Below are 56,357 nucleotides of genomic sequence, written 5' to 3'. Positions count from 1 at the left end.
AAGAACCGAACGATCCGGGTGGCTGCCTCGTGCAAGACATGATCAATGGTCGCGCCCTTAGCGATCACTTCCATCGCCTCTTCGGCCTGCCGGTTGCATTCAAGCCGCGCGACTTCGGAAAAAAGCAGCCGTTTATCCGGGAAATAGCTATAGAGGGTGGCCTTGGACACCTGCGCCTCACGCGCAATTTCGTCGACGCTGGCGCCTTCGAATCCATCGCGCATAAAGACGCGACGCGCCCCTTCGAGCACCTGGTCGAACTTGCGGCCCTTCTTGATTTCAACGGCGGGTGCCGACATCCAATCCCTCCCCACAGGTCGGAACAGTGTAGTCGGCGCATGCCCGTAACCGCAAGCCCGTCTGCGCGCGGTCACGGGAGGCTGTTTCTGACGCAGATTATCGGTCGATTCCTGCATTGCCTTGTGTCACGGGGGCAGGCGCGGGCGCAGGGTAGGTCAGTGTCGGTGTCAGGCTGTTGGTGTCAAAGCTGAAAGCCAAGACAGGGGCCGCGATGAGGCTGAGCGAGAGGGTAAGAACGATCAAGGCGCTTTTCATATCGAACTCCATAACTGAACTGTTGCGTTCAGATATATAACTAAACAGATCGGTTTAGAAATCAAGATAAAAATGAACCGAGTAGTTCACTTTTACCCATACATCCCCCTTTGCCTTCGTAGAATGTAGCGCTAAACTGATTTAGAATAATTCTAACTGAGGTGTCCGATGATTCCCGGTATGACGTCCCGCCGCCGTTTTCGCGATCTCAGCGAACAAGAAATTCTCGCATTGGCGATCTCCTCGGAAGAGGATGACGCGCGCATCTATCGTTCTTATGCAGAGATGTTGCGGCAAGATTTTCCGGATACCGCTGCCATCTTTGATGGGATGGCGACCGAAGAAGATGGTCACCGTCACCGCCTGATCGAACTGCACCGCAGCCGGTTTGGCGAGGTGATCCCCCTGATCCGGCGCGAGCATGTTGCCGGGTTCTATGCGCGACGTCCTGTCTGGCTGATTGAAAACCTCGGGATCGAGCGTATCCGCGACGAAGCCGAGGCGATGGAGCGCGATGCTGGTGCGTTTTATCTCAAGGCAGCACAGCGCACCACCGATGCCGACACCCGCAAATTGCTTGGTGATCTCGCCGCCGCCGAGGCTGGTCATCAAACCCGCGCCGAAGAGCTTGAGGCTGAGCATCTCGATGCTGATGCGCGCGACGCCGAGGATCGCACCGCCAAACGCCAGTTTGTATTGACATGGGTGCAGCCGGGGCTTGCCGGATTGATGGATGGCTCCGTGTCCACGCTCGCCCCGATCTTTGCCACGGCCTTTGCCACGCAGGACACCTGGACCACGTTTCTTGTTGGTCTTGCGGCCAGTGTGGGCGCAGGCATTTCCATGGGCTTTACCGAGGCCGCCAGCGACGATGGCGAACTCTCTGGGCGCGGCAGCCCGATCAAGCGCGGTTTTGCCTCTGGGATCATGACCACCGTTGGCGGCTTGGGCCATGCGTTGCCTTATCTTATTCCGGATTTCTGGACTGCCACAATCATCGCCTTTGTGGTGGTGTTTATCGAGCTTTGGGCGATTGCCTGGATTCAGAACAAATATATGGAAACGCCGTTCTTTCGCGCGGCGTTTCAGGTTGTTCTGGGCGGAGCGCTGGTCTTTGCCGCTGGCGTGCTGATCGGCAGTGGCTGACGGGCCATAGCAAGTGTTGCGACGAAAGGATGAATGGCGGCGATTGACCCTGCCCCTCAACCTGCTACCACACATCGCATGCTAAGTATCTTTCTCCAGACCCTACCTTTCTTCATGATCATCGGGCTAGGGTATGGCGCCGGGCGCACCGGGTTCTTTCCCGAGGAGGCGACGGCGTGGTTGACGAAGTTCGTCTTTTACTTTGCTCTTTCGGCGATGCTGTTCCGCTTTTCGGCCAATCTCACGCTGGCGGATGTGTTGGATTGGAATTTCATTCTTGCCTACCTCTGGGCCACGGCCTTTGTCTATGGCATCGCCACGGCGGTAGCGCTGGTGCGCCGCGTGAATATCCAAGAGGTCGCTATCGAGGCCCAATGCGCGGTCATCGGCAACGTTGGTTTTCTGGGTGTGCCGATGCTGGCCATGCTGATGGGGGAAGCGGCGATTGGCTGGGTGATGATCGTCTTGGCGGTGGACCTTATCGTATTTGGCTCGCTTGTGGTGATCCTGATTACCGGCACGCGGGATGGTCGGCTCAGCTTTGGTATCTTGCGCACCGTCGGAATGGGTCTCTTGAAGAACCCGATGATCGTCTCGATCGTGCTGGGCCTCACATGGTCCGGCCTGCGCCTGCCTATTCCAGATCCGATCAACGATTTCGTGCGCATTCTGGGCGGGGCGGCCACCCCCGGTGCGCTCTTTGCCATCGGCGCATCGCTCGCGTCGAAATCGGCTGAGCGACCTCATATCGCGGGGTGGCTTTCTTTTTGCAAACTTGTGCTGCACCCGGTTTTCGTGGCCTTTGCCGTGCTCGTCTTGTTCGAGGTTGATCCCTACGCCGGGGCGGTGATGATTGCGGCGGCAAGTCTGCCCGTGGCGGGAAATGTCTTTATGCTCGCCCAGCATTATGGCGTGGCACCCAAGCGTGTGTCGTCCTCGATCCTGATTTCAACTGGCGCTGCCATTGTCACGGTGTCGCTTGTGATCGGTTGGGTGAACCAACTTTACTGAACAGTCCTACGGACGTGAGAGGAGAACATGATGAAAACGGTTTCGGAAAATACCTGTTTTGGTGGCACGCAGGGCGTCTATACCCACGCCTCCGAGGTGTGCGGCGTTGACATGACCTTTGGCCTCTTCCTGCCGGCTGAGGCGCAGGATGGGCCGGTGCCGGTGCTGTGGTATCTCTCGGGCCTGACCTGCACCCATGAGAATGCCATGGTTAAGGCCGGCGCACAGGGTTGGGCGGCAGAGCAGGGCATCGCACTCGTGTTTCCGGATACAAGCCCGCGCGGCGAGGGTGTGGCCAATGATGACGCCTATGATCTGGGGCAGGGGGCCGGGTTCTATGTGAATGCCACGCAATCCCCTTGGGCGCCGCATTTCCGGATGTGGGATTATATCGCCACGGAATTGCCTGCGCTCATTGGTGAGAATTTTGCCGTGGACATGGACCGTCAGGCCATTACCGGGCATTCGATGGGTGGGCATGGCGCGTTGACGCTGGCGATGTCACTGCCGGGGCGGTTCCGGTCCGTGTCGGCCTTTTCCCCCATTTGCAACCCCACCAACAGCGATTGGGGCCGCAAGCAATTCACGGCCTATCTGGGCGCAGACGAAGCCGCCTGGGCAGCGCATGATGCCAGCCTGCTGATGGCAGAGCGTGGATTTGATGGGCCGGTTCTGGTGGATACCGGCACCAAGGACCAATTCCTTGACCTGCTGCGCCCCGAAACGCTGGCCCATGCCATGACCGCCCGCCGCCAAGAGGGCACGTTCCGGATGCAAAAGGGCTATGATCACAGCTATTTCTTCATCTCGACCTTCATGGAGGATCACGTGACCTTCCATGCCGAGGCGCTCTATGCGGATTAAGACATGAGCCATTATGATCTGATCATCGTTGGCTCGGGTCCTGCGGGGCGCGCCGCCGCCATTCAGGCGGGCAAGCTCAAGCGTCGCGTGTTGGTGATTGACCGCAAGGACCGGTTGGGCGGCGTGTCGGTGCATACCGGCACGATCCCGTCCAAGACGCTGCGCGAGACGGTGCTCAACCTGTCGGGTTGGCGTGAGCGCAGCTTTTATGGCCGCGCTTACCGAGTCAAGGACAACATCGGTGCCGAGGATCTCAAGGCGCGGCTGCACATGACCTTGGATCACGAGGTTGATGTTCTGGAACATCAGTTCAACCGCAACCACGTGGATACGCTGCATGGCATGGCGCGCTTTGTTGATGCCTATACCATCGAGGTTGCAACCGAGGCGGGCGATGTCACGCGCCTGACTGCTGACCGCTTTCTGATCTCGACCGGGACCAAGACCCATCGCCCAGACACTGTGCCCTTTAACGGGCGCACGGTGGTGGACAGCGATGAGTTTCTTGAGCTTGCCCGGATTCCGCGCAGTCTGATCGTGGTGGGCGCGGGCGTGATCGGGGTGGAATATGCCACGATGTTTTCCGCGCTCGACGTGCGTGTGACCTTGATCGAGCCACGCGATACATTTCTCGATTTCATCGACCGGATGCTCATTCAGGATTTCACCCATCAGATCCGCGAGAATGGCGTTGATCTGCGGCTGGGGTCCGCGATCGAGCGGATCGAGGACGCGGGCGAGCATATCGAGGTGAGCCTTGCCAATGGTCGCCACGTGCGTGCCGAAATGCTGCTCTTTGCTGCGGGGCGGATGGGGGCAACTTCGGCGCTCAATCTGGCGGCGGCGGGTCTGACGACGGATCATCGCAACCGTATTGAGGTTAATCGCAAGACCTATCAAACGGCTGTGCCGCATATCTATGCTGCGGGTGATGTGATCGGGCATCCAAGCCTTGCCTCGACCTCTGTGCAACAAGGGCGCGTTGCGGCCTGTCATGCGCTCGACATCCCGACCCTGCCTGAAAGCCCGTGGTTTCCATATGGCATCTATTCCGTGCCAGAAATTTCCACCTGCGGCATGTCGGAAGAGGAAATGCAGACGCGCGGTATCCCCTATGAGGTGGGTGTTGCACGGTTCCGCGAAACCAGCCGCGGGCATATCATGGGGCTGGAACATGGCATGCTGAAAATGCTGTTCTCGCTCAAGACGCGTCGGGTTCTGGGCGTGCAGATTGTAGGCGAGGGGGCAACTGAACTCATCCACATCGCGCAGGCGGTTTTGAACCTCAAAGGCACGGTGGATTATTTCGTGCAGAACACCTTCAACTATCCCACCTTGGCTGAGGCGTATAAAATCGCGGGGCTTGATGCCTTCAACCGGATGCCCATTCCCGAGGAATATAAGGTAAAGCGTGAGGCAGCCAACCCAGAGGCTTCCTGACGGTTTGTACGATTAAAAACGCCCCCCTGATCACTCAGAGGGGCGTTTTCACGGTCAATGAACCACGGCGTCTTGTGGGGGCTCTTGTGTCGTGCTGCCAACCCGGTTTCCGATGATCAACCCTTCGGGGCCTGCTGTAACCGGCACCACCGCCCCATCGAGGATTTCCCCGGACAAGAGCGCCTCTGCCAGAGGGTCTTGCAACGCGCGCTGGATCACCCGCTTGAGCGGACGCGCGCCGTAGACCGGATCATAGCCTTCATCCGCCAGCCATTTATGGGCCGCGTCATCCAGCGCCAGCGTGATCTTGCGGGCGGCCAGACGTTTCAGCAGCCGCGACATCTGGATATCGACGATGCCATCCATCTGTGGCCGCGTGAGGCGGTCAAACACCACGATCTCATCCAGCCGGTTCAGGAACTCGGGCCGGAAATGCGACCGCACCGCGTCCATCACATCGCGCTTGGCGGTGGCGGCATCGGCCCCTTCTGGCAATTGGCTCAGAGCTTGGCTCCCAAGGTTCGACGTAAGGATGATCAGCGTTTGCTTGAAATCCACGGTGCGGCCCTGACCATCGGTCAGCACACCATCATCAAGCACCTGCAAAAGCACGTTGAACACCTCGGGATGCGCCTTTTCGACTTCGTCGAACAGGACCACCTGATAAGGTCTGCGGCGCACGGCCTCGGTCAAAACACCGCCCTCGTCATAGCCGACATAGCCCGGAGGCGCACCGATCAGACGCGAGACCGAGTGTTTCTCCATGAACTCGCTCATGTCGATCCGGACCATGGCACTATCGTCGTCAAATAGGAATTCTGCCACGGCCTTGGTCAATTCGGTCTTGCCCACGCCGGTTGGCCCGAGAAAGAGGAAACTGCCCAAGGGGCGCCCCTCATCGTTGAGCCCCGCCCGCGCACGCCGCACGGCATTGGCCACGGCCTTGACGGCGGTATTCTGACCGATCACGCGGCGATGCAGGTTGGCTTCCATCCCGAGCAGCTTGTCGCGCTCGCCCTCCAGCATCTTGGCTGTGGGAATGCCGGTCCAGCGTTCCACCACCTGCGCGATTTGCTCGGGGCGCACGGCCTCTTCGACCATGACGCCATCATCGCCTTGGGTTTCGGCCTCGGCCAGCTTTTTCTCCAGCCCCGGAATGACACCATAGCTCAGCTCACCGGCACGCGCGAGATTGCCCTCGCGCTTGGCGATGTCCAGCTCGGCGCGCGCGCGGTCAAGCTGTTCTTTGAGGTCGCGCGCACCGGCCAGCTTGTCGCGCTCAGCCTGCCATTTGGCGGTCATCTCGGATGAGCGCTGTTGCAGATCGCCCAGCTCCCTTTCCAGCTTTTCCAGCCGATCCTTGCTGGCGGCGTCGTCCTCTTTCTTGAGTGCTTCGGCCTCGATCTGCTTTTGCAGGATTTCGCGGTCAAGCGCGTCCAACTCTTCGGGCTTGCTGTCCACTTCCATACGCAGCCGACTTGCGGCCTCGTCCATCAGGTCGATGGCCTTGTCGGGCAAGAACCGGTCGGTAATGTAGCGATGCGAGAGCGTGGCGGCGGCGACAAGCGCCGAGTCAGAGATGCGCACACCGTGATGCAGCTCATACTTTTCCTTGATGCCGCGCAGGATCGAAATCGTATCCTCGACCGTTGGCTCCTCGACCACCAGCGGTTGGAACCGGCGGGCAAGGGCCGCATCCTTTTCTACATGCTTGCGATATTCATCGAGCGTCGTTGCCCCGATACAGTGCAATTCACCACGCGCGAGGGCGGGCTTGATCAGGTTTGCGGCATCCATCGCGCCATCGGCCTTACCGGCACCGACCAGCGTGTGCATCTCGTCGATGAATAGGATGATTTCGCCTGCGGCCTGCGTCACCTCGTTCAGCACGCCCTTGAGCCGCTCTTCGAACTCGCCGCGATATTTCGCCCCGGCAATCAGCGCGCCCATATCAAGCGACAAGAGCCGCTTGTTGCGCAGAGATTCCGGCACGTCGCCATTGACGATGCGCAGGGCAAGGCCCTCGGCGATGGCGGTTTTACCCACCCCCGGCTCCCCGATCAAAACCGGGTTGTTCTTGGTGCGACGGCTGAGCACCTGCATCGCGCGGCGGATTTCATCGTCGCGACCGATGATGGGATCGATCTTGCCTTCCCGCGCTGCTTTGGTCAGGTCACGGGCGTATTTCTCGAGCGCCTCGTAGGTGTCCTCTGCCGATGCGGAATCTGCCGTGCGCCCCTTGCGGATATCGTTGATCGCTTCGTTGAGCTTTTGCGCCGAGACAGCCCCTGCCTCTAGCGCATCCTTGGCTGGGGATTTCACCAGGGCCAGCGCGGTCAGAATGCGTTCCACGGGAACAAAGCTGTCGCCCGCCTTTTGTGCCAGTTTCTCGGCCTCGGCCAAAACCTTGCCGGTCTGCTGATCCATATAGGTTTGCCCTGCATCGCCAGACACCCGTGGGATTTTGGCCAGAGCGATGTCATTCGCTTGCGTCACGCGTTCGGGCGCGCCACCGGCGCGTTTGATCAGGTTGCTGGCCAGCCCCTCGGGGTCGTCAAGCAAGGCTTTCAGTATATGTTCTGGGGATAGTTTCTGATGGCTTTCGCGCATCGCGATGGTCTGGGCGGCCTGAATGAAACCACGCGACCGTTCCGTGAACTTGTTGAAGTCCATGGGCTTTCTCCTTTTGACAAGCGTTCCCCCGGTGGCGCACCCAGCATTAGGCATGCGGCGGTCGGGGACCTCTCACCATAAATGGGTAACAGTGCCGTGAGGTTCAAGACGGATCGCGCCGGAATCGCGTGAGCGGCACTTTTTCGTGAGAGGGACTTGGCAGGACCTGCTGCAATACCGATCTGTCGCAGAGTTATCCACAGGGCTATGTCGCCCTATAAAGAGGATAGAAGCCATGACAGAGCAGGCAGTGAGACTGGAAGCGATCGGATACAATCCCGAATGGTCCGCCTTTTTCGCGCGGGCCGAAGTGGTCGACGGGCAGGAACGGTTGGTTTATCCCGTGCTTTTCCGGGCACCTCTGACCGCAGAATTCGCAAGGGTGACCCACGGTTTGATGGAGCATGCGCGGTATCTGCATCGCTCTGGCCGGTCCGACCTTCGGCTGCGCCGGGCGACTGTCCGCCCTGTGCCACCAATTGCCGCCTGACTCCGCATCCCGAAAAAAGATGCAAAATCGTCGTGATTTCACCGTGAAATCGCGTAAGGCTATCTTTAGTATTAAGCCTGTAAACAACCGGCGTCATGCGCCGTTTGCCCTGTAAAGAGTAATAAGGTTCGTAAGATGCATATCATCAAGGTCCGCGCGCGCGAGATGCGCCGTGATAGTCACGCTGCCTGCGTCAGTGGCGTGTTGTTGCTGGAAACGGAAACCGGCCAAATCAGCCTGAATGTCACGGTGCCAGCAAAAGAGGCGAGCCATAACGCATTGTGGCTGGATGCCTTGCGCCAATTGCAGCGCTTGCCTGAGTTTCGGCGCAACGGGCGTCAGATCACCTTGGCTGATACCGCTTTTGACGGGATGTGCGCAGAGGCTTGACGCCGCGCATCGCCGCCGCGACAAGGGCGCTATCCGACAGCAGAGGACCGCGCCCCATGACTGATGACCGCCTGATCGTAGCCCTTGATGTGCCCAATGCGCTGGAGGGTCTCCAATTGGCAGAGCAATTGGGTGCCTCGGTCGGCTTTTACAAGATTGGCCTTGGAATGCTGACGGGGGGCGGATTGGCCCTCGCTAACGAGTTGAAAACCGAGCAAGGCAAGCGAATTTTCCTCGACATGAAGCTCTTTGACATCGGCGCCACGATCGAGGCGGCGGTGCGGGGACTGGCCCAGTTCGATCTGGATTTCCTGACCGTACATGGTGATCCGCATGTGGTGCGCGCCGCCAAAGAGGGGGCCTCGGGCAAGCCGATGAAAATCCTTGCGGTCACGATCCTCACCTCGCTTGATCGCGCCGATCTTGATGCTGGGATGATCAAATCGGGCGATCTGCCTGATCTGGTGGCCGAGCGCGCGGGCCGTGCCTTTGACGCCGGGGCCGATGGGGTCATTGCCAGCCCGCAAGAGGCGGCGATGATCCGTGCCCTGCCCGAAGCCAAGGGTCGCCTGATCGTCACACCGGGTGTGCGCCCTGAAGGCAGCGCTTTGGGTGACCAAAAGCGGGTGGCAACCCCGGCACAGGCCATCGCTGACGGGGCCGACCACATTGTCGTCGGCCGGCCCATTTGGGCGGCACAAGATCCACGCGCGGCGGCAGAGGCGATCCTGTCACAATTGCGCGGCTGATACTGGCACGGAGTTTTGGAGCGGGTAACGGGAATCGAACCCGTAACTGAAGCTTGGGAAGCTTTCGTGATACCTTTTCACCATACCCGCCGCGGCGCTCTGGATAGCACCGTCACTTGGCCAGCTTCAAGCGAAAACTTGTGGGTCAGGCCTGTGCAAACGGAATGTCGGGTTTGGTTCACGCGCCAAAGCGGATTACGGTTTGCCCCTTGGGGGTGGTGCTGCGATAGACCACCGTATCGGGCAGGTGCAGCGTCAGCGGCACCTCAGCCTGTTCGGCACGCCACGGCTGTTTAAGGTCAAGGCAACTGGCCTCGGCGCCGGTGTAGTCACCGCGCGCTGAAACGCGGCGCAGATTGCCCAGATCCCGCGCAATTTCTTGGCCTGATTGCATTACGTGACTGCGGCGCAAAATCTCACGCCCCAGCCCCTCGGTTTGAGCGTCCTGACCCGGCAGGTCGGACCAGACCCCGCAAAGATGCGCACGCCCATTGATCGGCCGCAGTTCGGCGGCAAGGCGCAGGCCCCCACCGCTGCTATAGCGCCCCTCGATAACCTGCGATGCACTCGAAAGCGGCAGGGTGCGGCTGTTACGGACCAAAAGCGGGATAACCTCCAGCGCCGCACTCATCGCGCCGGTGCCGGTCTGGGCAAAGTCGATCTGCGGACCACTGCCGCCGCCACTGCTGCGGCTGATCTGCTTGCGCGGCATGAATACTTCGGGCATGCGGCCCGGCTGCCATGACAGAGTGGTCAGGATACATCCCGCTGGCGCACCCGCGTAATCAAGCCGTGGGGCGATCTGGGGCAGATCCCCCAGATTCTGCGCAATGCGCTGGCCATCTACATACACCGTCGCCAAGCGCACGATCTCGCGGGCGGCACCTTTGGTATAGCTCGATTGGCTCTCGCTCTCGGACCATACTCCGCACAGGGCGGTGCGCCCATCGGTCGTGGGGCGCAACTCGGTCGCAATGGTCAAGCCGCCACCGTTGCTGAAGGTGCCATGCGCGAGGCTCACTCGCTCACTGAGCGCGGTTTGCGCCTCTGCCCCCCCGACCAGTCCGACGATCAGGGCAAAAGTGATGGCGATCTGCGGCATGAGGTTCTCCGGTGCGGTTTATGCCAACCTAACAGCGCGCGCACACCGGCTCAATTGCAGTCATCCTTGGACAGGATGATGTCGGCGTCAGACCGCCACTTGCAGCAATTGTTCCTCAACCATCCGATCCGCGAGGGTTGCAGGGCTCAGGTCTTCGCCCGTCGCGCGCGTCAGGATATGCGCCATGCGCGCCTGCATCGCGCCCAGCCGCTCCTCGACCCAAGGCGCGCGTGGGCTGATCCGCAGGATTTCGGCGGCGACATTGATGATCCCGCCACCATTGGCGACGTAATCGGGCAAATAGAGAATGACGCGCGCGCGCAGGCGCTCTGCATCCTCGGGCGTAGCCAGTTGGTTATTGGCGGCACCACAGATCATCTTTGCCCCAATCTCGGGGATGCTCCGGCTATTGAGCACGCCACCAATGGCACAGGGCGCAAAGATATCCGCGTCAACAGCATGGATGGTGCGCGGATCGACCATGGTTGCGCCGAATTCGCGTACCGTGCTGTCTGCATGGGCCGGGTTCATATCCGCCACGCTCAGCTTTGCGCCCGCCTCGTGGAGCAAGTGGCAGAGATGCCAGCCGACATGGCCCAGCCCCTGCACCGCCACATGGCGACCGCTGAGGGTGTCTGTGCCCCAAAGCTGCGCCGCGCCGGCGCGCATCGCGCCCAAGACACCGCGCGCCGTCACTGGCGAGGGATCGCCACTGGCATGCGCCCCGCAATCCAGCCCCGCGACAAACCGCGTTTCGCGGGCAAGCTCAGCCATATCCTCGGGCGACATGCCCATATCCTCGGCGGTCCAGTAGCGCCCTTGCAGCATGTTGATCGCACGGCCCATGGCGCGCAGCAACGCGGGCGTCTTGTCGCGCGCGGGGTCCCCAAGAATAACCGCCTTGCCCCCGCCCAATGGCAGACCGGCGGCGGCGTTCTTGTAACTCATGCCGCGTGACAGGTTGAGCACATCCTCAAGGGCGGCGTCGTCACCCTCGTATACGCGCATGCGCAATCCACCCGCAGCCGGGCCAAGCCGTGTGGAATGCAGCGCGATAAATCCGCGCAATCCGCTGGCGTGATCCTCGACGCGGTAAACTTCCTCATGGGTGGGGCTGGCAAGACGTGTGAGCATGTTGGACTCCTCCTTGCCCGCAAGGTAAGAGCGGTCAGGCGCGATAAAACAGCAAACTCATGTCAATCGCGTGTGACTTTTGGGTGATATCTCTAACAACAGGGGGCAAAACAGGAAAAATGGATCGCATTGACCGCCAGATCATCGCCGCCCTGCAACGCGATGGACGTCAGCGATTGGCCGATTTGTCGACGGCAGTGGGCCTGTCGCCCACGCCTCTGGCGCGGCGCATCGCCCGGCTTGAATCCGATGGGGTCATCACGGGTTATGCCGCGCGCGTGGATCAGGAAAAACTTGGCCTGCCACTGAATGCCTTCATCTTTGTCGAGTTGGAGCACCACACCCGTGATGCGATCACAGCGTTTGAGAACCGACTTCGGCGGTTTGATGAGGTGATGGAATGCTACCTAATGACCGGCACACGCGATGTCCTTTTGCGGGTGGTGGCCGCAGACTTGAAAGATTTTGACCGGTTTCTTGAGGAAGGGTTGATGCAGACACCTGGTATCCGCTCCATGCGGTCAAGTTTCGCGTTGCGCACCATGATCCGGCGCGATGCGCTGCCAGAGGTCTGAGCGGTGCAGCGGTTCGATGTGATCGTCATAGGGGCCGGGCCTGCCGGTGCCTCGGCTGCTTATGTGGCGGCGCGTGCCGGGCTGCGCGTGGCCCTGATCGACCGCAAGACCTTTCCACGCGAAAAACTTTGTGGTGGCCTTATCACCGGACGCGCGCGGCGGCATTACGCCGAGATTTTCGGGCATGAAATGCCATTTGATCCACAGGACCGCAAGACTACGGTGGATTTCCGCTATCGTGGTCAGCCGGTGGGGCTGATCGAGGACGCGCCAGTCCTTTGCGCCACAATGCGCTGGGATATGGATGCGATGCTCTGCGGGCATGCGATGGCGGCTGGGGCGCAGGATTTTACCGGGCAGGCAGTGGCCGAGATCGACTGTGACGCGCGGAGAGTGACGCTCAAAGACGGCGCTATACTGCAGTATGAGGTTCTGATTGGCGCGGATGGTGTCAATTCCCAAGTGGCGCGTGCGCTCTTTGGTCAGCCATTTGACCGGCAGCGCATTGGGTTTGGGCTTGAGATTGAGGCGCGCGGCGCGCATCTAAATCGTGCGGGGCCAATCCGGATTGATCTGGCGGCGGCGCAATGGGGCTATGGCTGGGTTTTTCCCAAACGGTGCTCGACCACGGTTGGGGTGGGCGGTCTCTTGTCGGAGAACGCGGATATGAAACAGGCCATGTCAGCCTATTGCGAGATGTTGGGCATTGACGCCGCAGACCTGCACGTCAAAGGCCAATTCCTGCCTTTTGGTGATTTCCGCAAAATGCCGGGGCAGGGCGCCGTTCTGCTTGCAGGCGATGCGGCGGGGCTGGTTGATCCGATCACTGGCGAAGGTATCGGCTATGCCATGCAGAGCGGGCAATTGGCGGCAAAGGCGGCCCTTACGGCGCTGAACGCGGGGCGGCCCCAGACTGCACTCAGTCACTATCGCCGCGCGCTGCGCCCCGTGCATCGCGCCCTGCGAATGGCGCGGCTGATCCGTCCAGTGATCTTTCTGCCCGCGCTCGAGCCTGGGTTTGCCCGTGCCTTTCGACGTTCCTCCACCTTGCGCCATGAGTATTTGCGCCTGATGGCGGGCGAGGTCGAGTATGGTCAAATACTGACCCGTCTCGTGCTCCGCCTGCCCCGCCTTGGGCTACTGGCACTGCGCGCCCGTTTCTGACAGGGATGGAAGGATGGGGGACGCTGTCCCCCAAACCTTCAGAGTGCCGCTTTGAACAGCGCCGTCAGATTGGCCTCGGTCAGCGTCACCGGGTTGCCGCCACAGCTTGGGTCGGTCAGCGCATCGCGCACGAGGTCGGGAATCGCCGCTTCGGTCACACCGAGATCACGCAGGCTGCGCGGAATCCCGAGGCTGTCGTTTAAGTCCTGCACAAAGGCGCGGAAGCCGTCGTAGCCGCCGGTGATGCCGAGATATCCCGCCGCCCGGTCGAACCGGTCGCGGATCACGTCGGCGTTCAGATCCAGCACTGCTGGCATACAGACCGCATTGGTGGTGCCGTGATGGGTGTTGAAATGCGCGCCAATCGGATGGCTCATGGCGTGGATCGCGCCCAGACCCTTTTGAAACGCGGTGGCCCCCATCGCGGCCGCACTCATCATCTGCGCGCGCGCTTCGATATCCGTGCCATCGGCATAGGCGCGCGGCAGGTAGTCGATCACAAGGCGAATGCCCTCTAGCGCGATGCCCTGCGACATCGGGTGGTAATGCGGGCTAGAGAACGCCTCGACGCAATGCGCAAAGGCGTCAAGCCCGGTGCCAGCGGTGATGAATTTTGGCATGCCGACGGTCAGTTCGGGATCGCAGATCACGACCGTGGGCAGGAATTTGGGGTGAAAGATGATCTTTTTCGCATGGGTTACGGAATTGGTGATCACGCTGGCGCGCCCCACTTCCGAGCCGGTTCCGGCGGTGGTGGGCACGGCGATGATCGGCGCGATGGCATCCGCATCGGCGCGTGTCCACCAATCGCCCACATCCTCGAATTCCCACACGGGCCGTGTCTGCCCCGCCATGAAGGCCACGCATTTACCCAGATCAAGACCCGAGCCACCGCCAAAGGCGATCACCCCGTCATGCCCGCCTGCCTGATAGGCGGCAACACCGGCGGCAAGGTTGATCTCATTGGGGTTGGGATCAACTTCGGAAAACATCGCCCGGCCAAGGCCGGCGGCCTCGAGGATATCGAGCGCCCCCGCCGTGACAGGCAGGCCCGCCAGCCCCTTGTCCGTGACAAGAAGCGGGCGCTTGATCCCGGCCTGTGCGCAGGCGGCGGGCAGTTCAGCAATCCGGCCAGCGCCGAATTTGATCGCGGTCGGATAGGACCAGTTGGCAGTCAGGGTCATTTCGTCACCTTCTTGAGATGGTAGGATTTGGGGCGCGTGAGGTTGTGATAGCCGATCACCGACAGACCACCGCCGCGCCCGGTGTTCTTGCAGCCGGTCCAGCAGAGGCCAGGATCAAGGTAATCGGCACGGTTGAGGAAAACCGTGCCGGTCTCGATGCGGTCGCCCACCGCCTGCGCGCGGTCGACATCGGCGGTCCAGAGGCTGGCGGTCAGGCCGAATTCGCTGTCATTCATCAGCGCAATCGCCTCTTCGTCCGAGGACACCGGCATGATGCCCACCACGGGGCCAAAACTTTCGTCGCGCATGACGCGCATCTTGTGGCTGACATTGGTCAGGATTTGGGGCGTCAGATACGCGGCACCGTCGTCCTCGGGCATCGTGGCGATATGCGCCTTTGCCCCCATTTCCAGCGCTTCGGCCACCTGTGCACGCACCTCTGCGGCAAAGCGCACATTGGCCATTGGCCCGATAGTGGTTTCAGCGTTCATCGGGTTGCCCAGTTTGTAGGAATTCACCAGCGCCACGGATTTCTCGACAAAGGCATCGAACAGGCTCTGATGCACATAAATCCGCTCGATCCCGCAACAGCATTGACCCGAATTGAACATCGCCCCGTCGATCAGCGTCTCGACGGCGGCGTCAAGATCGGCGTCTTCCATCACATAACCGGGGTCTTTGCCGCCCAGTTCCAGCCCAAGCCCCGTAAAGGTGCCCGCCGCCGCGCGCTCCATCGCGCGCCCGCCACCCACCGAGCCGGTGAAGTTGATGAAATTGAACGCTCCGCCCGCAATCAGCGCCGATGTGGTGTCATGATCCAGAAACACGTTCTGGAACACATCCTCCGGCACGCCCGCAGCATGAAACGCACGTGCCATGCGTTCGCCCACCAACAGCGTTTGCGTGGCATGTTTCAGCACCACGGTATTGCCCGCGATGAGCGCGGGCACCACGGTGTTGATCGCGGTCATATAGGGGTAATTCCATGGGGCCACGACGAAAACCACCCCATGCGGCACGCGCTTGATATAGCGCAGGAAGGTGGCATCTTCGCCCACGGCGATATCCGCCAGCGCGCTCTCGGCAATCGTTGCCATATGGCTTGCACGCTCGTTGAAGCCGCGGAATTCGCCGCCATAGCGCACCGGGCGGCCCATCATATGCGCCAGTTCCGGCACGATCTCGTCGTTCATCGCGCCCACGGCGGCGACACCGGCCATCACCAGATCAATACGCTCTTGCAGGGGGCGCGCGGCCCATGCCGCCTGTGCTGCCCGCGCGCGGGCCGCCACCGCTTGCGCCGCCTCCAGCGTCAGGACGGGGCGCTCAGCATAGAGCGTTCCGTCAATGGGAGAGATACATTTCAACATTTGCATGATCGCATCCTTGATCGCGGGCATGGTGCCCGTCCTTTTGTCGTTCCAAAAATACTCAAATCCGCGCGTGCGGCACTCAGGCCCGCTCGAATCCGCGCGCCACCTCGTAATCCGTGACCACGCGGTCGAAATCCTCGATCTCGACCTCAGCGGCACGGGCATAGTGATCTACGACCTCGTCGCCAAAGGTTTCGCGCAGAAATTGAGACTGCTTGAGGGTGTGATAGGCATCCCGCAGCGTTTCCGGGATGCGCCCCGTCTGGCCACTATAGGCATCGCCCGTCGCGGGCGGGGCCAATTCCAGCTTGTCCTCGATGCCCTTGATCCCTGCTGCGAGCATCGCCGCCATGGCGAGATAGGGGTTGAGATCTGATCCGCCCACGCGGCATTCGACGCGCACCGCCTTGGACCCCTCGCCACAGAGGCGAAAGCCCGCCGTGCGATTGTCCACCGACCACAAGATGCGGGTAGGGGCAAAGGTGCCCTTTTGGAACCGCTTGTAGCTGTTGATATAGGGGGCGAGAAAATAGGTGTAGTCGGGCGCGTATTTCAGCAGGCCCGCCATGTAATGCTTCATCAGTTGCGACATCCCAAGGCTGTCTTGGGGATCAAAGAACGCGGGCTTTCCATCCTGCCACAGCGATTGATGCACATGGCTGGACGAGCCCACGCGCCGGTGATCCCATTTCGGCAAGAAGCTGGCGGCATGCCCCTGCTGCCATGCAATTTCCTTGATCGCATGTTTGGCGATGGTGTGGTAATCGGCCGTATCAATAGCGGGGGCATATTTGATGTTGAGTTCCTCCTGCCCTGCCTCCGCCTCGCCTTTGGTGTTTTCGATGGGCAGACCGGCGGCATAGAGATGATTGCGGATGGGCCGCATCACATGCTCTTCCTTGGTGGTCTGGAAGATATTGTAATCCTCGTTATAGCCCGAGAGCGGCGTCAACTCGCGATAGCCGGATTTGCGGATGTCGTCATAGCTTTTCTCAAAGAGGAAGAATTCCAGTTCCGTCGCCATCATCGCGTCAAAGCCCATGGCCTCGAGCCGCGCCATTTGCCCCTTGAGCATGGCGCGGGGGCTGTGCGGCACCGGTGCATGGGTGTGGTGATCCAAGACATCGCAGAGCACCATCACCGTGCCTTCGAGCCATGGCATCGGGCGCAGCGTGCTCAGGTCGGGTTTCATCACATAGTCGCCATAGCCACGTTCCCAGCTTGTGGCGGCAAAGCCTTCGGGTGTGGTCATTTCCAGATCGGTGGCCAGCAGGTAGTTGCAGCAATGGGTCTCTTCCCATGCGCTGTTGACGAAATGGCCAGCGTGAAAGCGTTTGCCCATAAGGCGGCCCTGCATGTCCACAAGGCACACAAGCACGGTATCCACCTTGCCCGCCGCGACCTCTGCCTTGAGGGTTTCGAATGTCAGCCCCATGATGTGCTCCGTCTTTCCGTATCTGAACGTCTTTAATGGTTTCGGGTTGCGGGTAAAAGCGCCCCCCGGTGTGATGCCGGGGGGCGGTGTTATCAGGTATAGCGATAGGGCCGACCGGCCTTTTGCATGTCGGCGTTATATTTCTTGAAGATTTCGACAACCTTGGCCTTGGTCGGGCTTTCGGCGGCGATCTCATCCCAGAACACAAGGGCTGCATCCTCGACTTGCTGCCATTCGGCATCGGGAATCGTGGTCAGCTTCATCTTGTCCCCATTGACGCGCAGGCTGGCCTCGCCGCCCCAATACCACCACTGGCGATAGTAATGCGACTGGTCACAGCAGACCCGGAACAGGGTTTGCAGATCCTCGGGCAGTTCGTTCCAGCGGTCCATATTGGCAAAGAACGACCCGGCCCAAGCGCCCGAGATGTTGTTGGTCAGGAAATAGTCGGTCACATCGGCCCAGCCCACCGTGTAATCTTCGGTGATCCCCGACCATGCGATTCCGTCCAACTCGCCGGTCTGCACCGCAACCTCGATGTCTTCCCACGGCAAGGTTACGGGGACGACGCCGAACTGCGTCAGGAACCGCCCCGCCGTCGGGAAGGTAAAGACGCGCTTGCCTTCCAGATCCTTGAGGCTGTTGATCGGCTCTTTGGTGGCGAAATGGCAGGGGTCCCATGCGCCCGCGCTGATATGCTTGACGCCGACCTTGGAATATTCCTCATCCCAGATTTCATTCAGCCCGTATTGGTTGAAAAGTACGGGCACATCCAGGCTGTAGCGGCTTGCAAAGGGGAAGTAGCCGCCAAAGACCGTCACTTCGGTTGGGCTTGCCATGCTGTCATCGTCGGACTGTACCGCATCAATCGTGCCGCGTTGCATGGCGCGGAACAACTCGCCTGTCGGCACCAGCTGATCGGCAAAGAAAAGCTCGATCTGCATCCGGTCGCCTGCGATCTTGTTGAACATGTCGATGGCGGGTTTCACCACATGCTCGGCCAGCGCGGCCCCGGCATAGGTCTGCATCCGCCAAGTGATCTTGGATTGCGCCAACGCGGGTGTGGCGAGCGGAGCGGCCAGCGCGCCCGCTCCAGCAGCGGTCAGAAACTTGCGTCTTGTGGTCATCGTCTTCTCTCCTTGTTGTGAAATCCGGCCCCTGTCCAGGGCTCTTCTCGGGGTTATTTTCCGTAAACATACTCTGGCAGCCAGAGGGCGATTTGCGGGAACACCATCACCAGAACCAGCGCCAGCACCATCACGCCGACAAATGGCACAATCGAGCGATAGATGTCGCGCAGGCTGATTTCCGGTGGTGCCATGGCCCGCATGAGAAAGAGGTTATAGCCAAAGGGCGGTGTCATGTAGGCAATTTGCGTGGTGATTGTATAAAGCACGCCATACCAGATCAAATCAAAGCCAAGCGCGCCCACCAGTGGCACGTAAAGCGGTGCGACAATCACCAGCATCGCGGTGTCATCCAAAAACGTGCCCATCAAGATGAACGAGAGTTGCATCAGGATCAGGATCATCCACGGGCTGAGATTCAATTGCTCGGTAAAGAGATATTCAATCGCCTTGACCGCGCCCAATCCGTCGAACACCGCACCAAAGCCCAAGGCGGCCAGAATGATCCACATGAACATGCACGAAATCGCCAGCGTGTTGCGCACCGAGGTCTCGAACACCTCTCGCGTCATCCGTCGCTTGAGCACCGCCGCCACAAAGGCTGCCATCGCGCCAATTGCCGAGCTTTCCACAAGGCTTGTCCAACCTTTCACAAAGGGGATCATCATCGTGGCAAAGATCACCAGTGGCAGCAGGCCCGCGCGCAACAACCGCAGCTTTTCCGCCAAGGGCACATTGCGCTCTTCCTCTGGCAGCACCGGACCAAGCTCGGGCTGAATCCGGCAGCGCACATAGATGTAGATGATGAACATTGTGGCCATCATCAGCCCCGGCAGAACCCCCGCCAGCCACAATTGCCCCACCGGTTGCCGTGCGATCATTGCATAAAGCACCAGCACCACCGACGGTGGCACAAGGATGCCAAGGGACGAGCCCGCCTGAATGACCCCGGTCACCATGATCTTGTCATAGCCGCGCCGCAACAGCTCTGGCAGGGCTATGGTGGCCCCAATCGCCATGCCCGCCACGGATAGGCCGTTCATCGCGGAAATCAGCACCATCAAGCCAATCGTACCAATCGCCAAACCGCCCCGTACCGGCCCCATCCAGACATGGAACATCTTGTAGAGATCATCTGCGATCTTGGATTCCGACAGAACGTAGCCCATGAAAATGAACATCGGCAGCGTCAGCAGCGGATACCACTTCATCAGCTTCATCGCGCTGGCAAAGGGCACATCCACCCCGCCCACACCCCAGAGCAGCATTGCCGCCGCCGCGCCCACAAATCCGATGGCACCAAATACCCGCTGCCCGGTCATGAGCATCAGCATCATCGAAGAAAACATCAAGAGGGCGATCATTTCATAGGGCATCAGACCGCCTCGCCTTTTAGCCTAAGGATGTCGCGGCAAAGCTCTGCAAGTGCCTGCAACAGCATCAGGAATACGCCAAGGCACAGAACGGCCTTGATCGGCCAGATCAGAGGCCGCCACGCGGTCGAAGACCGTTCCATGAAGCCGAACATCTCGCCCGCCGCCGTTGGCCCTTGGGTCACGAGCGTCTTGAACACCTGCCAGAACCACGAAAACGGCTCTGTCCCGAAATACCCCAGCGAATAGGCGGTAGAGCCTACAGCGCCATAGAGCAGCACCCCCAGATAAAACAGCAGGAAGAAGACCGTAAAGGCATCCACCCACGCCTTTGTGCGGACGGACCAAGCCCCGTAAAACAGGTCCATGCGCACATTGCTGCCCAGTTGGATCGAATAGGGCGCGCCCAGAACGTAATAGGCCACCATCACGAATTGCGCGGTTTCCAGCGTCCAGAGCGAGGGGTTGAAGAATGTCTTGGACACTGACGACCACAGTAGCACGCCGATCAGCACGAAAATCAGATACATCGCGACCCGCCCGATAAAGCGGTTCATGGCGTCAATGGCGCGAATATAGGCCCAAACGATCCTAGGCATGGGCGCCCCCTTTGACGGTCTCACCAAGAACGTTCAACGCCGGACGCAGCAGGGTCAAAACCTCATTCGCGAGGTGGGCTTGGCTTTCCGCACCTTGCAACAGGTCATTTCGGATTTCGATCATCACATTGGGCAGATCATGTGCCAGCCCGTGCAGTTGTAGCGAATGGGTGACGCCATCCTCTGGCCCATAGGGATCATTGCGGCGGATCACGCGGTGGGGCAGGCGGTGCGCTTCAGCCAGCATGGCATCGGCCAGGCGCGTGTCGCTGTCATGCAAAATGCCGATCTCGCAGTCACGCTGCGCTCCGAACCATACCGGCGAAAAGCTGTGGATGGTAACCAGCGCTGTCGCCAGCCCAGCCGTTTTGCGTGCGCAGATTACTTGGCGAACCGCGCTGCAAAACGGCGTATAGACCTGCGCCACCCGTTGGGCGCGTTCCGCGGCGCTCAGCCCACGATTGCCCGGCACCTCGATCACCTCAGAGCGGTCGGGCATCGCACTTGTCGCCTCGGGCGGGCGGTTGCAATCATAGACGAGGCGCGACACGGTGGCGGCCACCATTGGTGAGCAAAGCGCCTCCGCCAGCTGTACCGCTACCGCGCGTGCGCCGGGATCCCAGGCCGCATGGCTGCTGCGCGCCTCTGCACTCAGCCCAAGCCCGCCATACTGCGCGGGGATGACATTCGAGGCATGCTCGCACAGGATCAGAACCGGCCCATTGGCCTGCGCACCGATCACCTCGACCACGTCAGAATCATCCCAGTTCAGATTGCGTGTCATGCGCCCCCCTGCGGCATTTGTAAAAATGTTTCCACATGGGGAAATTTGTGTCAATATATTTCCAGAAGGCATTGTCGGATTGCCATCCGGCCTGCCTGTTTCGACAGCACCCGTTCAGGAGCCGCGATGTGACCAAGCCCCCGCCAACCGTGCGCGACCTGATCCGCGCGCATTACAGCGCTCTCACTCAATCCGAACGCAAGTTCGCGCAGGCGCTGTTGGACAGCTATCCGGCGGCGGGTCTGGCCTCGATCACGATCGTCGCGGCGAATGCGGGCGTGTCAACACCCACCATTGCCCGCATGGTGCAGAAGCTGGGGTTCAAAGGCTATCCGCAATTCCATCAGGCGCTGCTTCGAGAGTTGGAGGCCAAGGTATCCGGCCCAACCCAACGCCGCGCCAATTGGGCGTCAGAGGCGCCCGCCACCCATTCGCTGAACCGATTTGCGCAGGCGGTCACGCAGAACATCGAACAAACCTTTGCCAATATCGACAGCGCCCGGTTCGATGCGGCGGCGCGCCTTTTGGCCGATACCGACGGGCGGCTCTATCTGGTTGGCGGTCGTATCACGCGGGCGCTGGCCGATTACGCCTTTACCCATTTTCAGGCCGTGCGCGGACGGGTCACGCACATGACCTCGTCCTCCGCCACATGGCCGCATTACGTGCTGGATATGGCCAAGGGCGATACCCTTTTGATGTTCGACATCCGCCGCTATGAAACCAGCCTGATGCGGCTGGCCGAGATTGCCACGGCGCGCGGTGTCCGCGTGGTGTTGATCACCGATCAATGGATGAGCCCGATTTCAGATCTGGCCACCCATACCTTTAACTGCTGGGTCGAAATCCCCTCGGCTTGGGATTCCAATATCTCGACCATGATGCTCCTTGAGGCGTTGATTGCCGCCGTGCAAGAAGAACGCTGGCCCGCCACCCGCGAGCGGTATGAAGAGCTGGATGCCCTGTTTAACGCGACCCGGTTGTTTCAGAAATAAGCACGCCCTTGCCAGCGATAAGATGGGTGATCTGCACCGCCGCCTGCGCCACTGCCGCACCAAACTCTGAAATCTGGGCATCACGAAAACGGCTGCTGGGGCCAGAGATCGACACGCCGGCACATGGCTCTCCACGATCGTTGAAAATCGCGGCGCCGATGCAGGACATGCCGTCATACCTCTCGTTGCGATCAAACGACCAGCCGCGCGTGCGGGTCTCTGCCAGATCATCAAAAAGGGCACGCGGCGTGATCAATGTCTCTTCGGTGAATCCCTTGAGGCCCGCGCCCTTGAGAAGCGCCATCAGCCGATCCTCGGGCAGGGCTGCCAAAATTGCCTTGCCGGTTCCCGAGGCATGCATTGGCGTGCGCGATCCGGGGGGAAAGAAGGCGCGGATCGGATTTTGCGTCTCGACCTGACCGATGAAAACCACCTCTGCCCCATCCGGTACTGCCAGATTGGCGGTCTCGCCGGTCTGTTCCATCAAGCGCCGCATCACCGGGCGGCCCGCATCCGCCAGATTGGTCCGCTTGAGATAGGCAACCCCTGTGCGATAGGCTTCGATCCCGATGGTCCAATCCTGTCGCTCTTCGTCGAACCGCACAAAATCGCGCTTTTGCAGGGTCGTCAGAATGCGATGCGTCGTGGCGGTGGGAATGCCGAGGCTGAGCGAAAGATCCGTCAAGTTCACCCCTTCTTGCCGCGCCACGGCGGTCAGCACGGACAGCGCCCGGTCTAACGCCTGCATGGTGCCGGCGCTGCTATCGGCGAATTGCGATTTCGGGCGGCCGCGCGCGCGTTTGGTCTGGGTCATGGTGGCGATTCCCTTGCTAGAGGTCTTGGTGGGCAATTGTATGCAGAATAAAAAATATTTTCATGTTATTCTTTGAATTAGATATGGAAAAATGAAAATCAAATAAAATCATGCATTTAGATATTTAATTAATAAAATGAAAATACTTTTCAAGAAAATTGCAAAGCGACGCGCCTCACGTCATATTACCGCTATCTCAGAGGAGGATGGTGCAATGTCAGATCAAAACCCGGTTTTCATCCCCGGCCCCACGAATATCCCCGACCGGCTGCGTCGTGCCATGCAGGTGCAGACACAGGATCACCGCTCGCCCGCGTTCGTTAATACGCTCGCCCCGGTTCTTAAGGGCTGCAAGACCGTCTTTGGCACTGCCAAGGGCGAGATCATCACATTCCCCGCCTCCGGCACCGGCGGTTGGGAAGCGGCAATCACCAACACCCTCAGCCCCGGCGACAAGGTTCTGGTGGCGCGGTATGGCATGTTCAGCCACCGTTGGATCGACATGTGCCAACGTCATGGGTTGGATGTTCAGATCATCGAATGCCCATGGGGCAGCGGCGCGCCTGCCGACCGTTTCCAAGAGGCGCTGAGCGCCGACAAGGATCACAGCATCAAGGCCGTTCTCGTCACCCATAACGAGACCGCTACCGGCGTCCGCTCTGATATCGCTGCCGTTCGTGGCGCGATGAAGGCGTCCAATCATCCTGCGCTTTTGATGGTCGATTGCGTCAGCTCGCTGGGCTCGATGCCCTTCGAGATGGATACATGGGGCGTTGATATCGCGGTCTCCGGTTCGCAAAAGGGCTTCATGCTCAACACCGGGATGGCGATCCTTGCGGTCAGCCCCAAGGCGCTGGCAATGATGGAAACCGCGAAATTGCCGCGCACGTTTTTTGATTTCCGTGATATGATGGGCGCAAATGCCAAGGGCGGCTTTCCGTATACCCCGCCGCTCCAGCTGATCTACGGCATGGCCGAGAGCCTGAACATGCTGTTCGAGGAAGGGCTGGACAATGTCTATGCCCGTCACACCCGGATTGCCGAAGGTGTGCGCCGTGCGGTTGCTGCTTGGGGCTTGAAACTGGTGGCACAGACGCCAGATCTGTACTCTGACACTGTCAGCGCGGTTTTCGTGCCCGAGGGCTTTGACAGCAACCGTCTGACAGAGCGTGTGTTTGGCACTTATGGCATGAGCTTTGGTGTGGGTTTGGGCGAGATGAATGGCCGCGCTTTCCGCATCGGCCATCTCGGGAGCCTGACCGAGTCGATGATGCTTTCTGGTCTGGCGACGCTTGAAATGGCCATGGCGGATCTGAATTACCCCGTTAAAATGGGGTCTGGCGTGATCGCTGCGCAGGAATACTATCGCGCAACCGCCAAGCCTGTTTTGGCCGAAAAGGCCGCGTGAAAGGAAGACTAAATGCTGGATCAACATAGTCCGAGCGACCTCACGATCGACCACGTGCGCGCCGCGCATGAGCGGATCAAACCCTATATCCACCGCACCCCGGTGCTGACCTCGTCTTATCTCAACGATCTGACCGGGGCAGAGCTGTTCTTCAAATGCGAGAACTTCCAAAAGGCGGGGGCTTTCAAGGTGCGCGGTGCCTCAAACGCGGTCTTTGGCCTCAGCGATGAAATGGCCAAGATGGGCGTGGCAACCCATAGCTCCGGCAATCACGCGCTGTCGCTCAGCTATGCCGCCGGGCGCCGGGGCATCCCGTGTCATGTGGTCATGCCCCGCACCGCCCCGCAGGCGAAAAAAGACGCGGTGCGCGGTTATGGCGGAATCATCACCGAATGCGAACCCTCGACCAGCAGCCGCGAAGAAGTGTTCGCCAAGGTGCAGGCAGAGACAGGTGCAGAATTCGTGCATCCCTATAATGACCTGCGCGTCATCACCGGGCAGGCCACCTGTTCGCTGGAACTGCTCGATCAGGTTGACGCGCTTGATGCCGTGATCGCGCCTATCGGTGGCGGCGGCATGGTGTCGGGCACATGCCTTACGCTGTCGAACCTCGCGCCGCATGTCGAAATCTACGCAGCCGAGCCAGAGCAGGCGGATGACGCCTATCGCAGCTTCAAGGCGGGTCACATCATCGCCGATGACGCTCCAAACACCGTCGCGGATGGCCTCAAAGTGCCGCTCAAGGAGAATACGTGGCATTTCGTAAGCCATAATGTCACCGACATCCTGACCGCCAGCGAAGAGGAAATCGTCGAGGCGATGAAGCTCACGTGGAAGCGGATGAAGATCGTGATCGAGGCAAGCTGTGCTGTTCCCCTTGCCACCATCCTCAAAAACCGTGAGGTTTTTGCGGGCAAGCGCGTGGGGGTGATCATCACGGGTGGCAACGTCGATCTTGATACGCTGCCTTGGATCAAGTGACCAATTCCCTTCGGCGCGCGATCCTCGCGCGCCGCAACTGAACAACCCGAATTCTGGGAGGATATCCGATGAAAGACACGATCAATCTCGACGCCTACGAAGTGGGCTATGACATCCCCGCCCTGCCGGGCATGGACGAGGCCGACATCCAGACCCCTTGCCTTGTTCTTGATCTTGATGCGCTAGAGCGCAACATCAAGAAGATGGGCGATTGGGCACGTGATCATGGCATGCGTCACCGCGTTCATGGCAAGATGCACAAATCCGTTGATGTGGCACTCCTTCAAGAAAGCCTTGGTGGTGCCTGCGGCGTGTGCTGTCAAAAGGTCAGCGAAGCCGAAGTGTTTGCCCGTGGCGGCATCAAAGACGTGCTGGTGTCCAACCAAGTGCGTGACCCCGCCAAGATCGACCGTCTGGCCCGCATGCCGAAACTGGGCGCGCGGACCATTTGCTGCGTCGATGATCTGACAAATGTGGCGGACCTGTCGGCCGCTGCGCAAAAGCACGGCACCCAGATCGAATGTCTGGTGGAAATCGACTGTGGCGCAGGCCGCTGTGGTGTGACCACCACCCCTGCCGTGGTGGAAATCGCCAAGGCAATTGATGCGGCGCCGGGCCTCAAGTTCGCGGGCATTCAAGCCTATCAAGGCGCGATGCAGCACATGGACAAATACGAAGACCGCAAGGCCAAGATCGACCTTGCTGTGGCGCAGGTCAAAGATGCTGTCGACACCCTCAAGGCCGAAGGGCTGGAGTGCGACATCGTCGGCGGCGGCGGCACTGGCAGCTATTATTTCGAAGGCAACTCGGGCGTGTATAACGAGCTTCAGTGCGGTTCTTACGCCTTCATGGATGCTGACTATGGCCGTATCCTTGACAAGGACGGCAAGCGTATCGACCAAGGCGAATGGGAAAACGCACTGTTTATCCTGACCTCTGTCATGAGCCACGCCAAGGCCGACAAAGCCATCGTTGACGCGGGCCTCAAGGCGCAGTCGGTCGACTCTGGCTTGCCGGTGATCTTTGGGCGCACGGATGTGCAATATGTCAAATGCTCGGACGAGCACGGCGTGGTTGCCGACCCCGATGGCGTGCTCAAAGTGAATGAGAAACTGCGCCTTGTGCCGGGTCACTGCGATCCGACCTGCAACGTGCATGATTGGTATGTCGGCGTGCGGAACGGTAAGGTCGAAACCGTGTGGCCAGTATCGGCACGCGGCCGGGCCTACTAAGGGCTGGCAGGATGAATACCCACAAAGAAGTGGCCGCCGACGGCTTCGTGATCGTCGGCGAGGAAATCTGCCAGAAGATTATCAGCCGGGCTGATGCCTTTGGTGCGGTCGAAGCGGTCTTTGCCGCCATGGCGCGCGGCGATGCCTATAACTTCCCCGTGGTACGTGAAGCCATCGGCCATGCCGATGCTCTTTACGGATTCAAAGGGGGGTTTGACCGCTCTGGCCTGTCGCTGGGCCTTAAGGCGGGGGGCTATTGGCCGGGCAATATGGACAAGGGACTGACCAACCATCAATCCACCGTGTTCCTGTTCGATCCAGACACCGGGCGGCTTTCGGCACTGGTGGGCGGCAACTACCTGACTGCCATTCGTACCGCCGCCTCGTCTTCGGTCTCGATCGCGCATCTCGCGCGCAAGGATGCGAAGGTGCTGGGCATGGTCGGCGCTGGCCACCAATCCGCCTTTCAATTGCGCGCCGCCGTCGAGCAGCGTGCCTTTGAAAAGGTCGTGGCGTGGAACCCGCATCCCGACATGTTGCCGCGTCTTGGCGCAGTCGCCAAGGAGCTGGGGCTGGAGTTTGAGGCGGTCACCCAAGAAGAGCTGGGCGCGCAGGCCGATGTGATCATAACGATCACCTCTGCGTTCGAGCCTCTGATGATGGCAGATTGGGTCAAACCCGGCACGCATATCGCCTGCATGGGGACAGACACCAAAGGCAAGCAAGAGGTGGATCCGGCGCTCTTTACCCGTGCCACGGTCTTTGCCGATGAAATCGCACAGTCGATCACCATCGGTGAAGCGCAGCATGCCGTGGGCAAAGGGCTGATTGCCGAGGGTGACATCACCCCCATCGGGGCAGTCATCAACGGCACCCACGGGGGGCGCAGCAATGCCGAGGAAATCACCCTCTTTGATGGCACCGGCGTCGGCCTTCAGGATCTCGCCGTGGCGTCGGTCGCGGCCAAGCTGGCGCGCGAGCAAGGGCTTGTAACGCCCATAACCTTGGGCTGATCCGCTTTATAACAGTTTGACGAAATTTGCACAGGCAGCCGTCACCACGGTTGCCTGTTCTCTTTTTACGTGTAGCTTGATCGCGCATGACGCGGCCGGGTGGTACGATCCAGGCCTGCGTTCCACAGGGAGGATCAGATGTCTAAATTCGCTTTTGGCGCCATGCTTGCCGCCACCACGGCGCTTGCGCCGCTTGCCGCTGCCGCACAGACCGAAATCCAGTTCTGGCACGCGTTCACCGGTCGGCTGGCCGAATTGCTGGATGAACAAGTGGCAGGCTTCAACGCCGATCAAAGCGACTACAAGGTCACGGCCACCCCCAAGGGCAATTATTCCGAGGCGCTCAACGCTGGCATCGCGGCATTCCGTGCGGGCGAACAGCCGCATATCCTTCAGGTCTTTGAGGTTGGCACCGCCAGCATGATGGCCGCCAAGGGCGCGATCAAACCGGTCTATGAGGTGCTGGAGCAATCGGGCCTGCCGTTTGATCCCAACGCCTATCTCGCCGCCGTCACGGGCTATTACACCACTCCCGAAGGGCAGATGCTGTCTTTTCCCTATAACTCTTCCACGCAGGTTCTCTATGTGAACCGCGATGCGCTGTCTGGTGCGGGCATCGACCCTGACACCGATCTCAGCACTTGGCAGAACGTTGATACGGTGCTGGGCCAACTCAAAGAGGCGGGCCATGCCTGCCCCTATACCACCTCTTGGCAGAGCTGGGTGCATCTCGAGAGCTTCTCGGCCTATCACAATGTGCCCTTTGCCACGCAGGCCAATGGGTTTGGTGGGCTTGATACAGAACTCGTGTTCAACGGCCCGCTTCAGGTGCAGCATATCGCCAAGCTGGGGGAATGGGCCAAGGACGGCAAATTCATCTACGCCGGTCGCCGCAACGAGGCGGGTGCCAATTTCCGTGGTGGCGACTGCGCGCTCTTTACCGAAAGCTCGGCTGGCTATGCAGGCGTCAAAGCCGAGGCGCAGTTTGACTTTCAGATCCGCCCGCTTCCCTATTGGGATGGGGTCGAGGGCGCGCCGCAAAACACCATCATCGGCGGGGCCTCTCTCTGGGTGATGCAGGGGCATGAGGCCGAAGAATACACGGCCGTGGCTGCCTTTCTCAATTTCCTCTCCTCGCCCGAGGTGCAGGCGCAATGGCATCAGAACACCGGCTACCTGCCCATCACCTCTGCCGCAGCCGAGGTGACGCGCGCGGCCGGTTTCTACGAGGCCAACCCCGGCACCGATATTGCCGTGACCCAGATGACCAGCAAGGAACCGACCGAGAATTCCAAGGGCCTGCGCCTTGGGTCTTTCGACCAAATCCGCGCCATCATCGACGAAGAGCTGGAGGCGGTCTGGTCCGGTGACAAGGACGCGCAGGCGGCACTTGATACGGCAGTGGAACGCGGCAACCAGCTCTTGCGCCGGTTTGAACAAGCCAACCGCTAAGTCAGGGCGGGGCCGGGCAACCGGCCCCTGACCGCAGATGGAAAAACGTGTCACCTTCAAGGGCTGGTTGCTACCGCTCTGCCTCATCGCCCCGCAGGTGTTCATCTCTGCGGTGTTCTTCTTCTATCCGGCAGGGCAGGCGGTGTGGCAGTCGCTCTTTATTCCTGATCCCTTTGGCCTCTCGTCGCAATTCGTGGGGCTGGGGAATTTCGAATACCTGCTTGGCGATCCCTATTATCGCGCGTCCTTTGTGACCACGGCGGTCTTTTCCACGCTGGTCACGCTGGCGTCGATGATCCCGGCACTCTTTCTCGCGGTCATGGCCGACCGGCTGGTGAAATCGGCGGGCACTTACCGGACGTTGCTGATCTGGCCCTATGCCGTGGCCCCGGCCATCGCCGGGGTGCTCTGGATGTTCATGTTCAACACCCGCGTCGGCGTGGTGTCGTGGTATCTCGGGCAGTTGGGCTATGACTGGAACCATGTGCTGAACGGGACCGAGGCGATGGGATTGGTTGTCGCCGCCTCTGCTTGGGGGCGGATCAGCTATAACTTCCTGTTCTTCTTTGCCGCCCTTCAGGCCGTGCCCCGCTCGATCATCGAGGCCGCTGCCATTGACGGTGCGCGCTTTTGGCGGCGATTCTTTACCATCGTGCTGCCGCTCTTGTCGCCGACCACGTTTTTCCTACTCGTGGTCAATATCGTCTATGCGTTCTTCGAGACCTTCGGCGTGATCCACACCATCACCGCCGGTGGCCCGCAGCAATCCACCACCATCCTCGTCTACAAGGTGTTTTCAGACGGGTTCGTCAGTCAGGATCTCGGCTCCAGCGCGGCGCAATCGGTGATCCTCTTGTTGGTCGTCGGTCTGCTCACCGTGCTGCAATTCAAATACATCGAAAAACGGGTGCATTACTGATGGCCCGCGAAATCACAGGCATGGTAGAGCGGCGCGGCCTTGGCCTCTGGCTCACGCATCTGGCGATGATTGCGGGCGTCTTGGTGATCTTTTTCCCAATCTGGCTGGCTTTCGTGGCCTCGACCGTCACGCAGCCCGAAATCGTGCGCCCGCCGATGCCGCTCTGGCCCGGCGACCAACTGATCGAGAATTACACCGCAGCCCTCTTTTCCGGCGTGAATGTGCCGGTGCTGAGCATGCTTGGCAATTCGCTGATCATGGCTGTGGGCATCGCGGTGGGCAAGATCATCATCTCGCTCACCTCGGCCTTTGCCATTGTCTATTTTCGTTTCCCGGGGCGCAATCTGTTCTTCTGGTTGATCTTTCTCACACTCATGCTGCCTGTTGAGGTGCGCATCGTGCCCACCTATGAGGTGATCGCAGGCTTTGGCATGCTCAACAGTTATCAGGGGCTGATCTTTCCGCTCATCGCCTCTGCCACTGCGACCTTTCTCTTTCGGCAGTTCTTTCTGACCATCCCTGATGAATTGGCTGAGGCCGCGCGCGTCGACGGCGCCAACCCGATGCAGTTTTTCTGGGATATCCTCTTGCCGATGAGCCGCACCAATATCGCGGCGCTCTTTGTGATCCTCTTCATCTATGGCTGGAACCAATATCTCTGGCCGCTTCTGATCACCACGGACCCCTCGATGAACACCATCGTGATGGGCATCCGCCAGATGTTTCCCTCGGGCGATGACGTCGCCGATTGGCCGGTGATCATGGCCACCTCGATCCTTGCGATGATCCCGCCGGTGGTGGTGGTCATCTCGATGCAGAAACTCTTTATCCGCGGCCTTGTGGACAGCGAGAAATAAACGACATGGCAACCGTAACCGTCGACGCTATCAAGAAACGCTTTGGTCCGACCGAGGTCATTCAAGGCGTCAGCCTAGATGTGGCGGATGGGGAATTCATCGTCATTGTTGGGCCCTCTGGCTGTGGAAAATCCACACTCCTGCGTATGGTCGCGGGGCTTGAGACGATCACCGAGGGGGAATTGCGCATCGGCGACCGCCGCGCGAATGATCTTGAACCGATGGACCGCGACATCGCCATGGTGTTTCAGAATTACGCGCTCTATCCGCATATGAGCGTGGCGCAGAACATGGGCTATGGCCTCAAGATCGCGGGCCTGCCCAAATCCGAGATTGCCGCCAAGGTTCAGGATGCCGCCAAACTCTTGCAACTGACCGAACTCCTTGATCGCAAGCCCCGGCAGCTTTCAGGCGGCCAGCGCCAGCGCGTAGCCATGGGCCGCGCCATCGTGCGCGCGCCCTCGGTGTTCCTGTTTGACGAACCGCTCTCAAATCTTGATGCCAAGCTGCGCGTTCAGATGCGGCTCGAAATCCGCGAACTACAGGCCAAGCTTGGGATCACATCGCTTTATGTCACCCATGATCAGGTCGAGGCGATGACCATGGCCGACCGCATGATTGTGATGAACGCAGGGCGCGCCGAACAAATCGGCACACCTTTGGATGTCTATGAACGCCCCGCCACGCTTTTTGCTGCGCAGTTCATCGGCAGCCCGTCGATGAATGTGCTCGAGGTCGAGGGGCGCGATGGCGCGCTCTGGCTTGGTGATGCGGGCTTGCCCAACCCCAAAGGCCATAGCGGCCCCGTCATGCTGGGGATGCGCCCCGAACATCTGACGCCTGATCCCGAGGGGCCAATCGCCATGCAGGTCTTGCTGGCCGAACCTTTGGGCGCCAACACACTTTTGCACGGCAAACTTGAGGGGGGGCAAAACTTTACTGCCAGCTTGCCGGGGGTGCATCAGGTGGCCCAAGGCGGTGCGCAATTGCGCCTTGGTATCGCGCCTGCAAACATGCATCTGTTTGACCACAAAACAGGCGCGCGGCTTTGAAAACCCGCCACTAGCCCTTGGGGTCTCAGATGTCCTTGAGAATGCGCCGCGCCACGTCCTGTCCTGACAAAACGGCCCCATGTGCTGTGCCGAAATGGTCCGCCGAACAAGCCTCGCCCGCAAACCAAAGCTGTCCGTCCCAGTCTGGCCCGGCCAGAGCGCGCCGCGTCGCAGGCGTGGTGCCGACGGCATTGAAACTATAGCTGCCATAGCTCAGTGGTTCTTGCCCCCACCGCGTTATCTGGGCATCCAGTGGGGCGGGAAACCCCGTGCCGAACATCCCGCGCAGCGCGTCATGCGCGGCGGCCAGGGTGTCACGATCACTGAACCCTTCAAGCTCGGTCGCCGGGTCTGCGGCGTTGAACCCGATCAGCACCGGCACCGCCATTGATCGCGCAAGCGAGACCCATTCCCCCCAGAACCCCGGTCGCGGGCCCAGCCAGCCGATCCAATCCACGTCCTGAGGCCAGTCTATGCGGTCAAACCGCAGAATGCATTTGTTCAAAAGACCCATGCGCAGGCCGTCGATTGCCGCCTGACGCGCGCGCGCCAAATCAGTGGCAAAGCGCACCCGCCCGGATTGCAGCACACCAAGCGGCAGGGTGCAGATCACCCGATCCGCCACAATCCGGCTGCCATCGGCCAGCTGCACCATCCCCGGAGCCACTTCGCGCACTGGGGCGGACAGCCGGATATCCAGCCCCTGCGCAAGCGTTGTAGTGATCTGGTCAAACCCTTGCGGAAAGAGCACATCTGCCCCGCCGAATTCTGCGCCCTCGTCCCCGTACCACGCCGACAAAAGACGCGCGGGGCTGCCGTATTCCTGCTCCAAGGTGCTGTTGACCAGATAGAGCACCAGACGCCGCAGGTTTGCATCGGCACTCTGCCACTCGGGCGATGCCTCCAGCGCTTGCATCACTGAAATGTCGCGCGTGCGGCTCTCGGTTGCGGCAAGGGCGCGGCGCAACAGGGTTTTGGCGGGGCGCATGTCCGGGTCGATCTCTGCGCCGTCTGTCGCCAAGAGGATCGCCGCATTGTAGCTTGTCGCGACCACGCGCGCGCCGCTCTGACGCGCCAGATCCGTCAGGGGATTACCGCGCTGCCCGTGTATCCAGCTTGCGCCAAGGTCCACCGGCATATCGGGCCATAGCCGCGATGTGCGAATGCGCCCCCCAACCTTTGCTCCGGCTTCTAGGACTGTGACCGTTTGTCCGGCATCATGCAGGGCCCGCGCGGCCGAGAGGCCCGCCAAACCGGCACCGATGACAACCGTTCGCGTGCCGTCTTGTGCAGATGCGCGGCCTGCCGCACAGGCGACCGCGCTCAATCCCGCCAGTACCGTGCGACGTCCCAGCCGGGCGCTCATAGGACCACTCCCGCAGCGACAGCGCCCCGATTACACCCGGTCTGCAAAAAGTTGGTCTTTCGCGCAAGAACTTGGATCATCACCGCATGCTTCTCAAACCGTCCTGTCACAGATATCTCGCTCTGATGTGCCTTGCTTGACGATACAGTATTTTGGGCGTTCGGCGAACCGGGATAAAACCCGCTTCTTGGCACTACGGTTTGATTGCTTGGCCGATCAGCGCGTCATTGGGCCCACCAACCCTCTAGCCTAAGTGCTTGGTGGGCGGTTTCCTGCATGTGGCAGGCCATGGTCGCAGGCCCGCCGCCCGTACCGCCCATCCATTGCGCCTGTTCATAGAGACAGGCCGCATCGCGAAATGCCATCCACGCGCGCTGCATTTCGCGCAGGCTGTTCTCTAGGGATGGCACGCTGGCGCCGATGCTGGCCATTTCGGCATCGCTCGCCCGGGCGGCATCCATCTTTGCGGCATAGGCCGCGTTCAGCCGTCCATCCCACAGCTTCAATTCAGCGTCGAGACAGTCAATCATGCCGATAGTCGTCTCTCCTCCGTCTGTCGTCATGCAGGCCTGCGCCGAGCGCCCGACGCAATCAAGCACCGCATGCCCCGAGAGGTTGGGCGCAAGGCGCTCGGCCTCGCGGGTACAGGCAAGGGTCGCATCGGGCAGGAAAACCGGCTCGGCCTGTGCCGCCCCACTGCTGGCCAAAAGCAGAGCGAACGCCAGTTGCCCCGCCCTGTGTCCGAAAGGCCCAATGATGTTAGTGCCTGGAATGCCGTTGCCCATGTGTTCATCACTCCTACGCCCGGATATGACACGCGTCAGACGACCACGTCGAACTCTTCTTGTGCGCCCACGCCAAAGACGCGCCGATACCTTGCAATCTCTTGGTTTGGTCCCATCGCTTTGCGCGGGTTATCCGACAGCTTGACCGTGGGCCGCCCGTTGGCCGCCACCGCCTTGCACACCAACGAGAACGGCGCCAAGGCATCATCGGGCGTGAGCCCGCGAAAATCATTGGTCAAGAGCGTACCCCACCCAAAGGAGCACCGGACACGCCCCGAGAACCGCTGATGCAGCGCGATGATCCTCTCCACATCCAGACCGTCGGAAAAGATCACCATTTTCTGCCGTGGGTCCTCGCCGCGCGATGTCCACCATTTGATCGCTGTTTCTGCCCCTTCCTCGGGCGCACCAGAATCGATGCGAATGCCGGTCCATCCCGCTAACCAGTCGGGGGCATTGTCGAGAAACCCACGCGTGCCATAGGTATCGGGCAGGATGATACGCAGGTTGCCATCATGCTCTTCATGCCAGTCCGACAGCACCTCGTAGGGCGCGCGCGCCAAGCCTGCGTCATCCTCGGCCAGTGCGGCATAGACCATTGGCAGTTCATGGGCATTGGTGCCAATCGCCTCAAGATCGCGGTTCTTGGCGATCAGGCAATTCGATGTGCCGACAAATCGGTTGCCCAAACGCTCGCTCATGGCCTGCACGCACCAGTCCTGCCACAGGAACGAATGCCGCCGCCGCGTGCCGAAATCGGCAATGCGCAGCCCCTCGATCGGGCGCAGATGCTCGACCTTTTCCCACAGCTTGGTCATGGCGCGGGCATAGAGTACCTGAAGCTCGAATTTCTTGAGGTGGTGCAGCACGGCGCGGGATCGCAACTCCATAAGAACCGCCAAGGCCGGGATTTCCCACAGCATCACCTCGGGCCATTTGCCCTCGAAGGTCAGCTCGTATTGTCCGTCCCGCTTCTCCAGATGATAGGGCGGGAGGCGCAGCGTCTCGAACCAATCCATGAACTCTGATGTGAACATGCTCCGCTTGCCGTAGAACATGTTGCCGCGCATCCATGTGCTTTCGCCCCGCGACAGCGACAATGACCGGATATGATCCAGCTGTTCCCGTAGCTCGCCCTCGTCCACCAGATCGGCCAATCGGATCGCGTTGCTGCGATTGATAAGCGAAAAGGTAACGGTGGTGTCGCGACGTTTGCGAAACACCGATTGGCACATCAAAAGCTTGTAGAAATCAGTGTCGATCAGGGATCGGACAATCGGGTCGATTTTCCATTTGTGATTATGCACACGTGTGGCGATATCGACCATTGGTGGCCTCCGGCGGGACAATTGCAGCGGTTAAATCAAAGCGGACGGGCACGTGCAAGGCGCATTGGTGGGCTTGGCCCCGACGCAAGGCCGCTGTTGCGTGGCTAGACACAAGAAATCAGGCCAATTTGGTAAATTAATCTTACCAGAATGCTTGCCTTTGCCCACATAACCGTTACGATTGCCCGCGTGTGGCGGAAACAGGGCCTCGAATCGCCCGTGGGGGATATGCTTTGCCCGCCATCCGATGCGAATAGACGCAACAGATTTATGGGAGGACTACCATGACAAACAAGTCGAAGATGGATCGGCGCTCGTTCCTGCGCCGCGCGGCGGTTGGGGCGCCGGCGGTTGCTGCGGGCGCGCTCGCGGCTCCGGCGGTGTTGGCACAGGCGCCGTTGGTGCTCAAGATGCAGACATCTTGGCCCGCTGGCGACATCTGGCAGGAAATGGCGCAGGATTATGCAACCCGCGTTGAGGAAATGTCCGGCGGCCGTCTGAAGATCGACGTGCTGCCTGCCGGCGCTGTCGTGGGCGCATTTCAGGTGCTCGACGCCGTGAATGACGGTGTTCTCGACATTGCGCACTCGGTGCCGGTCTACTGGTATGGCAAGAACAAAGCGGCCTCGCTCTTTGGGACTGGCCCCGTGTTCGGCGGCTCGGCAACCACGATGCTCAGCTGGTTCTACGAAGGCGGCGGCAAGGCGCTCTATGACGAGCTGACCCAGGATATCATGGGCCTCGAAGTCGATGGTTACATGGGCTTCCCGATGTTCGCGCAGCCCTTCGGCTGGTTCAAGGGCGAGGTGAACACTGTCGCTGACCTGCAGGGCTTCAAATACCGCACCGTGGGTCTTGCTGCTGACCTGCTGCAGTCGATGGGCATGTCTGTCGCCCAGCTTCCGGGTGGCGAAATCGTGCCCGCGATGGAGCGTGGCGTTATCGACGCGTTCGAGTTCAACAACCCGTCGTCGGACCGTAACTTTGGTGCGCATGACGTGGCCAAGAACTACTATCTGTCCTCGTATCACCAGGCCTCCGAGAGCTTTGAATTCCTGTTCAACAAGCTGACCATGGAAGATCTCGATCCTGATATGCGCGCGATCCTGAAGTACGCGGTTGAAGCGGCTTCCACCGCGAACACCGCCAAGGCAATGCGTCGCTATTCTGCAGACCTCAAGTGGCTGCAAGAAGAGGCCGGTGTTACCATCCACCGCACCTCCACGGACATTCTGAATGGTCAGATCGAAGCATGGGACAAGTTGATCCCGGTTCTCGAAGAAGACCCCTTCATGAAGAAGTGTCTCGACAGCCAGCGCGCATGGGTGGAGCAAGTCACCTATTACGAACTGATGAACGCGCCTGACTATGCGCTTGCCTTCGATCACTACTTCCCGGGCAAGCTCAAGATGTAATCACGGTGTAAAAACCGGAAAATCCAGGGCCCCGGCGCAGGAAACGCCGGGGCCGCTTTCAAAATAGAGGGGGCTCCGTGTGATCGGTTTCATACGTTTCGCCGACAACCTGTCGGCCTGGTTCGGCAAGGCGTTCGCCTGGCTGATCGTCCTGATGGCCTTTGGCACCGGCTATGAGGTGGTGGTGCGCTATCTCTTCAATAATCCGACGGCTTGGGCACTTGATGTGTCCTTCATTATGTATGGCACGCTCTTCATGATGGGTGGCGCCTACACGCTGTCACGTGGCGGGCATGTGCGGGGTGACTTTCTCTATCGCCTCTGGCAGCCGCGTAATCAGGCCAAAGTCGATTTGGTGCTGTATATCCTCTTCTTCTTTCCGGGTATTCTGGCGCTGATCATTGCCGGATGGAAATATGCTGCGCGCTCTTGGTCCTATGCCGAGGTTTCCGTGAACAGCCCGGCAGGTATCCCGATCTATCAGTTCAAGACTGTGATCGTCGCCGCCGGAATCCTTCTCTTGATCCAAGGTGTCGCTCAGGTGTTTCGTTGCATCCACTGCATGCGTACCAATGAATGGCTCAAAGCCGATGAAGATGTCTTCGAAACCGAAGACCTGCTGATGCAAAAGGCCGCTGAGGCCGAAAAGGACGCACATCCATGACCGATCCGCAAATCGCCCTGATGATGCTGGGCCTTTTCCTTATCTTCGTCTTTCTAGGCTTTCCCATCGCATTTACCCTCATGGCTATGGGTATCGGCTTTGGCTACTACGCTTATTTCGATGCCGGCCGCATGTGGCGCAGCTTTGACAGGCTGGCCGAGGATGCCGGGGCGTGGGACCAATGGACTCTCTGGCTGGAGGGGTTCTTTAACAATCGAATATTCGATTTGTTCGTGAACCAGACCTATACGGTTATGTCGAACGAAGTTCTGACCGCCGTGCCGCTGTTTTTGTTCATGGGTTACATCGTCGAGCGCGCGAATATCGTCGACCGGCTGTTTGGCACGCTCAACATCGCGGCGCGCAACATGCCGGGCTCTATGGGTGTGGCGGCGCTGATTACCTGCGCGCTTTTTGCTACCGCCACCGGCATCGTCGGCGCGGTCGTGACACTGATGGGCCTTCTGGCGCTGCCTGCCATGCTCAAGGCGCGGTATGATCCGTCCTTTGCGTCTGGCATCATTTGCGCTGGCGGCACGTTGGGCATTCTCATTCCGCCGTCGATCATGCTGATCGTTTACGCAGCGGCGTCGAGCGTCTCTATCGTGCGCCTCTACGCGGCGGCACTTTTGCCGGGTCTGACGCTGGTTGGTCTCTATCTCATCTACGTGATCGGTCGCTCGATCCTGCAACCGTCTGTGGCCCCCAAGCCGACCAAAGAGGAAATCCCCGAGATTCCCAAGACCCAGCTCTTTGTCATGATCCTGACATCGCTGGTGCCCTTGGCCTTTCTCATCCTCGCAGTGCTTGGTTCCATTCTGTTCGGTCTGGCCACCCCGACCGAAGCGGCATCAATTGGCGCACTGGGCGGCATCTTCTTGGCCTTCGCCTACCGTGCGATGACATGGCAGCGTATGCGCGAAAGCGTGTATCTGACGGTGCGTACCACAGCGATGGTTTGCTGGCTCTTTGTTGGGTCCTACACCTTCTCGGCGGTGTTCTCTTACCTCGGTGGCGAACATGTGATTTCCGAATTCGTCCAGAGCATGAACCTCACCCCGCTGATGTTCCTGCTGTTGGCACAGCTCATCATCTTCCTCTTGGGCTGGCCGCTGGAGTGGTCTGAAATCATCATCATCTTCGTGCCGATCTTTCTGCCGCTTCTGGCTTTCTTCGAGATCGATCCGCTTTTCTTTGGCATTCTGGTGGCACTCAACCTGCAAACCAGTTTCTTAACGCCACCCATGGCCATGTCGGCCTATTACCTCAAGGGGATCGCCCCGCCAGAGATCAAGCTTACGCAGATTTTCTCGGGCGTCATGCCGTTCCTCTTCTGCGTGTTCATCGCCATGGCCATGATGTATAATTTCCCGCAGATCGTCTATTATCTGCCGGAGCTTATGTATGGCAAATAAGGCCGATATCCTGATGCTATCCGCGTGCGAGTTGCGCACGCGGCTGGCTTCGGGGGCGCTGAGCGCCCTCGATCTGGTTGAAGCGTGCATAGACCGGATCGAGGCGCGAGAGCCTGAAATACACGCTTGGGCTTGGTTCGATGCCGATTTTGCGCGTCAGCAAGCCAAGGCGCTGGACGCACAACGTCAGGCCGGGCGCCCCATCGGGGCGCTTCACGGTCTGCCGGTTGCCCTCAAGGACATCATCGACACCGCCAAGATTCCGACAGAGAACGGCTGTCCGCTGGACGCGGGCCGCATTCCCTTCAAGGATGCGGCCATCGTCGCCCGTCTCAAGGCGGCGGGTGCCGTGATCATGGGCAAGACGGTCACGACCGAACTGGCCTATATGCATGCGGGTGCCACCCGCAATCCACTCAACACCGCACATACGCCCGGTGGTTCGTCCTCGGGCTCTGCGGCGGCGGTGGCGGATGGGATGGTGCCGCTCGCCATTGGTACGCAAACCGGCGGATCGGTGATCCGGCCTGCGTCCTATTGCGGCGTGACCGGCTTCAAGCCCAGCTTTGGTGCGATCCCCCGTACGGGTGTTCTGATGCAGTCGCCCACGCTCGATACGCTTGGGGTTTTTGCCCGCACCCCCGCCGATGCGGCGCTTTTGACTGAGGTCTTGATGGGGTATGACGAGGGCGATCCGGCGACAACGCCTGCCCCAGTGCCGCCGCTCTTGTCGGTGGCCACATCAGAACCACCGCTCAAGCCGGTTTTTGCCTTTCTCCGCCCGCCGGGTTGGGACAAGGCCGATCCGCAGCTGCATGCGGCCTTTGACGAGCTGATCGAGGCTTTGGGCGATCAGGTATTCGAGGTGCCGCTCCCCAATGCCTTTAACGAAGCGGCGGAAATCCGGGCGCGTATCAACTTCGCCGAAATGGCGAAATACTATTACCGCTATGGCAAATCCCTCGACGCGCTTGGGCCACGCACCCAAGAGGCGCTGAACACCGGCAATGCCACGCTCGCGCGTGACTATCTCGCGGCACTCGACTGGGCTGACGTGCTTTATGCCGGCCTGGGCGAGATTTTTGAGCGGTGTGATGCGATCCTCTGTCCCGCTGCCACCGGCCCCGCACCTGAGGGGCTAGAGTATACGGGCGATGCAATTTTCAACGGGCTCTGGACGCTAACGGGCACACCGGCGGTCACGGTGCCCGCGTTCACGGCGGAAAATGGCCTGCCGATGGGGGTGCAATTCGTCGCCGCACGCGGCAATGACGCGCGCCTCTTGCGCAACGCAAACTGGTTCACGGGCTGGCTTTCCGAAGCCGCCGCATGAGAAAAGGATGACGATATGAACAGATTTCTGGCGCTTTTCGCCTTCGCGCTCTTGGCCGCCTTTCTCTACATCCTTGTGCGCAAGGTTGGCACGCTCGACCTCTGGGTCGTGGTGGGCCTGACAGTGGCACTGGCGGGCTATGATTTTCTGAGCTCGAGCAAGAACAAAAGCTGACATGCCTGATAAGAAAGTCCTCTGGATTCCGCGCCGCCTGTCCGACGCCACCCTTGCGCGTGCCCGTCGCGATTACGATGTGATCGTGAACGAGGCGGATACTCCCGGCACCGCCGAGGAAATCATCGCGATGAGCGCCAAGGTCGACGGAATGATCCCCTGTCATTCCGAGCATTTTTCGGCCGAAGTGGTGGCGAATCTCAACCCACGCCTCAAAATCGTCGCCAACCATTCGGTTGGGGTTGATCACTGCGACCTCGCGGCGCTCAAGGCCGCTGGGATCGTTGTCACGAACACGCCCGATGTGCTGTCGGATGCCACCGCCGAGATTGCGATGCTGCTGATGCTGGGGGCCGCACGGCACGCGGTTGCAGGCGACCGCATCGTGCGTCAGGGACAATGGGATAGCTGGTCGCCGTCGTTCATGGTGGGCAAACAGATGACGGGTGCCCGGTTGGGTATCGTCGGCATGGGGCGCGTGGGCCGTGCCTTTGCCGCCAAAGCGCGCGGCTTTGATATGGAAATCCATTATCACAACCGCACACGTCTTGCGCCGGATGAGGAACATGGCGCGGTTTTTCACCCCGATGTCGAAAGCCTGCTCGAAGTGGCGGATTTTCTCTCGCTGCATTGTCCGGCCACACCCGACACGGTCAACCTGCTCAACGCGACGCGCCTTGCGCGGTTGCCTGAGGGGGCTGTGGTCGTCAACACGGCGCGCGGCGCGCTGATTGATGAGGATGCGCTTTTGGCCGCTTTGAAATCCGGCCATGTTGCTGCCGCTGGTCTTGATTGCTTCAAGGTAGAGCCGGGTGGAAATGCCGCCTTTGCGGCGCATGAAAACGTCTTCATGTTGCCCCATATCGGCAGCGCCACGCGGGCAACCCGCGATGCCATGGGCTTTCGCGCGCTCGACAATCTCGATGCTTATTTTGCGGGGCAAGAGCCGGGCGACAGGCTGGTCTAAGACTACCAGCCGCCCGATAGGGCGTCAGGCGGCTTGTACCGCCTGCGCCTCTGTAACGATGGTATAAAGCGTCAAGGGATCGGTATTCGAGCGTAGCTTGGCGCGCAGCCCTGCGTCCCGCAGCGTGCGAGACACCAACGCCAGCGCCTTGAGATGTTCAACCCCCGCATCAATCGGTGCAAAGAGCGCAAAGGCCAGATCCACCGGCTGCCGATCCACAGAATCAAAGTCGATCGGTTTCTCCAGCAGCGCCAGCACCCCAACGACCTGATCCAACCCATCCAGCCGCGCATGCGGCAAGGCGACGCCATGGCCCACACCTGTCGGGCCAAGGCTCTCGCGTTCCAGCAAAGCTTCGACCGCAGCAGAATGAGACACGCCATAGGCCGCCTCGGCAATGTTGCCGAGTTCATGCATCAGGCGCTTCTTGCTGGTTGCACCGGACAGCACGCGTACGGCCTCTGGCTTGAGGATCATAGGAAGTTCCATGAGTTGAGCCGCTCAGACAAGCGTATCACCGCCTGCCACCCTCTCGTTATGGGTCAATCCAGCCGATATTGCCGTCTTCACGACGATAGACCACATTGACCGTATCCTTGCCTTGTTTGCGGAAAACAAGAACAGGTGCCCCTGCCAACTCCATCTGCATGACCGCCTCGCCAACCGAGAGCGACGGAATTTTGGTTTCCATCTCGGCCACGATGATCGGTTGCAGGCTGTCGGGCTCTGATTCCGGTTCCGCGCTATCTCCGGCGAGGATATAAGTGGACGCTCCAAAGAGTTCAACCGGTTCCGCCCGGTCGCGGTGATGGTCCTTGAGCCGCCGCTTGTAGCGGCGCAATTGTTTTTCCATCTTCTCGCAGCAGGCATCAAAGGCGGCGTAGATTTCATGCGCCTTGGCGCTGGCCTGCGCCGTCAGGCCGGTCGACAGATGCACGATGGCTTCGCAGGCAAATTCGCTGGCGCTCTTGGAGAAAACGACCATCGCATCGGTCGGGCGTTCGGCGTATTTCGCAACAGCCGTGCCCAATTCTTCTTTCACATGCGTTTGCAGGGCCTCGCCAATGTCGATCTGCTTTCCACTGATTTGATACCGCATCTCATCTCCTTCGATTGACAAACCGGGGCCATACGCGGCGTATGCGCCGCGGGTTTGGTTAATCCCGGATGCTGAAAACTGACCGGTGGCGAAATTGTCCCAAGACAGGCCCTTGTCGCGGGGGCCATTCAGGGAACAGCGCGAGATCACCACATGTCATAGCTCAATTGACGCGCTTTCCGCGCGTCTTGTCAATCTGATTTGAAGGAGAGGAGCGCGGATTTGCCGCCCGTAGCGACATTAGGAAATACGAAAACTGTCGCCCAGATAAACACGGCGCACGTTCTCGTTTTCCACCACATCACGCGGGCTGCCGGACATGAGCACCTTGCCATCATGCAGGATATAGGCGCGGTCCACAATTTCGAGCGTTTCGCGCACATTGTGGTCGGTGATCAGCACGCCGATCCCGCGTTTCTTGAGGTCAGCCACCAGATGCCGGATATCGCCCACCGAAATTGGGTCCACCCCGGCAAAGGGCTCATCTAGCAAAAGGTAACGCGGATTGGCTGCAAGGCAGCGCGCAATTTCGACTCGACGCCGCTCGCCCCCCGACAGGGCGAGGGCCGGCGCGCGCCGCAGATGCTCGATCGAGAAATCCGACAAGAGTTCTTCCAGCCGCTCGCGCCGCTTGTGCCGATCTTTTTCGGCGATATCGAGAATCGCGAGGATATTGTCCTCGACCGAAAGACCGCGAAAAATCGACATCTCTTGCGGCAGATAGCCGATACCCAGCTTGGCCCGGCGATACATCGGCAGTCCGGTCACATCGCGCCCGTCGATCCGAATATGCCCACCCTCAGGATATATCAGCCCGGCAATGGCATAGAATGTCGTGGTCTTGCCCGATCCATTCGGGCCAAGCAGCGCCACCACCTCACCCTGACGCAGCGTGAGCGTGACGTCACGAATGACCAGCCGCTTGCGATAGCTCTTGCGCAGGTTCTCGACCACCAGACCGGTGCTCTCATGGGCCAGTGTCAGCGTCGGTTGGTTCATGGGGTGGTCCCCGGTTGCAAGATGGTCTTGACCCGCCCGCTGACCTGCGCGGTCCCTGCGGCGGTATCGACCAATACGGTCTCGCCAGCGATGGCGCTGGTTCCCTGCACCAAAAGCACATTGCCGCGCAGTTCGATCAAGCCGGTTGAGATGTTGTAATCGGCGCGCTCGGCCTCGGCGGCATCTTCGCCGCTGACCAGCGTTACGCCGCCCGTTGCCTCTAGGCTCTCGATCCCGCTTCGGTCGGGCAGGTAGACTACCAGCACTCGTGGTGCCGCCAACCGCATCTCGCCCTGACCGATCACCACATTGCCGGTAAAGGTGGCGGTATTGTCGGCCTGATTGACGCTAAGGTTGTCTGACGTGACTTCGACCGGCAAGCCGCGATCTGCTTGGGTCTTGCCAAAGGCCACTTGCCCGGCCTGTGCCCATGCGCCAACAGGCAGAAGAGCCATTGCGATGGCCGCGATCAATCCGGAAACTCTTGGCACTGGTCTCATTCCCCCGTTTCCCCCGGCTGGTATATCAGCTTGACGCCCTCGGTGAAAAGCAATTCCGGTTCACCGCTCTCGGCATTGTTATGCAATAGCATCCGCCCGGCAGTCAGCGTGCCAATCGGCCCGGTTGCCGTGACCTGTCCAGGCGTTTCGGCATAGACCTCGTCCAGCCGGGAATTCAGGCGCTCGGTGTCGATGACATAGCCGGTCGAGGTGGTGATATGGACCTGTCCCATCAGGCTGGCGGTCATCTGCCCCTGCTGCATGTCGGCCTGACCCGCAGTGATGTCGATCACCGTCCCGGCGTTCAAGCGAAGCTGCGCGGTCACCCCGTCTGCGATCAGATTCTCGGGCGTGTCCCGATTGGGGCGCGCGAATTCAGCAGCAAAGCGGATTTCGTCGCCCTCTTGCGTCACCCCGGCAAAGCGCGGGTTGGTGGCCCCCAGATCTTGTGCGCGCTGCTCCAGATCAATCTGTGACGAGGGCACGGACAATGTGGGATCAACCGTGCGCGAGAAAAGGAACAGCGTCGAGAGCAGCCCAAGCGCGCTGAGTGGCAGGATGATCTTGATCCAGGCCACAATCCGCGAATAGGTGTTCTGCGCGCGCGCCATCCGTCAATGCGCGAAAATGTCGATCTCGGGCCAACCCGCCAGATCGAGCAGCGCCCGCTGCGGCAGAAAATCGAAACAGGCCTGTGCCAGTTCCATCCGGCCCTCGCGGATCAGCCGCGCGTTCAGCTCGTCGCGCAGGCGGTGCAGATAGAGCACGTCCGAGGCGGCATAGTCGAGCTGTGCGGCACTCAGGCTATCGGCCCCCCAGTCAGAGCTTTGCTGCTGCTTGGAGATGTCGATGTTCAACAACTCCTGCAACAGATATTTAAGGCCATGCCGATCCGTATAGGTCCGGATCAATTTCGAGGCGATCTTGGTGCAATAGACGGGGGCCGCCAACGCGCCAAAGGCGTTCTGCATGGCAGCAATGTCAAACCGTCCGAAATGAAAAAGCTTGAGGACATCGGGATTTTCCAGCAACCGCGCCAGATTGGGTGCGGTTGTCTGCCCCTTGGAAACCTGCACCAGATGCGCATGGCCATCCCCGCCTGAGAGCTGCACGACACAGAGCCGGTCCCGATGCGGGTGCAGTCCCATGGTCTCGCAATCAATCGCCACCACAGGGCCAAGATCCAGCCCATCGGGCAGGTCGTTCTGATAGAGATGGTTTGCCATTGGAAATCCTTGTGGCCGGTGCGATCCGGGGCCGTGAAATTGGGCGAATTGCGTTTTGATTAGGCGCTTTCGTTCGGTCTCTCAACCCAGATTTAGGTCTGCGACCACAGGAAAACCAGTATCGCCCCGGTCTTTGCGCTGCGAACCGGGCTTGCGGTCGCTTCTGCGCTCGGCCACAAAGTCGGCAAAAGGAAAGAGGAGCCCGCCCGTGACCGTGACCCAACAAAGCCAGAATCGCGCCGCTGATTACCTTGCGCGCCGTCTTTACGAGGCAGGATGCCGCCACGCCTTTGGCATGCCGGGCGGTGAGGTTCTGACCGTGATGGATGCACTGGCGCGTGCGGGAATCGAGGTGACGCTGGCGCGGCACGAAAACGCCGCCGCCTTCATGGCCGAAGGTGTCTGGCACCGCACTGGCGCGCCCGGCATCCTGATTGCCACGCTGGGGCCGGGGGTTTTGAACGGCGTCAATGCCATCGCCAACGCGCATCAGGACCGTGTGCCGCTGATTGTGATTTCCGGCTGTGTCGATGCCGATGAGGCGCTGACCTATACCCATCAGATTCTTGATCATGAGGCGGTGCTGGCGCCGATCACCAAGGCCACTTTTCGCCTGACTGCGCAGGGGGCCGATATCATCGCCGACAAGGCCATTGGCATCGCCACCGAAGGCCGGCCCGGCCCGGTGCATATCGACGTGCCGATTTCGGTGGCGGATATGCGCGTGACCCCGCCGCGCCTGCGCCGCCGCCCCGATGCTGTGCTGATGCAGCCTGCAGCCCCTGAAGCGGCGCGCGATTGGCTGGCGGCGGCAGAGCGTCCGGTGATGATCGTGGGCCTCGATGCGGTCAATGAGGGGGCAAGCGCGGCAATATGTGAGACCGCCGAACGCCTGAATATCCCCGTCATCACCACGTACAAGGCCAAGGGGATCATCCCCGAAACCCACCCGCTTTGCTTGGGTGGTGCGGGCCTTTCACCGCTGGCCGATGGTATCCTCGTGCCGATCGTGCAACAGGCCGATCTGATCCTCTGTGTGGGCTACGACCCTATTGAGATGCGCCCAGGCTGGCGCGAGATCTGGGACCCTGCCGAGGTCAAGGTGATCGACATCGCCGCCGTCCCCAATGACCAATATATGCATCAGGCGACAATGAATATCGTCGGGGCCTGCGCGCCCTCTCTTGCGGCCATCACCGAGGGCGTCAGCCCCCGTGCGACGTGGACGGGGGGGCAGGTGGCCGCAGCCCGTGCCGCGCTGGCGGGTGCCTTTCCAACGGATGACGAATGGGGGGCCGCCGGTGTCATCGCCGAGGCGCGCGCCGTGCTGCCACAGGATACCATCGCCACCGTCGATAGCGGCGCGCATCGCATCCTCCTCTCGCAGATGTGGACAAGCTACATCCCCCGCGCGCTGCTGCAATCCACCGCGCTTTGCACCATGGGCTGTGCCGTGCCGCTGGCGATGGGTGCGAAACTCGCCACGCCCGATGTCCCCGTCGTCAGCTTTTCCGGCGATGCCGGGTTCCTCATGGTCGCGGGCGAACTCTCGACTGTTGCCGAACTCAAGCTGCCGGTGATCTTTGTCGTCTTTGTCGATGCGAGCCTTGCGCTGATTGAAAAGAAACAGCGCGAGCGGCAGATGGTCAATCTTGCCGTGGATTTCGGCCATCACGATTTCGCCGCCATCGGGCGCGCCTTTGGCGGCCATGGCGTGCGCGTGACCAACCGCGCCGAACTGCGCGCCGCCCTCTTGGCTGCGCAAGAGGCTGACACCTTTACCGTCATCGCCGCCGAAATCGACCGCGGCTCGTATGATAACCGTATCTAAGGAGCTGCCCATGCCCGGCCCATTGGATGGTCTCGTTGTCCTCGACCTCAGCCGCATTCTGGCGGGTCCCACTTGCACGCAGCTTTTGGGGGATCTTGGGGCCGAGGTGATCAAGATCGAGAGTCTTGAGGGCGACGATACCCGCCAATGGGGCCCGCCCTTTGCCTTGGATGCCGATGGCACTCCCACCGATCTTTCGGCCTATTTCATGTCGTCCAACCGAAACAAGAAATCCGTGGCGGTGGATCTGACCGATCCAGAGGTGCAGCGCCTTTTGCATGCTCTGGCCGCCCGCGCCGATGTGGTGATCGAGAATTTCAAACCCGGTGGCCTTCGCAAATACGGTCTCGACCACGAAACGCTCTGCGCCGCCTATCCGGGCCTTGTCTATTGCTCGATTTCCGGCTTTGGCCAGACTGGCCCCAACCGCGACAAGCCCGGTTATGACCTAATGGCGCAGGGCTATGGCGGCATCATGTCAATCACCGGCGAGGCGGCAGGCGAGCCTATGAAAGTGGGCGTGGGCGTCGCCGATGTGGTGTGCGGGCTTTATGCCGCGACCGGCATTCTGGCGGCGCTGCGCCACCGCGACGCGACGGGCGAGGGGCAGCATATCGACATTGCTCTGGTCGATGCCACGATGGCGTGGCTGGTCAATCAGGGGCTGAATTACCTCACCTCTGGCGTTTCGCCCACCCGCGCGGGCAATGCGCATCCCAATATCGTGCCCTATCAGGTCTTTGCCACCGCCGATGGCCATGTGATCGTGGCCGTCGGCAATGATAGCCAATATGCCCGGTTTTGTGATTATTTGGGGCAGCCGGATTGGGCCACTGATCCGCGCTATGCCACGAATACCGCCCGCCTTGCGCAGCGCGACACCCTCGTGCCGATGATCGCCGAGGTGTTGGCAACCCGCACCACCGCGCATGTGATCGCGGGGCTAGAGGCGCGTAAGGTGCCAGTGGGGCCGGTCAACACCATCGGCCAGGCGCTGGAAACCGAACAGGCGCAGGCGCGCGGCATGACGATCACTATGACCGCACCACATACCGCCAAGGGCGATGTGCGCCTCATCGGCAACCCGCTCAAATTCTCGCGCACGCCGGTCAGCTATCGCAGCGCGCCGCCCACCACCGGGGCCGATACCGAGGCGGTGCTGGGGCCGCTCAAAAAGGGATTGTAATCGCATTTTCGCCGCCCGTGTCGCGGCAGGACTCGTGGCCCGATACACCTTTACACAACCAAGAATGCAGGCGGCACTGCGCCGCTTGCACCCACGGCGGTCTTTCATTTTAGTCAACAAAATCGGGTGTGATCCTGGCGCGCTTGCAACCGAATTGGACGGCGTTTTCAAAACTGTCGCCGAATCCGCCATCGCTGAATGATTTTGAGGCGGCGCGGCCGCTCGCAATCTACGCCTAAGCGAAATTGCGCCTATTTTCCGGTGTATTACACCCTGCGCCCTGCCACTCACCTGTCACAATCGTTAAACTGAAGATAACGAGTTGGTGAGTAAGGCGGTGCATGTGTTGCTGCTTTCATATTTGCCGGGATAGCTGTGATAAAAGCTAGGAAAAGGATTTCGGGTCATGCGTGCAGATCAATTCGGGTATGAGTTGACCATATCCTCCCCCACCGTCGCCGAGGCGTGGGACAAGATGGTATTGGCCTTTCTCGCCCATTCCGCGAAGACCCCAGACCACCTAGGCACAGTCCTAAGCCAAGAGCCGGATTTTGCCATGGCCCATGCCACCAAGGGGCTGTTTTTCCTGATGCTTGGGCGGCGCGAATTTAATGAGACGGCGCAACAGGCGCATAGCATCGCCACGGATGCCGCCCTGCGCACTGCGCCCACGGCGCGTGAGGCGGGTTATGTCCGCGCTTTGGGCGCGTGGCTTGATGGGCATCTTTCTGAAACCGTGCGCGAGATGGAGGCGATTCTTACCCGCTGGCCCGAAGATGCGCTGGCGATGAAGATCAGCCATGCCACACGCTTCATCCTTGGCGATGGTAAAGGCATGCGCGCCTCGATCGAGGCGCTCTTGCCGACCTATGACGCCAAGAACCCGGCACGCGGCTATCTCTTTGGCTGTCACGCTTTCTCGCTTGAGGAAACCGGCGATTATGCCCGTGCCGAGACGGCTGGTCGGCTCGGCCTCAGTCTCTCGCCCGATGATGCTTGGGGTCTACATGCAGTGGCGCATGTGTTCGACATGACGGCCAATTCGCGCGCCGGGCTTAGCTGGCTTGAGGGGCGCGAACACGCTTGGGCGCATTGCAACAATTTCCGCTATCATGTGTGGTGGCACAAGGCGCTGATGCATCTCGACCAAGGCGAGATCGACGCTGTATTCGACCTGTATGAAACAGAAATTCGCCGCGACAAGACCGATGATTTCCGTGACATTTCCAACGCGACCTCGCTTTTGATGCGATTAGAGCTTGAGGGGCATGACGTAGCGAACCGCTGGGAAGAATTGGCCGATATCTCTGAGCGGCGCAGCGAAGATGGCTGCCTGCTCTTTGCCGACCTGCATTATCTTTTGGCGTTGATTGGTGACAACCGGGACATGGCCGCCAAACGCATGCTTGGACGGATGCACCGCGACGCCAAACAGACAAACGCGGGCGAACTCATGGCGCGTGTGGCCAATCCCGGCCTTTCGGCGGCCACCGGGCTCGAGGCTTTTGGTGAAGGGGATTACAAGACAGCGTTTCTTAACCTTGGCCGGGCGCGGCGCTCTATGCAACTGGCCGGTGGCAGCCACGCCCAACGCGATGTGTTCGAGCGCCTGACGATTGACGCCGCTATTCGCAGCGGCTTCCTAGACGAGGCCGAAAATATATTGCAAGAGCGCACCACGCAGCGCGCAGGCCGTCTTGATTCCTATGCCAACACCCGATTGGAACTTATCTCACGGTCGCGCGTTGACTGGACTGGCGCTGACCGTTTGCCAGCGGAATAGGCGCGGACAAATTCACGAAAAGGAGTCGGCACCGGTATGACGAGTGTTGCAGATCCGTCTATGACGCATGGGCGCGTTACAAATGCGGCCGCCAAGCCGGTCGCAAGCACGCGCGACATCCGGCTGGATTTCTTTCGCGGCATTGCGATGTTCATCATCCTGTGTGCCCATACCCCAAGCAACTTTTTCACAAGCTGGATTCCCGCGCGCTGGGGCTTTTCGGATGCGACCGAGATCTTTGTGTTCTGCTCCGGCATGGCCTCGGCCATCGCCTTTGGCCGCACCTTTGACCGAGCGGGATGGACCTTGGGCACCGGGCGCGTAGGCTACCGCGTCTGGCAGGTCTATTGGGCGCATATCGGCATGTTTGTTGTCATCGCGACCATGCTGGCGGCCTTTGATGTGTGGGGCGACTTTGGAAAAAGCTACATCAGCTCGCTGAACTTGCAGCATTTCTTCGAGAACCCAGCACCGCAATTGGTGGGGCTGCTTACGCTTAGCTATGTGCCCAACTATTTCGACATCCTTCCGATGTATCTGGTGATCCTCGCAATGATGCCCATCATCATGGCACTCAGCCGCATCAGTCTCTGGGCGGTGGCAGCGGCGATGGGCCTGACCTGGCTCATGGCGCAGGAATTCCTGCTCGACTCATTGGGCTTGGGTCAATGGCATGTGGCCTTTTCGGCAGAGCCGTGGTCCAACCGCGAGTGGTTCTTTAACCCGTTCGGCTGGCAGTTGATCTTTTTCACCGGCTTTGCCTTTATGCGCGGCTGGCTGCCCAAGCCGCCGGTCAACCGGGTTTTGATCGGTATCGCAGCGGCGCTTGTGATCGCGAATATCCCACTTTCCAACATTGGCGTGCGCGAATTTGGCTTTGACTGGGCCCGCGACTGGCGCGGCGCCAATAGCTGGCTCTTCAACAAATCCGATTTCGGTATCCTGCGCTACATTCATTTTCTGGCGCTTGCATATCTGTGCTGGGCAGCGGCCGGAGAAGGTGGTATGCGCCTGCGCGCCACTGGCACTGGCATCATCTCATATGTGTGGGGAGTTCTGCTCAAAATGATTCTGAAGGTCGGGCAGCAATCGCTGGCGGTCTTCGTCTTCTCCATGGTGTTTGCTCGGTTTTCGGGCTTTGTCATGGACCAGATCGGACGCAATACTTGGAACATGACGGTTGCGAATTTCGTAGGATTCGCGGCGTTGATCGCGGTGGCTTACATCGCGGGCTGGTTTAAATCTCATCCATGGCGGGTCGCGAAATGATCCGGCGTGATGTTCTCAAATCCATGGCAGCTCTCGCGCTCTGGCCCGGCATGGTCCGTGCCGAGGATGGCGTGGCCTTTTCCGAAGAGGCGCTGCACGAACTGGCGCGGCAGATCGCGGCCAATCCCTATGCAGAGCGGCCCTTCGTGCCCGATGCCTGGCGTGACCTGACCTATGACCAGTATCGCGGAATCCGGTACAACACCGATAGGGCAATCTGGGCGGGCACCGACACCACGCTTGAATTCGACATGTTTCCGCCGGGCCTCTATTTCCCGCATGCGGTCGAAGTGAACATGGTCGAGAATGGCGTCGCCCGCAAACTGCCGTTCGATTTCGCGCTCTATGACCTGCATGAAATCGTGCCGGAACTGCCAGTCGATGACGCACTGGGCTATTCGGGTATTCGCCTACGTGCAGAGATCGAAAAGCCGGGCTTTTTTCAGGAATATGCCGTGTTCCAAGGCGCCAGCTATTTCCGCGTGATTGCGCGCGATTTGGCTTACGGTCTTTCGGCGCGCGGTCTGGCGCTCAACACCGCCTCGCCCGATGGTGAGGAATTCCCGGATTTCACCCGCTTCTGGATCGAGAAGCCAGCACCCGGCGTCACCGAGCACAAGGTCCACGCCCTGCTCGAGAGTCCCTCTGTCACCGGCATCTACCACTTTACCCTGCGCCCCAGCGGCACCAAGACCGAGGTCGATGTGCGGTGCACCCTTTGGCCGCGTACAGAGCTTGCGAATGTCGGCATCGCGCCGCTGACCTCGATGTTCTACTTCGATGAAACCAACCGCGGCCGTTTCGATGATTTCCGCCCCGCCGTGCATGACAGTGACGGGCTTAGTATCCATAACGGCAATGGCGAATTGATCTGGCGGCCTTTGGCCAACCCGACCTTTATCCAGATTTCCAGTTTTGGGGATGAGAACCCGCGCGGCTTTGGATTGGCTCAGCGCGAACGGGCCTTTTCCAACTTCGAGGATCTCGAAGCGCATTACCACGAACGTCCCAGTCTCTGGATCACACCCGGAGAGCATTGGGGGCAGGGCGCGGTGACGCTTGTTGAAATTCCCACGGACAAGGAAATCTACGATAACATCGTCGTGTACTGGCGACCCCGCACGCCGCTTGCCGAAGGGTCCGAACATGCGTTCTCTTACCGCATGACCTGGACTGACCAGATTGAATCGGCCAAGCCGGTGACGCCTGTGCTCAACACCCGTCTGGGCAAGGGCTTTGCTCAGAATGAACACAAGGTCGTGGTCATCGACTTTGCCCCGCACCCCGCCTTGCCTGAGGATTACGAAGAGCTGGTGGCCTATGTGCATGCCAGCACGTTCGAAACCTCAGTCCCGCAAATTCAGCGCAATCCCGAAACCGGCGGTCCCCGGCTTGTGTTTTCTTTTGATCCCGCAGAGGTGATGGCGTCCGAAATGCGCGCGCAACTCTATCACCAAGGACAAGCTGTGTCCGAAGTCTGGCTCTACCGATGGACCGTTTGACACCCTTTCCCGGTTCTGGGCTGATGCCCGCGCCCGCGCCTCTGGCCCATCCGGTCCAAAGCCTGCGCCACCCCTATCGCGATCCCAACGCGCCGCTCTGGCAGCCCTCTGCCGTGTTCCAGTGGCGGCGTTTGGCGGCCTTTCTGCCTGCAGTGATCACCACGGGTGTTCTGGCTTGGGCGTTTGGCGATTGGTTGTCCACCAACGGAATTTGGTGGCTGGAATGGGTGCTGCTGGCCTTTGTGGTTGCCACCTTCTTTTGGATCGCTCTGGCGATGGGTACGGCCACGCTTGGCCTTGCTGTCCACCGTAAACAGAAACGTGCGCGCGCGGGGGTTATGCCAGAGCCGATGCGCGTGGCGCTGCTCGTGCCGATCTACAACGAGGATACCGCCGAGGTTTTCGGCAATGCCAGTGCCATGATGAGCGCCCTGCGCGTGGCGCGCAGTGCCCATCGGTTCGAGCTGTTTATCCTATCCGATACACAGGACAGTGACATCGCCATGGCCGAACAGCGCGCCTATGCCACGCTGCGCGCGACCATGCCGCCCGATGCGCCCGTCTGGTATCGTCGGCGGGTGCAAAACACGGAACGCAAGGTCGGCAATATTGCGCAATGGCTGGAAAACTGGGGTGGCGCCTATGAGGCCATGCTCGTGCTCGATGCCGACAGCCTGATGAGCCCCGAGGCGGTGATCGCACTTTCCGACGAGATGTCTCTTGATCCCACGGCGGGCCTTATTCAATCGGCGCCGCTGGTGGTGGGCTCGGATACGCTCTTTGGCCGGATGCAGCAATTCTCGGCCTCGGTCTATGGCACGCTCCTGTCTCAGGGGTTGGCGGGGTGGACCGGGTCCGAGGGGAACTACTGGGGCCATAACGCCATCCTGCGCACCCGCGCCTTTGCCGATTGCGCGGGCCTGCCACGTATGCCGTCGCTCCGGGGCAAGGGCGGGCTGATCCTCAGCCACGATTTCGTCGAGGCCGGTCTTTTGCGCCGCGCCGGGTGGGCGGTGCGGTTCATTCCCACCATCCCCGGCAGCTTTGAAGAGCCGCCCGCCACCTTGATCGACTATGCGTTGCGCGACCGCCGCTGGTGCCATGGCAACTTGCAACACCTCAGCCTTTTGGCCACGCGCGGCCTGCATCCGGTGTCCCGCTTCCACCTGTTTCATGGCGCGATGAGCTATCTCTTGTCGCCAGCTTGGTTTGGACTGCTGGTGATCTGGGCGATCCTGGGCAATGGGCAGGACAGCGTCATCACCTATTTCTCAATGGAAAACCCGCTCTATCCGGTCTGGCCAGAAATGAGCCGCGTCAGCTCTGTGCTGATCCTGCTTTTCATGTATGGCATGTTGCTTGCCCCCAAACTGTTGGGCGCGCTGGCGCTTGGCCTTGAGGACCGGCATATGCACCGCTATGGCGGGGGCGCGCGCTTTGCGGTCTCGCTTGTGGTTGAGGTGCTGCTGTCGATCCTCTTCTCGCCGATCATGATGGTGCAGCAGGTGGTTGCCGTGTTGCGGACAGCCATAGGAATTCGCCCGACTTGGTCGCCACAGGCGCGCAAGGGCGGCGATTACAGCCCCCGCACCGTGCTCAAGTTCCACGCGCTGGAAACCGTCAGCGGTGCGCTCTTGGCGCTGGGCATGGTGGCTGGGGTTGTGTCTCTCTGGCTTTTGCCGATTGCGATCAGCTTGGTCGCGGCGGTGCCGCTCTCGATGATGTCGGGTCTGCGGCTGGATCAGCGGCGCGGCCTTGCCTCGCTCATGGCAACGCCCGAGATGGTAGACACACCGCCCATCCTGCAACTTGCGCGCAATCATCGCATGATGTTTCGCCTGCCCGAAAGCCCGCCAATCGCAGCAGAATAACGCTGCGCTATTGGCTGGGCTCCGCCAGCGCCTCGAACCAGTCAAGCGCCAGCGTGCTCCAACCCTTTGGCACGCCATGCCCCCCGTCGAATAGCGCGAATTGCAGCGCTGCGCCGGGGGCGCATCGTGTCCAGGCGCGGCGCATAAAGCCGTCTGCCGTCTCGAACCAGTCGGCGCGGTGAGCCTCGCAACCATTGGCCGCGCGCCACAGGCTCATAGCGTGAAACACATCGCCTTGCGCAAAATCGCGCCCAGCAACCTGACGGATCACGCGCCCTTCTAGCGGCACCACCTCATCCCGCCAGCCATGCGTATGCAAAAGCCGAACAGGTCCGGCGCAGCCCATGGGATGTGGCCGCCAAAAGCTGCCAGAAACCGGGGCATAGGCGCTGAATGCCTCTGGCGTGGCGCAGGCGATATAGCTCGCCAGCGATCCACCGATAGAGAACCCCGCCAAGAGGCTGCGCTTTGGGTCAACGTCAAACCGGGCGGCGGCATCCTGCATCACCTCGTGCAGAAACGCGGCCTCATCCCGTTGCCCCGGAAAATCCGGGTGGAAACTCCAACTTGGTCGATCCCGCCCCGGTCTGACCAGCCCATTGGGCGCGATATAGGCATAGCCTCGCGCGGTCGCTTCCCGCGCTGTCTCGCCTTCGACCATCGGCCCACCGCGCCCACCATGCCCGTGCAGAAAAACCAGCACCGGATACGGTCCCGGCCCCTCGGGCAGAGCAATGTGATAGCTGCCCGTCGCTGTCTCGCAGGGCGTGTCTGGATCGCCGCAAACAGGGGCGGCCTGAAGCGGCCCGGCAAAACACAGGCAGAGCACAAGAGCAGAAGCGAGGCGCATCAAAGGCTCCGATCAGGGGTTAAAAGCCCGCAAGCTTCCCACAATCTGGCGCTCTTGCACAGGGCACCTGCGTCACCCTTGCGTGAGGTCCAGCCGCATCACGCCCAATCGCCAAAGCCAAAGGTCAAGTAGTCGCGCAGATAGGCGTCGCGCGTCAGCGCCTCGATCTCGGCATCGTAAATCTCGGCCAGCGGGAATGGCCCGGTTTCCGGCGCGGGCAAGGGCGCGGGGGCCTTGGAATAGCCCACCTGCCGTGCAAGCGCGGTCAGATACCCCGCCATTTCATTTTCCCGTACCACCATGTCGGGCGGGGCGAACTCGGCCAACCCTTCCAGCACAGCGGCTTGCGTTGCCCAATGCGCATCCATCCTGATCCCTGTCTGTCCCGCCAGATTGGCCTTGAGGAACCGCAGAAAGGCGGCAAAAGCCTGCCTGTGCGCGTCGCGATCATAGCTTTCGTCCAATTCCCCTTGGGGGATCGGCAGTTTGTGGAAATTGCGCAATGTGCGGCGGATGTCGCGATAGCATCCCGGCCCTTTGATCAGGATTTTGTCGCAAAAGGCGGCATGTGCCCGCGCCACCGGATGCCGCAGCACGGTAAAGCGCCGATGCCCCCCCTTGCGCCGCATCCATTGCCGCAAAGCCTTTTGATTGAGCTTCGTGGGCAATGTCTCGACCGGCACAGCGTCAAGTGCTGCCAGCCATGCGCAGACTTCGGCCTCGGGACCGGACCGCACCGGCATGTAGAGCAGGGGCGCACGCGCCCCGCTCACGAAACCTGGCACTGCCGCGCCGCGGCGTGGCTCGAAATTGGGCGTGCGCGTCAGGTTGAACGGGTCCAACCCCGCCAGCGCCCGCTCCATCTCGGCGAAATTCTCGACTTTGCTTTCCAGCGGCTCTGGG

General features: G+C 60.4%; 54 protein-coding genes and 1 tRNA gene (2 of these 55 running past the window's edge). 30 read left to right on the top strand and 25 right to left on the bottom strand.

The annotated features are described in order from the left end of the window. Together RAK1035_RS04640 and RAK1035_RS20125 are read right to left on the bottom strand one after the other, a co-directional pair. Positions 1-299, bottom strand: the 5' end (the start) of a protein-coding gene (locus tag RAK1035_RS04640; RefSeq protein WP_008279784.1) for a TetR/AcrR family transcriptional regulator. It extends 319 nt beyond the left edge of the window; only the first 299 of its 618 coding nucleotides appear in the window; the start codon lies at positions 297-299; its stop codon lies beyond the left edge, outside the window. 97 nt (positions 300-396) lie between these two features. Beyond that, positions 397-555, bottom strand: a complete 159-nt coding sequence (locus RAK1035_RS20125; protein ID WP_162655199.1) for a hypothetical protein — start codon at positions 553-555, stop codon at positions 397-399. Between the two features lie 168 nt (positions 556-723). Here RAK1035_RS20125 and mbfA point away from each other — a divergent pair, with 168 nt between their 5' ends. The 4 genes from mbfA to sthA all read left to right on the top strand — a co-directional run bounded on the left by mbfA (position 724) and on the right by sthA (position 5,016). Then, positions 724-1,701, top strand: a complete 978-nt coding sequence (gene mbfA, locus RAK1035_RS04635; protein WP_008279782.1) for an iron exporter MbfA — start codon at positions 724-726, stop codon at positions 1,699-1,701. Between the two features lie 78 nt (positions 1,702-1,779). Continuing rightward, positions 1,780-2,712: an AEC family transporter gene (locus RAK1035_RS04630; protein WP_037297047.1), complete on the top strand. Its 933-nt coding sequence runs from the start codon at positions 1,780-1,782 to the stop codon at positions 2,710-2,712. A gap of 30 nt (positions 2,713-2,742) precedes the next feature. Further along, on the top strand, positions 2,743-3,576 hold the full coding sequence (gene fghA, locus RAK1035_RS04625) for an S-formylglutathione hydrolase (protein WP_037296885.1): 834 nt from the start codon (positions 2,743-2,745) through the stop codon (positions 3,574-3,576). A 3-nt stretch (positions 3,577-3,579) separates the two neighbouring features. Then, the gene (gene sthA / locus RAK1035_RS04620; protein ID WP_008279779.1) at positions 3,580-5,016 is read left to right on the top strand and encodes a Si-specific NAD(P)(+) transhydrogenase; all 1,437 of its coding nucleotides are present in this window, start codon (positions 3,580-3,582) and stop codon (positions 5,014-5,016) included. Between the two features lie 54 nt (positions 5,017-5,070). On the opposite strand, the gene clpB is transcribed toward sthA, so the two are convergent. Then, positions 5,071-7,689 carry an ATP-dependent chaperone ClpB gene (clpB, locus tag RAK1035_RS04615; RefSeq protein WP_008279778.1) on the bottom strand — a complete coding sequence of 873 codons (2,619 nt, stop codon included), beginning with the start codon at positions 7,687-7,689 and terminating at the stop codon, positions 5,071-5,073. 235 nt (positions 7,690-7,924) lie between these two features. Between clpB and RAK1035_RS04610 the strand changes: the two genes are divergently transcribed. The 3 genes from RAK1035_RS04610 (at position 7,925) to pyrF (ending at position 9,318) form a co-directional block, all read left to right on the top strand. Further along, positions 7,925-8,179 carry a hypothetical protein gene (locus tag RAK1035_RS04610; RefSeq protein ID WP_008279777.1) on the top strand — a complete coding sequence of 85 codons (255 nt, stop codon included), beginning with the start codon at positions 7,925-7,927 and terminating at the stop codon, positions 8,177-8,179. Positions 8,180-8,314: 135 nt separating this feature from the next. After that, positions 8,315-8,569, top strand: a complete 255-nt coding sequence (locus RAK1035_RS04605; protein ID WP_008279776.1) for a hypothetical protein — start codon at positions 8,315-8,317, stop codon at positions 8,567-8,569. A 56-nt stretch (positions 8,570-8,625) separates the two neighbouring features. Beyond that, complete coding sequence (gene pyrF, locus RAK1035_RS04600) at positions 8,626-9,318, top strand: orotidine-5'-phosphate decarboxylase (RefSeq protein ID WP_008279775.1); 693 nt, start codon at positions 8,626-8,628, stop codon at positions 9,316-9,318. 16 nt (positions 9,319-9,334) lie between these two features. Here the strand turns inward: pyrF and RAK1035_RS04595 are convergent. From RAK1035_RS04595 to RAK1035_RS04585, 3 genes are all read right to left on the bottom strand, one after another. Then, a tRNA-Gly gene (locus RAK1035_RS04595) sits at positions 9,335-9,408 on the bottom strand. Positions 9,409-9,496: 88 nt separating this feature from the next. Then, the gene (locus RAK1035_RS04590; RefSeq protein ID WP_008279774.1) at positions 9,497-10,420 is read right to left on the bottom strand and encodes a hypothetical protein; all 924 of its coding nucleotides are present in this window, start codon (positions 10,418-10,420) and stop codon (positions 9,497-9,499) included. An 87-nt stretch (positions 10,421-10,507) separates the two neighbouring features. Further along, positions 10,508-11,554: a Glu/Leu/Phe/Val family dehydrogenase gene (locus RAK1035_RS04585; protein ID WP_008279772.1), complete on the bottom strand. Its 1,047-nt coding sequence runs from the start codon at positions 11,552-11,554 to the stop codon at positions 10,508-10,510. 119 nt (positions 11,555-11,673) lie between these two features. Between RAK1035_RS04585 and RAK1035_RS04580 the strand changes: the two genes are divergently transcribed. Together RAK1035_RS04580 and RAK1035_RS04575 are read left to right on the top strand one after the other, a co-directional pair. Further along, complete coding sequence (locus tag RAK1035_RS04580) at positions 11,674-12,129, top strand: Lrp/AsnC family transcriptional regulator (RefSeq protein ID WP_008279771.1); 456 nt, start codon at positions 11,674-11,676, stop codon at positions 12,127-12,129. A 3-nt stretch (positions 12,130-12,132) separates the two neighbouring features. After that, positions 12,133-13,293 carry a geranylgeranyl reductase family protein gene (locus tag RAK1035_RS04575; protein ID WP_008279770.1) on the top strand — a complete coding sequence of 387 codons (1,161 nt, stop codon included), beginning with the start codon at positions 12,133-12,135 and terminating at the stop codon, positions 13,291-13,293. A gap of 38 nt (positions 13,294-13,331) precedes the next feature. Here the strand turns inward: RAK1035_RS04575 and RAK1035_RS04570 are convergent, their stop codons facing one another. From RAK1035_RS04570 to RAK1035_RS04540, 7 genes are all read right to left on the bottom strand, one after another. Further along, entirely contained in the window at positions 13,332-14,477 is a 1,146-nt protein-coding gene (locus RAK1035_RS04570) for an iron-containing alcohol dehydrogenase (RefSeq protein ID WP_008279769.1), read from the bottom strand. Further along, positions 14,474-15,877: an aldehyde dehydrogenase family protein gene (locus RAK1035_RS04565; protein WP_008279768.1), complete on the bottom strand. Its 1,404-nt coding sequence runs from the start codon at positions 15,875-15,877 to the stop codon at positions 14,474-14,476. Before RAK1035_RS04565 ends, RAK1035_RS04570 begins: the two co-directional genes overlap by 4 nt. A gap of 52 nt (positions 15,878-15,929) precedes the next feature. Next, on the bottom strand, positions 15,930-17,285 hold the full coding sequence (locus tag RAK1035_RS04560; protein WP_008279767.1) for a glutamine synthetase family protein: 1,356 nt from the start codon (positions 17,283-17,285) through the stop codon (positions 15,930-15,932). Between the two features lie 92 nt (positions 17,286-17,377). Beyond that, positions 17,378-18,412: a TRAP transporter substrate-binding protein gene (locus tag RAK1035_RS04555; protein WP_008279766.1), complete on the bottom strand. Its 1,035-nt coding sequence runs from the start codon at positions 18,410-18,412 to the stop codon at positions 17,378-17,380. A 53-nt stretch (positions 18,413-18,465) separates the two neighbouring features. Further along, positions 18,466-19,788 (bottom strand): TRAP transporter large permease, encoded by a 1,323-nt coding sequence (locus tag RAK1035_RS04550; protein WP_008279765.1) that lies wholly within the window; start codon positions 19,786-19,788, stop codon positions 18,466-18,468. After that, positions 19,788-20,384 carry a TRAP transporter small permease subunit gene (locus tag RAK1035_RS04545; protein ID WP_008279764.1) on the bottom strand — a complete coding sequence of 199 codons (597 nt, stop codon included), beginning with the start codon at positions 20,382-20,384 and terminating at the stop codon, positions 19,788-19,790. The genes RAK1035_RS04550 and RAK1035_RS04545 overlap by 1 nt, the downstream gene beginning before the upstream one ends. After that, on the bottom strand, positions 20,377-21,168 hold the full coding sequence (locus RAK1035_RS04540) for an N-formylglutamate amidohydrolase (protein ID WP_008279763.1): 792 nt from the start codon (positions 21,166-21,168) through the stop codon (positions 20,377-20,379). The genes RAK1035_RS04545 and RAK1035_RS04540 overlap by 8 nt, the downstream gene beginning before the upstream one ends. A gap of 128 nt (positions 21,169-21,296) precedes the next feature. On the opposite strand from RAK1035_RS04540, the gene RAK1035_RS04535 reads away from it, so the two are divergent. After that, the gene (locus RAK1035_RS04535) at positions 21,297-22,163 is read left to right on the top strand and encodes a MurR/RpiR family transcriptional regulator (RefSeq protein WP_037296881.1); all 867 of its coding nucleotides are present in this window, start codon (positions 21,297-21,299) and stop codon (positions 22,161-22,163) included. Here the strand turns inward: RAK1035_RS04535 and bhcR are convergent. Then, complete coding sequence (bhcR, locus tag RAK1035_RS04530) at positions 22,135-22,977, bottom strand: HTH-type transcriptional regulator BhcR (RefSeq protein ID WP_008279761.1); 843 nt, start codon at positions 22,975-22,977, stop codon at positions 22,135-22,137. The genes RAK1035_RS04535 and bhcR overlap by 29 nt on opposite strands. Positions 22,978-23,191: 214 nt before the next feature. Here bhcR and bhcA point away from each other — a divergent pair, with 214 nt between their 5' ends. The 8 genes from bhcA (at position 23,192) to ugpC (ending at position 31,891) form a co-directional block, all read left to right on the top strand. Next, on the top strand, positions 23,192-24,385 hold the full coding sequence (gene bhcA / locus RAK1035_RS04525) for an L-aspartate--glyoxylate aminotransferase BhcA (protein WP_008279759.1): 1,194 nt from the start codon (positions 23,192-23,194) through the stop codon (positions 24,383-24,385). A gap of 12 nt (positions 24,386-24,397) precedes the next feature. Next, positions 24,398-25,366, top strand: a complete 969-nt coding sequence (gene bhcB / locus RAK1035_RS04520; RefSeq protein WP_008279758.1) for a beta-hydroxyaspartate dehydratase BhcB — start codon at positions 24,398-24,400, stop codon at positions 25,364-25,366. A 68-nt stretch (positions 25,367-25,434) separates the two neighbouring features. Continuing rightward, positions 25,435-26,598, top strand: coding sequence for a 3-hydroxy-D-aspartate aldolase BhcC (gene bhcC / locus RAK1035_RS04515; RefSeq protein ID WP_008279757.1), 1,164 nt, complete (start codon positions 25,435-25,437; stop codon positions 26,596-26,598). A gap of 11 nt (positions 26,599-26,609) precedes the next feature. Beyond that, positions 26,610-27,611, top strand: coding sequence for an iminosuccinate reductase BhcD (gene bhcD, locus RAK1035_RS04510; protein ID WP_008279756.1), 1,002 nt, complete (start codon positions 26,610-26,612; stop codon positions 27,609-27,611). 138 nt (positions 27,612-27,749) lie between these two features. Beyond that, the gene (ugpB, locus tag RAK1035_RS04505) at positions 27,750-29,063 is read left to right on the top strand and encodes a sn-glycerol-3-phosphate ABC transporter substrate-binding protein UgpB (protein WP_037296877.1); all 1,314 of its coding nucleotides are present in this window, start codon (positions 27,750-27,752) and stop codon (positions 29,061-29,063) included. A 37-nt stretch (positions 29,064-29,100) separates the two neighbouring features. Then, entirely contained in the window at positions 29,101-29,982 is an 882-nt protein-coding gene (gene ugpA, locus RAK1035_RS04500; protein ID WP_008279754.1) for a sn-glycerol-3-phosphate ABC transporter permease UgpA, read from the top strand. A gap of 20 nt (positions 29,983-30,002) precedes the next feature. Beyond that, positions 30,003-30,839 (top strand): sn-glycerol-3-phosphate ABC transporter permease UgpE, encoded by an 837-nt coding sequence (ugpE, locus tag RAK1035_RS04495; protein ID WP_008279753.1) that lies wholly within the window; start codon positions 30,003-30,005, stop codon positions 30,837-30,839. 5 nt (positions 30,840-30,844) lie between these two features. Further along, complete coding sequence (ugpC, locus tag RAK1035_RS04490; RefSeq protein WP_008279752.1) at positions 30,845-31,891, top strand: sn-glycerol-3-phosphate ABC transporter ATP-binding protein UgpC; 1,047 nt, start codon at positions 30,845-30,847, stop codon at positions 31,889-31,891. Between the two features lie 25 nt (positions 31,892-31,916). Here ugpC and RAK1035_RS04485 read toward each other — a convergent pair whose 3' ends face one another. The 3 genes from RAK1035_RS04485 to pncB all read right to left on the bottom strand — a co-directional run bounded on the left by RAK1035_RS04485 (position 31,917) and on the right by pncB (position 35,370). Then, positions 31,917-33,257, bottom strand: coding sequence for a flavin monoamine oxidase family protein (locus tag RAK1035_RS04485; protein WP_008279751.1), 1,341 nt, complete (start codon positions 33,255-33,257; stop codon positions 31,917-31,919). 224 nt (positions 33,258-33,481) lie between these two features. Beyond that, positions 33,482-34,042 (bottom strand): lysozyme inhibitor LprI family protein, encoded by a 561-nt coding sequence (locus tag RAK1035_RS04480; protein ID WP_008279750.1) that lies wholly within the window; start codon positions 34,040-34,042, stop codon positions 33,482-33,484. Positions 34,043-34,077: 35 nt separating this feature from the next. Then, positions 34,078-35,370: a nicotinate phosphoribosyltransferase gene (gene pncB / locus RAK1035_RS04475; RefSeq protein ID WP_008279749.1), complete on the bottom strand. Its 1,293-nt coding sequence runs from the start codon at positions 35,368-35,370 to the stop codon at positions 34,078-34,080. A 284-nt stretch (positions 35,371-35,654) separates the two neighbouring features. On the opposite strand from pncB, the gene RAK1035_RS04470 reads away from it, so the two are divergent. From RAK1035_RS04470 to RAK1035_RS04450, 6 genes are all read left to right on the top strand, one after another. Beyond that, complete coding sequence (locus RAK1035_RS04470; RefSeq protein WP_008279748.1) at positions 35,655-36,785, top strand: TRAP transporter substrate-binding protein; 1,131 nt, start codon at positions 35,655-35,657, stop codon at positions 36,783-36,785. A gap of 79 nt (positions 36,786-36,864) precedes the next feature. Further along, positions 36,865-37,449, top strand: a complete 585-nt coding sequence (locus RAK1035_RS04465; protein ID WP_008279747.1) for a TRAP transporter small permease subunit — start codon at positions 36,865-36,867, stop codon at positions 37,447-37,449. Further along, positions 37,446-38,864 (top strand): TRAP transporter large permease, encoded by a 1,419-nt coding sequence (locus RAK1035_RS04460; protein WP_008279746.1) that lies wholly within the window; start codon positions 37,446-37,448, stop codon positions 38,862-38,864. The genes RAK1035_RS04465 and RAK1035_RS04460 overlap by 4 nt, the downstream gene beginning before the upstream one ends. Beyond that, positions 38,854-40,197 (top strand): amidase, encoded by a 1,344-nt coding sequence (locus RAK1035_RS04455; protein WP_008279745.1) that lies wholly within the window; start codon positions 38,854-38,856, stop codon positions 40,195-40,197. The genes RAK1035_RS04460 and RAK1035_RS04455 overlap by 11 nt, the downstream gene beginning before the upstream one ends. Before the next feature lie 15 nt (positions 40,198-40,212). Then, entirely contained in the window at positions 40,213-40,371 is a 159-nt protein-coding gene (locus RAK1035_RS20360; protein ID WP_008279744.1) for a hypothetical protein, read from the top strand. Position 40,372: 1 nt separating this feature from the next. Further along, on the top strand, positions 40,373-41,338 hold the full coding sequence (locus tag RAK1035_RS04450; RefSeq protein WP_008279743.1) for a 2-hydroxyacid dehydrogenase: 966 nt from the start codon (positions 40,373-40,375) through the stop codon (positions 41,336-41,338). Between the two features lie 24 nt (positions 41,339-41,362). Here RAK1035_RS04450 and RAK1035_RS04445 read toward each other — a convergent pair whose 3' ends face one another. From RAK1035_RS04445 to RAK1035_RS04420, 6 genes are all read right to left on the bottom strand, one after another. Continuing rightward, positions 41,363-41,827: a PTS sugar transporter subunit IIA gene (locus RAK1035_RS04445; protein WP_037296874.1), complete on the bottom strand. Its 465-nt coding sequence runs from the start codon at positions 41,825-41,827 to the stop codon at positions 41,363-41,365. A 46-nt stretch (positions 41,828-41,873) separates the two neighbouring features. Further along, complete coding sequence (hpf, locus tag RAK1035_RS04440) at positions 41,874-42,437, bottom strand: ribosome hibernation-promoting factor, HPF/YfiA family (protein WP_037297038.1); 564 nt, start codon at positions 42,435-42,437, stop codon at positions 41,874-41,876. Between the two features lie 240 nt (positions 42,438-42,677). After that, the gene (gene lptB, locus RAK1035_RS04435) at positions 42,678-43,436 is read right to left on the bottom strand and encodes an LPS export ABC transporter ATP-binding protein (RefSeq protein WP_008279740.1); all 759 of its coding nucleotides are present in this window, start codon (positions 43,434-43,436) and stop codon (positions 42,678-42,680) included. Then, positions 43,433-43,936 carry a lipopolysaccharide transport periplasmic protein LptA gene (gene lptA / locus RAK1035_RS04430; protein ID WP_037296870.1) on the bottom strand — a complete coding sequence of 168 codons (504 nt, stop codon included), beginning with the start codon at positions 43,934-43,936 and terminating at the stop codon, positions 43,433-43,435. Before lptA ends, lptB begins: the two co-directional genes overlap by 4 nt. Then, positions 43,933-44,547 (bottom strand): LPS export ABC transporter periplasmic protein LptC, encoded by a 615-nt coding sequence (gene lptC, locus RAK1035_RS04425; RefSeq protein WP_008279738.1) that lies wholly within the window; start codon positions 44,545-44,547, stop codon positions 43,933-43,935. The genes lptA and lptC overlap by 4 nt, the downstream gene beginning before the upstream one ends. Before the next feature lie 3 nt (positions 44,548-44,550). After that, positions 44,551-45,162 (bottom strand): ribonuclease D, encoded by a 612-nt coding sequence (locus tag RAK1035_RS04420; protein ID WP_008279737.1) that lies wholly within the window; start codon positions 45,160-45,162, stop codon positions 44,551-44,553. A 208-nt stretch (positions 45,163-45,370) separates the two neighbouring features. Between RAK1035_RS04420 and RAK1035_RS04415 the strand changes: the two genes are divergently transcribed. The 6 genes from RAK1035_RS04415 (at position 45,371) to mdoH (ending at position 54,604) form a co-directional block, all read left to right on the top strand. Then, a complete protein-coding gene (locus tag RAK1035_RS04415; protein ID WP_008279736.1) occupies positions 45,371-46,993 on the top strand; it encodes a thiamine pyrophosphate-binding protein in 1,623 nt (540 codons plus the stop codon). A gap of 10 nt (positions 46,994-47,003) precedes the next feature. After that, positions 47,004-48,179 carry a CaiB/BaiF CoA transferase family protein gene (locus tag RAK1035_RS04410; RefSeq protein ID WP_008279735.1) on the top strand — a complete coding sequence of 392 codons (1,176 nt, stop codon included), beginning with the start codon at positions 47,004-47,006 and terminating at the stop codon, positions 48,177-48,179. Between the two features lie 406 nt (positions 48,180-48,585). Further along, positions 48,586-49,962: a tetratricopeptide repeat protein gene (locus RAK1035_RS04405; protein WP_008279733.1), complete on the top strand. Its 1,377-nt coding sequence runs from the start codon at positions 48,586-48,588 to the stop codon at positions 49,960-49,962. 36 nt (positions 49,963-49,998) lie between these two features. After that, on the top strand, positions 49,999-51,231 hold the full coding sequence (locus tag RAK1035_RS04400) for an OpgC family protein (RefSeq protein WP_037296867.1): 1,233 nt from the start codon (positions 49,999-50,001) through the stop codon (positions 51,229-51,231). After that, on the top strand, positions 51,228-52,733 hold the full coding sequence (locus RAK1035_RS04395) for a glucan biosynthesis protein (RefSeq protein ID WP_037296864.1): 1,506 nt from the start codon (positions 51,228-51,230) through the stop codon (positions 52,731-52,733). The genes RAK1035_RS04400 and RAK1035_RS04395 overlap by 4 nt, the downstream gene beginning before the upstream one ends. Then, positions 52,721-54,604, top strand: coding sequence for a glucans biosynthesis glucosyltransferase MdoH (gene mdoH, locus RAK1035_RS04390; RefSeq protein WP_037296861.1), 1,884 nt, complete (start codon positions 52,721-52,723; stop codon positions 54,602-54,604). Before RAK1035_RS04395 ends, mdoH begins: the two co-directional genes overlap by 13 nt. Positions 54,605-54,611: 7 nt before the next feature. Here mdoH and RAK1035_RS04385 read toward each other — a convergent pair whose 3' ends face one another. Continuing rightward, a complete protein-coding gene (locus RAK1035_RS04385) occupies positions 54,612-55,454 on the bottom strand; it encodes an alpha/beta hydrolase family esterase (RefSeq protein ID WP_008279729.1) in 843 nt (280 codons plus the stop codon). A gap of 98 nt (positions 55,455-55,552) precedes the next feature. Beyond that, positions 55,553-56,357, bottom strand: the 3' portion of a protein-coding gene (locus RAK1035_RS04380) for a sulfotransferase family 2 domain-containing protein (protein WP_008279728.1). It continues 623 nt past the right edge of the window; the window shows 805 of its 1,428 coding nt (coding positions 624-1,428); the start codon falls outside the window, past its right edge; the stop codon is at positions 55,553-55,555.

Origin of the sequence: Roseovarius sp. AK1035 (assembly GCF_003288315.1) — a bacterium.
GTDB lineage: Bacteria > Pseudomonadota > Alphaproteobacteria > Rhodobacterales > Rhodobacteraceae > Roseovarius > Roseovarius mucosus_A.
The sequence above is the reverse complement of the archived record's forward strand: the minus strand, read 5'-3'. Positions and strand labels throughout refer to the sequence as shown.

Bases quoted from the DNA above. Each gene is read 5' to 3' on its own strand.
- RAK1035_RS20125 (WP_162655199.1), bottom strand. From the start codon at position 555: ATGAAAAGCGCCTTGATCGTTCTTACCCTCTCGCTCAGCCTCATCGCG.
- mbfA (WP_008279782.1), top strand. From the start codon at position 724: ATGATTCCCGGTATGACGTCCCGCCGCCGTTTTCGCGATCTCAGCGAA.
- RAK1035_RS04630 (WP_037297047.1), top strand. From the start codon at position 1,780: ATGCTAAGTATCTTTCTCCAGACCCTACCTTTCTTCATGATCATCGGG.
- fghA (WP_037296885.1), top strand. From the start codon at position 2,743: ATGAAAACGGTTTCGGAAAATACCTGTTTTGGTGGCACGCAGGGCGTC.
- sthA (WP_008279779.1), top strand. From the start codon at position 3,580: ATGAGCCATTATGATCTGATCATCGTTGGCTCGGGTCCTGCGGGGCGC.
- clpB (WP_008279778.1), bottom strand. From the start codon at position 7,689: ATGGACTTCAACAAGTTCACGGAACGGTCGCGTGGTTTCATTCAGGCC.
- RAK1035_RS04610 (WP_008279777.1), top strand. From the start codon at position 7,925: ATGACAGAGCAGGCAGTGAGACTGGAAGCGATCGGATACAATCCCGAA.
- RAK1035_RS04605 (WP_008279776.1), top strand. From the start codon at position 8,315: ATGCATATCATCAAGGTCCGCGCGCGCGAGATGCGCCGTGATAGTCAC.
- pyrF (WP_008279775.1), top strand. From the start codon at position 8,626: ATGACTGATGACCGCCTGATCGTAGCCCTTGATGTGCCCAATGCGCTG.
- RAK1035_RS04590 (WP_008279774.1), bottom strand. From the start codon at position 10,420: ATGCCGCAGATCGCCATCACTTTTGCCCTGATCGTCGGACTGGTCGGG.
- RAK1035_RS04585 (WP_008279772.1), bottom strand. From the start codon at position 11,554: ATGCTCACACGTCTTGCCAGCCCCACCCATGAGGAAGTTTACCGCGTC.
- RAK1035_RS04580 (WP_008279771.1), top strand. From the start codon at position 11,674: ATGGATCGCATTGACCGCCAGATCATCGCCGCCCTGCAACGCGATGGA.
- RAK1035_RS04570 (WP_008279769.1), bottom strand. From the start codon at position 14,477: ATGACCCTGACTGCCAACTGGTCCTATCCGACCGCGATCAAATTCGGC.
- RAK1035_RS04565 (WP_008279768.1), bottom strand. From the start codon at position 15,877: ATGCCCGCGATCAAGGATGCGATCATGCAAATGTTGAAATGTATCTCT.
- RAK1035_RS04560 (WP_008279767.1), bottom strand. From the start codon at position 17,285: ATGGGGCTGACATTCGAAACCCTCAAGGCAGAGGTCGCGGCGGGCAAG.
- RAK1035_RS04555 (WP_008279766.1), bottom strand. From the start codon at position 18,412: ATGACCACAAGACGCAAGTTTCTGACCGCTGCTGGAGCGGGCGCGCTG.
- RAK1035_RS04550 (WP_008279765.1), bottom strand. From the start codon at position 19,788: ATGCCCTATGAAATGATCGCCCTCTTGATGTTTTCTTCGATGATGCTG.
- RAK1035_RS04545 (WP_008279764.1), bottom strand. From the start codon at position 20,384: ATGCCTAGGATCGTTTGGGCCTATATTCGCGCCATTGACGCCATGAAC.
- RAK1035_RS04540 (WP_008279763.1), bottom strand. From the start codon at position 21,168: ATGACACGCAATCTGAACTGGGATGATTCTGACGTGGTCGAGGTGATC.
- bhcR (WP_008279761.1), bottom strand. From the start codon at position 22,977: ATGACCCAGACCAAACGCGCGCGCGGCCGCCCGAAATCGCAATTCGCC.
- bhcA (WP_008279759.1), top strand. From the start codon at position 23,192: ATGTCAGATCAAAACCCGGTTTTCATCCCCGGCCCCACGAATATCCCC.
- bhcB (WP_008279758.1), top strand. From the start codon at position 24,398: ATGCTGGATCAACATAGTCCGAGCGACCTCACGATCGACCACGTGCGC.
- bhcC (WP_008279757.1), top strand. From the start codon at position 25,435: ATGAAAGACACGATCAATCTCGACGCCTACGAAGTGGGCTATGACATC.
- bhcD (WP_008279756.1), top strand. From the start codon at position 26,610: ATGAATACCCACAAAGAAGTGGCCGCCGACGGCTTCGTGATCGTCGGC.
- ugpB (WP_037296877.1), top strand. From the start codon at position 27,750: ATGTCTAAATTCGCTTTTGGCGCCATGCTTGCCGCCACCACGGCGCTT.
- ugpA (WP_008279754.1), top strand. From the start codon at position 29,101: ATGGAAAAACGTGTCACCTTCAAGGGCTGGTTGCTACCGCTCTGCCTC.
- ugpE (WP_008279753.1), top strand. From the start codon at position 30,003: ATGGTAGAGCGGCGCGGCCTTGGCCTCTGGCTCACGCATCTGGCGATG.
- ugpC (WP_008279752.1), top strand. From the start codon at position 30,845: ATGGCAACCGTAACCGTCGACGCTATCAAGAAACGCTTTGGTCCGACC.
- RAK1035_RS04485 (WP_008279751.1), bottom strand. From the start codon at position 33,257: ATGAGCGCCCGGCTGGGACGTCGCACGGTACTGGCGGGATTGAGCGCG.
- RAK1035_RS04480 (WP_008279750.1), bottom strand. From the start codon at position 34,042: ATGGGCAACGGCATTCCAGGCACTAACATCATTGGGCCTTTCGGACAC.
- pncB (WP_008279749.1), bottom strand. From the start codon at position 35,370: ATGGTCGATATCGCCACACGTGTGCATAATCACAAATGGAAAATCGAC.
- RAK1035_RS04470 (WP_008279748.1), top strand. From the start codon at position 35,655: ATGACAAACAAGTCGAAGATGGATCGGCGCTCGTTCCTGCGCCGCGCG.
- RAK1035_RS04460 (WP_008279746.1), top strand. From the start codon at position 37,446: ATGACCGATCCGCAAATCGCCCTGATGATGCTGGGCCTTTTCCTTATC.
- RAK1035_RS04455 (WP_008279745.1), top strand. From the start codon at position 38,854: ATGGCAAATAAGGCCGATATCCTGATGCTATCCGCGTGCGAGTTGCGC.
- RAK1035_RS20360 (WP_008279744.1), top strand. From the start codon at position 40,213: ATGAACAGATTTCTGGCGCTTTTCGCCTTCGCGCTCTTGGCCGCCTTT.
- RAK1035_RS04450 (WP_008279743.1), top strand. From the start codon at position 40,373: ATGCCTGATAAGAAAGTCCTCTGGATTCCGCGCCGCCTGTCCGACGCC.
- RAK1035_RS04445 (WP_037296874.1), bottom strand. From the start codon at position 41,827: ATGGAACTTCCTATGATCCTCAAGCCAGAGGCCGTACGCGTGCTGTCC.
- hpf (WP_037297038.1), bottom strand. From the start codon at position 42,437: ATGCGGTATCAAATCAGTGGAAAGCAGATCGACATTGGCGAGGCCCTG.
- lptB (WP_008279740.1), bottom strand. From the start codon at position 43,436: ATGAACCAACCGACGCTGACACTGGCCCATGAGAGCACCGGTCTGGTG.
- lptA (WP_037296870.1), bottom strand. From the start codon at position 43,936: ATGAGACCAGTGCCAAGAGTTTCCGGATTGATCGCGGCCATCGCAATG.
- lptC (WP_008279738.1), bottom strand. From the start codon at position 44,547: ATGGCGCGCGCGCAGAACACCTATTCGCGGATTGTGGCCTGGATCAAG.
- RAK1035_RS04420 (WP_008279737.1), bottom strand. From the start codon at position 45,162: ATGGCAAACCATCTCTATCAGAACGACCTGCCCGATGGGCTGGATCTT.
- RAK1035_RS04410 (WP_008279735.1), top strand. From the start codon at position 47,004: ATGCCCGGCCCATTGGATGGTCTCGTTGTCCTCGACCTCAGCCGCATT.
- RAK1035_RS04405 (WP_008279733.1), top strand. From the start codon at position 48,586: ATGCGTGCAGATCAATTCGGGTATGAGTTGACCATATCCTCCCCCACC.
- RAK1035_RS04400 (WP_037296867.1), top strand. From the start codon at position 49,999: ATGACGAGTGTTGCAGATCCGTCTATGACGCATGGGCGCGTTACAAAT.
- RAK1035_RS04395 (WP_037296864.1), top strand. From the start codon at position 51,228: ATGATCCGGCGTGATGTTCTCAAATCCATGGCAGCTCTCGCGCTCTGG.
- mdoH (WP_037296861.1), top strand. From the start codon at position 52,721: ATGGACCGTTTGACACCCTTTCCCGGTTCTGGGCTGATGCCCGCGCCC.
- RAK1035_RS04385 (WP_008279729.1), bottom strand. From the start codon at position 55,454: ATGCGCCTCGCTTCTGCTCTTGTGCTCTGCCTGTGTTTTGCCGGGCCG.